This is a genomic window from Paenibacillus sp. FSL R10-2736 (genome assembly GCF_038000245.1).
Lineage (GTDB): Bacteria > Bacillota > Bacilli > Paenibacillales > Paenibacillaceae > Paenibacillus_AQ > Paenibacillus_AQ phytohabitans.
Genome location: NZ_JBBOBN010000001.1, coordinates 692,057 through 749,727, shown reverse-complemented (window position 1 = coordinate 749,727; position 57,671 = coordinate 692,057). Strand labels below are relative to the sequence as shown.

Here is a 57,671-nt window from a genome sequence, read left to right as displayed (position 1 = left end):
TTCCGGCCGCTGTTAGGTTTGGATTTCTTGATTCGGACCGCTGCTTGCGGTAGAAATCCAAACCTAAAGGCGGACGCTATCGCTCCTACAGTTCCAAACCTCCCTCCGTCCCTTTCTGCCGCTCCTCGGGTGGGCCCTTTCAATGTATATCCTTGAAAGGGGCAAAGGGAATGCCCCGCCGCTTCGCTCGCGGCGGAGCTGGGATTTGAGTGCTGAGGGTAGAACCTATGGAGCTGGGAATAGATCGGCTGGGCTTGGGAGCGGCGGCGGGCGGGACTGCGTGAGCTTTGGACTTCCGGCCGCTGTTAGGTTTGGATTTCTTGATTCGGACCGCTGCTTGCGGTAGAAATCCAAACCTAAAGGCGGACGCTATCGCTCCTACAGTTCCAAACCTCCCTCCGTCCCTTTCTGCCGCTCCTCGGGTGGGCCCTTTCAATGTATATCCTTGAAAGGGGCAAAGGGAATGCCCCGCCGCTTCGCTCGCGGCGGAGCTGGGATTTGAGTGCTGAGGGTAGAACCTATGGAGCTGGGAATAGAGTGACAGGGCTGGGAAGCGGCGGGGCTTGATTAAGAACTGGAAATAGTGTGATAAGGTCGGGGATGAAGGAGCGCCGGAGTTATGATTAGAGCGGCAGAGGGGAACAGGAGGGGAGCAAATCCAATATTACTCAAAAATCCTGCACCAAATACAACATTTCCCTCAATAAATTGGCCGAATTTCAAAATTGTTGTACAGAATGCAGCATTTCTCCTCCAACTGGCGGCACAGCGGGGAAATTCTTGTATTTCGTACAACAATCCTTCGGATTACCCGGATATCTGTGAACCAAAGTTGTATTTCGTACAGGCGTGTTGATTCCCCATATTATGGAATGAATATAATTCCCAAAATGCTCTTGTTCCTGAGTAGACTCAGTTGAACCTGCCACTCCAGCGGAAGACTAAATATACGCCAATGCTGCATAAATTCCCAAAGGGTCAGTTGAGCAAAGGCAGGCACGTTGGAGTGGATTTCATCATAAACGCGTCTCAGAAGCACATAGACAGCAAGGGCCACAAACAATTGGCTGTATACTGCATTTTCGGTGGTTCCAAATAGACATGGCACGTTCAGATGCTGTTTAATCCAGCGGAAAAAGACTTCAATTTCCCAGCGTGCCTTGTAGATTTCGGCGATTACATGAGCGGACTCTTTTCTCAAATCGGTCACGACCCGTACGACTTCCCCCGGTCATTTTCAAATTCTACGACCCGGTGGCGCTGAGCGGATTGGCACTTCCCTTGACCGATATAACAAGTCATATCACGAACAATTTTCGTTTCTCCCTCTGCGGGTCGCTGGAGGTTTCTCGGCTTCACCAAATGGAGATTGTCTTTGAGTCGAATCACAAACGACTGGCCCTGGAGCACATATTGATCCAATCTGCTAATTTTTCCATACGCCCGATCCTGTACCAAAATGTAGTCCGTATCTGCCAAAACTTCTCCAAACGGAGCGTCATTGCGCTTCGCAATCGATTCCTCCACGTTCACGGGTAAACGCTGACCTTGCGAAAGAGCGACATGCAGCTTAATGCCCCCTCTAAATTTTTTGTACGAGGCCCAAGGCATTCGGGAATTCGCCGCCGTGACCGTCGTCGAGTCAATCAGCAGAAGATCTTTAGGAAGATTCAGATGCCGCCGGGTTTGTCGGTTACATTTCTTGACGAGCAGTTGAAAGATACGTTTGAAGATTTCGTAAGGGACTTCACCGGCCTTGCCGGAAAGGGTGGAGTAATGAATCTCAGGCAAGTCAAAGTTTGGGCCTAAGCGGGCACTTTGCCGGAAGCCGTCCCATTTGTGGTAGCAGGCTTGGACAAAGTAATCGAGTAGCAACCCGACGGTCATTTTGGTTCCACTATCTACGTAGTCCTTGGTTTGTCCAGTCACCATTTGGACTTCTTCCGGTGTTAATACTTGTTTGAAAACGGCTAAAAATGGGGTATATTTATTCATGAGGTCGCCTCATTTCGGTTTGGTTTGGTCGTACTTACCATTACCCGAAATGGCGGCCTTTTTCGTCCCTTTTTTTGGGAAATCAACACGCCTATATTTCGTACAACAATTTTGTGGAAACAGAGTGAACTTAGCTACAATTGGCGCACTTACCACCCATTCTCACCCTCTTCAATTAACGAAACAACGTCCCTCGCCAATCAGCAACCCGAGCAACCCAAGAACATCTTCGACTGGGCAGTTGTACAGCGGCACAATGGAGTGATGAGAATATCGTCTGCCGTTTGCGTGTTAGATTAAATTCTCCATCGCTTTTATAGTACAGAGTCGTAAACTATACGAGCATACAGTAAAATGATAGGTAATTTAGTTTTTGGAGGCGGGTATATGAAATATTATGTTGTGGATGCATTTGCAGAGAAATTATTCGAAGGTAATCCTGCGGGAGTATGTATTATGAAGGGCTGGCTTCCGGATGAGACAATGCAGCAAATTGCTGCTGAGAATAATCTCTCGGAAACAGCTTTTGCCGTCAAGGAGGGGGACCATTACCGGTTACGCTGGTTTACTCCGGCTGATGAGATTGAACTCTGTGGCCATGCTACTCTCGCAACATCTTATGTCCTGGCTAACTTTTACGAAACTAATGTAGACAGCTTTAAAATTCAGACCATGAGCGGGGAACTGGTTGTTCTAAGAAAAGGGGAGTATTACGAGCTGGATTTCCCCAGCAGGATGCCGGAGCCTTGGACATTAACCAGTCAAATGGTTGAAGCTCTCGGCATTCAGCCGGTAGAGACTTATTTAGGCAGAGATTTAATGTTCGTGCTGGAAAAAGAAGAAGATGTGCTTAACGCTGCTCCTGATTTCTCTAAACTGCGGCAGCTTCCCGATGGACTCGGGGTCTCGATCACGGCCAGAAGCGAAACCTATGATTTTGCTTCCCGCAGCTTTTTTCCTAAGCTGAATGTGAATGAGGACCCTGTATGCGGCTCTGCTCACTGTAATTTCATTCCCTATTGGGCAGCGCGGCTTGGTAAGAACGAATTAGTAGCCCGGCAGCTCTCCAAACGCGGAGGAACATTATATTGTATAAATGACGGGGATCGTGTAAAAATAAGCGGCTCTGCAGTTTTATATGCTGTTGCTGAGCTTCAGATCGGTTAAGAAAAAACAGTTTTTCACAGTTAAGCCCCACTGCGGGCTTCTGCGGCGGGGCTGGTGATGAAACTTAAAGAGAGCATTACGGAAAGCGTAGCCTTTCAACTGCTATCCCGCACTGCTACCAGACTGCTTGAGGATCTTGGTCAATGCGCCGAGAATCTTATACTTTTCATCATTTATTCCCTGATACTTCTTAACCGATTTAGAGAGAAATTCCAAGCCGCTGTCATATTCCCCTTTAACCAGAAAATAATTGGCCAATTCCAGCAACAGATTCGCCTGCCGGTCCAACACTAATTTCCGGGAGTATCTCCCCTGGACCAGATCATTAACACTCTCTTCGATTTCCTGCTTAAACTGCTGCAAGGTATCGTCAACATTAAGGTTATATTTATTGGCGGCCTTCAGAATATATAATAATCCGGTTAGTCTTTCCTCCCGTTGCGAGTCGATATAGGCAGCATATTGCCCAATTACCGTAGAGTCCCCGCTCAGCAGCCTGGTTAAACAAACATTAGCTTTGGACCACTCCATAAACAGGTTCTTCCAATGCTCTACCTCATCTCCCTGCTCCTTTACCCAACCTAGATCTGCATATGCATGGGTATAGGCCAAGGCCTGCTCATAATCACCAAGCTCATCACACACATTAGCACGAAGCAGGTTACTGTACGCTATATAGAAAAACAAGGGTCTCCCGGGATGTTTGATGCGCTCGGAGGTTCTCCGTTGGAGGCGGTCCTTCATATCATATTGAATTCTGGCCTTTTGGCCCATTTTGGCGGCAAATTCATCGACCTTGTCCCAGCGCTGCAAGGAACGGTATGTATTGGCAAGCTCTTTGAGTGCATCCAGCTGGTCCACTTCATCCAACCGCTCAACGAAGGGCTCGAACCGGTTAGCTATCCGCAGGTTCTTGTCTTGATCATCACTGATTGAAATCATAAATAACCTATACTGGCATAGCGCCAGCCGTTCGGAATGCTGGAAGCGTTCGCCTTCGGCAACAATCTCATAGATTGCGGCGGCTGCCTCCATTTTCCCGGCAGTGAACAGTTCCTCCGCCGTATCAAACAACAGGGGAGCGTACATCAGGTTGTCCATAATATGGCGGGCGATTCTCTGAATGCTGTCCAGCTTGTCCAGATCTGCACAGCGGAGCAGCAGCGGGCCAATTCTGCGCCAGTCTGAAGAACCTTCGATAATATAATTATCGATATACAAGTCATAGAAGAAGCCTTCCTCCCGCCCCATCGCCCGGGTGATCCGGTCAAGCTGCTGCATCGCAATGGGCCGGTGCCCATGAACGATATTACTGAGTGTCCCGGAATGAAGCTGGGAATGCCTGGCGAATTGGGTTATCGTCAAAGCTTCTCTTTTCAAGTAATCTTCCAGTTCTGATAATATCGTGTTCATTGCCCTCAATTCATAACCACCTTTCTAACCATATTTGTGATAACTGATAATACCTTATTCGTTATACAAAATATACCAGTTAGAATTAGGGTGGACAAGCTTGTATATGTACTTTTACCAATTATTCCTCACTAGCCCGCGCCTCCGCCTCCGTATATTCCTGGATGATCATACTGCCGCCGCTGGTCTGCCACTTCTCGACCTCTCCGGCGAATCCGTCCGCATCGATATTGCCCAGAATATAATTGTAGGTAGCATCTACTATAATGGCCGACAGCTCGGCGTTCTTCTCATCATAGGTAGCGGAGGTTAAACGTACTGCCGGGTCATCGACCAGGAACTGCTCATTATCCTGGCTCAGCTGGTCGGCAAGGGCCGTCAGCTGCTCCTTCTGCGCGACCTCCATAATGTTCTTGTTGCCGATATCGGCAATCATCAGGGAATAGAGCGGATTCACCTCAAATACACGCAGCTGGGAGGTTTCCTCTGGAAGGATCACCTTCCCCTCCCCATCGAGCTGATAATGCCGGCCCTCGAAGCCGTACACCATCAGGTTGGCTACATCCTTATCCATCGTGCGGTCAAAGAACCCCAGCACCTGCTTCAGTTCCTGCTCTGTGGCAATGGCTTTTTTGGAGAAAAGATACAGGCCGTTGTACTTGGGAATCGACCATACCTTGTACCCGTCCGGCCCCTTAATCCGGTTAATCAGGGTAAGCTCCGCCTGGGGATTAATTGCCTTGGCCTCAATCGACAGCCGCTGCACGTCTGTCATGCTCCCGATGAATATCCCTGCCGTCCCGCGGATGAACTTATCCCGCTGTACATCCTTGCTCGTCAGGGCGAAATCCTGGTTGATAATCCCCTCGTTATATAATTTGCGCATGAAATTCATCGTGTCCATGTATTCAGAGGTGGCGAATTCCGGAATAAACCGGTTGTTCTCAATCTTCCAGTTATTCGGCGTGCCGAAATAGGAGCTTAACGTCTTAAATACCCCGTACACCAGGTCATTGCGGTCTACCAGTCCGAGGGTATCGGCTTTGCCGTTCCCGTCCGGATCATTATAGGTGAACTGCTTCATCACCTCGTACAGCTCATCCAGCGTCCCCGGCGGACTCAGGTGCAGATGCTCCAGCCAGTCCTTACGGATTATAATCCCCTGCCTGGAAGCAGGTCTTTCCGTATAGAGGCCATAAATCCCCCCGTCCACCGTGGTCTGCTTAAGGATAGAAGCATCCAGCTGGCGCAGATTCGGGAACTCCTCCAAGTACGGTCCAATCTCCCAAAAAGCGTCGGAACGGATCATATTCTTGACCGGATTATAATCGGTGAATTTCACAAATGTAACTTTGCCGAGGGCACCGGTGGTCAGCGCCGTATTCATTTTGTCCGTGTACACGCCCTCCGGCACCCAGGTAATATTCAGCTGAGTCCCGGTCAGTCTCTCAATCTCGGCGATAAGATCCTTGGAAGGGGTCTGCGGGAAATGCAGCGGCGCAAGAATTGAGATGGACGGCTTCTCTCCGGCAGTATCTGAAGGGGAAGATTGCCCCTCACTGCAAGCACTTAATAAACCGAACGAGAGTAGTAGAATAGAGCAGCATATAAGAGTCACCTGCCTGCCTGCCAATCCTTTGAACATTTCATAACCTCCTAAAATCGAAATATTTATATACAATAAGGCCCTATTTATTGAATAATTTAGCATGTGTAGTGATTATTAGAGAAAATGATTATTGCGGCACCAGATGATTATTGTTATTATCCTTCGTGATGCATACACTTAAAGCAGTGATTACGACTACTCATACAAAGGTGCTGAATCTGGTGAAATCCTTAAGCTTTCTAAGTAAATTAACGATGTTCGCGTTTGCAATCAGCATCCTGCCGGTGCTGTTCATTGGTTCTTTCTCTTATTTCACATCCTCCAAGGAAATTCAAAAAAATGTTAACGAAAGCAAAATGGAACTTATTTTACAAATTACCTCAAATGTAGAACATAAGCTTACCACTGTCAACCAGACCTTGAATCAGGTAGTGAACTCTTCTGTGCTGAAAAAAGCGCTCAATAATCCGCTAAATGTAACCGATTTCATTTTATATAATGACATAAGAAACGAAATCCGCAACATGCAATCTTTCGATACGAAGCTGGAGGATGTCATTCTATTAAATCAGCGGCAGAACTGGATGATCAAGAATTCCGGGCTCTACCGCCTGAATGAATACCAGAATTACGAGCAGCTCACGAACCTGATGAATATTCAAGGCACATCGTCCTGGGTGCTGAATCCCTCCTCCCTGTTCTACAGCGAAGAGAGTATTAACGTTACCGGGTGCAATTACAGCATCAGCCTGATTAAGAAGCTCCCGACCACCAAGCTCCAGAAATACGGGCTCGCTATGGCCAATATTCCCGCCTGCAGTCTCCAGGACTTCATCAACTCCGATGTGCAGCCGCTGGACAGCATTATTATGCTGGACGAATCCGGACGGATTCTGCTCCATCCTGACCGTACCCTGATCGGCCAGCCCGCCGAAGCAGGGGGATTCACAGGCTTCCAGCGGATTGCCGCAGCAGACGAGCCCTCAGGGCAATTCAAAACCGAAATTAATAAAGAAGATTATTCCATAACCTATATGCGCTCCCAGCTCAACGGCTGGATCTACCTGTCGGTAACTTCCATTGAGAGTCTGACCCGCGAATCCGGCAAAATCGGCACCTATACGGTATTTGTCTGTACGTTCATGCTGCTGCTGTCTGTGCTGCTGGCGTGGCTGGGCTCCCGGCGTATGTACACTCCGATCGAACGTCTGCTTAATCAGATGGGGCAACGCCGCCCAAGCCTGCGGGCAAGGCATACGGATGAATTCCAGCTCATCGGCGAGCAGGTGCATTCCCTGTTCCAATCCAAATCCCAGCTGGAGAAAGAGGTCAGCCAGCACATCGGGCAGGTGCGGACCTTCTTCCTGATTCAGGCCTTTCAGGGCAATCTGAGGAAACGTGAGCTGCTGGAGGAACTGGAGCAATACGGGTACCGCAAGCAGGTGGAGGAATGGAAAACGATGGCTGTCATTACGCTGAGCATCGACTTCTCCGAGGAGAACAGCTATGAGAAAAAGGATCTCAATCTGCTGTTATTTGCGGCGCATAATATGATTGAGGAATTGGTATCGGCGGATAACAGGCTGACCCCTGTGATGATGGGGCATGCCCTGGCGACCGTAATTGGCAGCAGTGACGGCAATACGGAATCTTTTCACCGTACGCTCTATGCCTTGACGGAGAAGCTGCAGCAGGAGATTAATAATTACCTGAAGCTGCAGGTCAGCATCGGGCTTAGTCTGCCGTTCCACTCTTTTGATAAAATGTCCATTGCCTACAGGGAAGGCCTGGAAGCCTTGAAGCACCGGATCACGCTCGGCAAAGGCATCATCATCCAGTACGAGAACATTAACTCCGGCAAGCATTATCTCAATCTGAACTACCCTACCCATACCGAAAATGACCTGATGGATGCCATCAAGCTGGCTGACAGCGACAAAGCGAAGGAACTGCTGCATAAGCTGTTCAAGTGTATTTTTGCGCTGGGGCTCTCACCGCAGGAATACCAGATTCCGCTGACACGGCTGCTGAACAATACGCTCATTATGATGCAGGAATCGGGGATTACGCTGAATCAGATCTATCATGCCAACGGTTCATTGTTCGAAGAGCTGACCGATCTGCATATTGTTGCGGAGATTGAAGACTGGTTCTGGACCATCGTCATCCAGCCGGTCATCGTCATCTTCCACAGCAGGCAGAATGCCCAGTATCATAACATCTCCGAGAAGCTGATCGACATCGTCCAGCATGAGTATGACAAGGATCTGACGCTGGAGGAATGTGCTTCCCGGCTGCATTATAACGCCAACTATATCAGCAGTGTGTTCCGTAAGGAGACCCAGTATTACTTCAGTGACTACCTTACAATGTACCGCTTCAAAATGGCCAAGAAATGGCTGGAGGAAACCGATATGCCGGTGAAGGATATCGCCTCACGCCTCAGATACAACAACTCGCAGAACTTCATCCGCTCGTTCCGCAAGCAGGAGGGGATGACCCCCGGCCAGTACCGCGACAACTTCAGCTCGAAGCCTAAGGCTGTGCCCGATGATTATTAAGCGCAGGGTCCTCAGGTGCGGATTTGAGCTTGCGTGATTTTCTTGAGCGGATAAATAACGTTATAAGTACGGCCATAATCAGCAGAAGACCGCCGCCAGCGATGGCAATATTCCGGATATCCGGCACGTATACAGCCAGACGCAGCGGCTCGGAATCCGCAAGTGAAATATGCCAGGTTAAGGTATTGCCGTCTTGTTCCACCGCATTATTAGGCCCGTACAGATCATAAGGAATCGTTAATTTGAAATCAACGGAGAAGGTCCCCATCAGCAGCCGCACAAGGGATTTAGGTACGCTTAAGCTGCCGATGCCATCAATAATTTCATCCGAATAGGCGTTCAGCTTAGGCTGAGCCAGCACATCGTACCGGGTATACAGCCATCTGTCCGTCTGCCCGACCTCCGCATCCACAATATCAAGGCTGCTGCCGCTGGACTGCAGCTCCTCGATCGAGGCATAGGATTTCCGAAACTGATATTCTGTAGATTTTCCGCTTGCCGTTTTGTTCAGCTCAATCCCTGCGGCCGCAAGCCGCGTGGTCAGGAGCTCCTCTATTTTACCGCTGACCAGCTTCTCCGCCCGGGAATCCAGCAGCAGGCTGAAGGCCAGATCGAGAGAACCGTTCTTCTTCACCGTCATATGGGCCGTTCCCTGCGCGCAGCCCGTGAGCAGCAGCACAAGCATCATCATCATTAGCACTGTCTTAACTTTGAATCCGTTCAAGCCTCGTACTTTCAACAACTGTCCCTCCATCCGCTGCCTGTTGCTATTGCTTAACCGAACCTGCCAGAGGCGAATCTCCTATCATCCGGAAGGTCACAGTTTAGCTTACCATATGCTCCTGTTGGGAGAAAAGCAAGATTAGCCTCAGCTTATAAAACCCCCAGCCATCGGTTATCGTGGCTGGGGGCTTTTTGCGTGCATCACGCAGTTATTTTTTCAAATGATAAGGCACAGTAGTAATAATTACATTTCTGCGGTACAGCAGATGCGCGCGGATCAGGAGGCTGGATTGGTTATGCAGGATATTATGCCAGCCTTTCTTCGGAATGAATTGCGGAACGATTACAGTAACCTGATAATTCGATTCGCTTGCTTTGCGCTGGACGGTATCGATGAACTTCGTCAGCGGATGAATGATGCTGCGGTATGGCGAATACAGCGTTACCAGCCGCACCTCGGGATGGAATTTCTTCCACTTCTCTTCAAATATGGCGTCATCCTCCCGCTCAAACGGAATGTGGACCGCAATAATCTGTTCGGCACCCAGCGACTTGGCATACCGCAGGGAGTTCTCCACTACATGCGTAATTCCGGCCACCGGCAGAATAATGATATTCCCTTCGATCGCCAGCGGCGGTTCGCCGCAGGTGGTGATCCGCAGCTGATCAGCCACCGATTCATAATGCTTGTGGATGCGGTAGAAGAACAGGATAATCAGCGGCAGGAAGACCAGCACCGGCCAGATTTGCGGGAATTTGGTCAGGAAGAACATAATGGTCACGATGAAGCTGATGAGCGCTCCGATCGTATTGATGATCAGCTTGGGCAGCCAGCCCTCCGGCTTATGCCGAATCCATTTGACCATCATCCCGGTCTGCGAGAGCGTGAACGGAATAAATACCCCTACCGCATATAGCGGAATGAGGTGCTCAGTCCGTCCCTCAAAGGCAATGATCAGAATGATCGACAGGATACCGAGGCTGAGAATCCCGTTAGAATAACCCAGCCGGTCGCCGCGGACCGTGAACATCCGGGGAATGAATTTATCCTTGGCCAGATTCACCGCCAGCAGCGGAAACGCGGAATATCCGGTATTGGCGGCCAGAACCAGAATCAGTGCCGTGGTCCCCTGAACGAAGAAATACATGAAGTTCCGGCCGAAGACCTGCTCGGCAATATCGGAAACCACCGTGACCTCTTCACGCGGGGCAATCCCGTAATAATAAGCCAGGAAGACAATCCCTGAGAATAACAGCGCCAGCAATATCCCCATCGCAGCAAGTGTCTTGGCTGCATTGTTTGGTGCCGGAGCCCTGAAGTTCGGTATGGCGTTCGATATGGCCTCTACCCCTGTCAGCGCCGAGCTCCCGGAAGAAAACGCCCGGAGCAGCAGGAACAAGCTCACTCCAGCCACCGGTGTACCCAGTGAGGTATGCAGTTCGGCAGGCACATTGCCGTTCACAATGTTGAACAAGCCAAGACCGATCATGATAAACATGGCAAGGACGAACAGATAGACCGGATAGGCCAGGAAGGACGCCGATTCGGTGACCCCCCGCAAATTCAGTGTCGTAATCAGAAGGACGAAGATGATGGCAATAATCACATTATAAGGATGAAGACTAGGGAAAGCTGAAGTGATGGCATCTGTTCCGGCGGATACACTTACCGCCACGGTCAATATATAGTCCACAAGCAGTGAGCCGCCGGCCACGAGACCCGGATACTTGCCCAGGTTCTCTTTGGATACCACATAGGCGCCGCCACCTTGGGGATAAGCAAAAATAATCTGCCTGTAGGAAAGTATCAGCGCCAGCAGCAGCACGAGTACCCCTACAGCGATAGGAATGGAATACCAGAAGGCTGCTGCACTAATCGTAATCAGCACCAGCAGAATCTGCTCTGGACCGTAAGCAACCGAAGACAAGGCATCCGAGGATAGAATGGCAAGAGCTTTGGTTTTGTTTAATTTCTGTTCGCCCAGTTGATCCGACTTCAGCGGCCGTCCAATCAGGAATCTTTTTACCGAAGACATCATCTCAGCTCACTCACTTTTTTTAAAGTTATATTACCCTTGGCGCTCAATTATAATCTGGCCTATAACTGGATGGAGACATTTGCTGCGCCGCCTGGTTAATACCTTAATCCTTTTATAACATTCTGTATAGGTGCAGATACCATAGACATTTCCGGTTTTTAAGAATACAATCTGCATATTTCCTCTATTAACTGCACATACTTCCGAAACCACGCTTACCCCTGCTGCCAAAACCACGGCAAAAAGACGAAGCAGGCATTCCGCTTCGCCCATTGTTGCTCCTATCCGCTTTTATTTCAGCAATCAGCCGTTTACAGCTTTATAAGCGGCTTCATATTCGGAGATGATGGCATCGCCGCCGGATTTACGCCATTTTTCAACCTCCTGCTTAAATCCGCCGAGATCAATTTTTTCAAGAATGAACTTATACGTTGCATCTGTAATGATCTTCTGCAGCTCAGATCCCTCCGAGGAGAAGGTAGGGGATTCAAGGGAATACATCGGATTAAGCACTGCATACTTTTCGTTCTCAAGAATCAGACGGGCCGCTTCTGTCCGGAGCGGATCGGCATCATGAATGGCATAACCAGGCTCCTTAGGACGTGAAGAAGAGAACGGCTGCACTTCCTGCTGCCACAGCTCTGTATTCGTTATAGTCACTGCTTTGTCTGCATCAATCGTGTAATGCACACCTTCGATTCCGTAAGTCATCAGCGCAAATACTTCCTCCGACATGATATCATTAACAAATTGCAGGATTTGCTTGAGCTCCGCTTCATCCTTGACTTCCGATTTAGGGAAGGAGAGCAGGCCGCCGACGCCGTTGCTTGAGCTCCAGATGGCCCGGTCAGCCTCATTGCCGGTGGAAGTAATATTGTTCACCATCACAAGCTCCATTTGATCCTGGATGCCTTTGGCCAGATTAAGCAGGTTCTTGCTGTCAAAGAGCGCACCGACATAAATTCCCGCCTTCCCCTGGGCGAAGCCCTGCTGCTGGTCCGTCTTGGCCGTTACTGCAAAATCCTGATTGATGTAACCGCCCTTGTACAGCTCCTTCATGTATTCCATCGCCTTAACATAGCCCTCAGACTCGAACTCCGGCGTAACTTTACCGCTATCATCCACATCCCAGCTGCTCGGAGTCCCGAAATAGGAGCCCAGCGTTTTGAATGCGCCGAATACCAGATCGCTCCGGTCAATGAAGCCCGTTGTATCTTTCGAACCATTCCCATCCGGGTCTTCTTCTGTAAACGCTTTCGCTACCTGCATTAATTCATCTGTTGTTTGGGGTACCTGGAGTCCGAGCTTATCCAGCCAATCCTTGCGGAGAATAACGCCGTTTCTGGCAATATCCTTCACCATCGGGATACCGTACAGCTTACCCTCTATTGAAGCTGAGGTCCGCATATCCTGCGAGATCGCTGCGAGATTAGGGAATTCATCCAGGTAAGGACCGACATCCCAGAATACACCGGCCTTCAAGGCATTGCGCACCGAGGAATTCTCCAAAAGCGTAAGTGTGACGATATCCGCAAGTGAATCGGAAGCAAGCGCCGTATTGATCCGTTCCTCTTTGGAGGCGTCCGGGACCCAGGAGAAATCAAGCTCGGTATTCGTTATCTCCTCGATTTTATTGAGCACGGTATCTGTCGGCGGCGTGGTGGAATGGAGAATGTTCATCCAGCTGATTTTTGTCTTTGCTGCGGGTGCCGCCTTCCCGGCTTCATTCCCGGCTGTATTTGCAGCCTGCCCCGAATTTGCCGGCTCCTTGTTGCCGCATGCACTCAGTACCAGAGCCCCGCTAACAGCAAGCACTGCTAATTTGCTAACTTTTTTGTTCATACCTTTTCCCCTTTTCGGATTGTTGGACTAGCCTGTATCTTCCTCTACCCCGCTAACGGGGAGCAAGAATTCATCGTTTGCATTACAGTGAGGTACACCTAATCAGTAAACTCCGTCTTCGCCCATCTTTTTGGCCAGCTTGTTCGACAGCATGACGAGAATCAGACCAACAACCCCTTTGAACAGGCCAACGGTTGTACTGAAGCTGAGTTGACCGTTCTTCAGACCGGCGGTGTAAATATAGGTATCGAAGATTTCCCCCACTTCACGGTTCAGAGAGTTGATCAGCAGATACATATGCTCAAAGCCAAGATCCAGCGTATGCCCGATTTTGAGGATTAGCAGGGTGATGATTACCGGACGGATCGCCGGCAGCGTGACATGCCACGTTTTGCGCAGCCTTCCCGCCCCGTCCATTTCTGCTGCTTCGTATAATTGGGTGTCTACTACCGTAATCGCCGCCAGATAGATGATGGTCGACCAGCCCAGCTCTTTCCAGATAATCTGTCCGATATAGATGACGCGCAGCCACTCCGGGGAAGTAAGGAAGCTGATCTTCTGGCCGCCGAGTGCGGCAATGGCCTCGTTAAGCACCCCGCCGTCCACATTCATGAATACATAGGAGATGGATACGATAATTACCCATGACAGGAAATGCGGAATATAAATGATCGTCTGCACCACATTCTTGAACATCTTGCTGCGGACCTCATTCAGCATCAGCGAGAGTATAATCGGCAGGGGGAAAAAGATCACCAAATTCAGCGCAAACAGGATCAGTGTATTCCTGAGCAGCATAAGGAAGGTTGGCTCCGTGAACAGGCGGACAAAATGCTTGAATCCGACCCACGGGCTTCCTCCAATGCCAAGGTACGGCTGATAATCCTGAAAGGAGATCACCAGTCCGCCCATCGGCAGGTACTTAAAGATTACAAAATACACAAACCCCGGCAGGATCATCAGATATAACAGCTTGTTTCTTTTTAGACTCAGCAGACTGTGTCCGCTCCGCTTCTTCCTTGCCATTGACGGGTTTGATTCCATCACGGCGATATTTGCTTCCTTCACCAGCTCGGCCTCCTTGAACGCGTTTCTTTACGCCTCAAGCTTAAGATTGTTAGCGGATTACGTATATAATCATTACCTACTCTGACCGGTTAAACCGCGCCGCTGCAAGCTTTGCCGGAGCATCACCCCTTGCAGGGATACCCATCATGGATAAAGATTATAGCCTGCTGCTCCCCCTATTCTGACCTCCGGCAAAGCCGTAGCTAATGATTATATACGGAATGAATCCGCCTTGTTACAGTGTCATTGAAACGATTACAAGGAGGATAACCGCATGGCGCAATCTACATCATCATTCAAAAAAGAAACGGTGGGCGGCCGACTGTTCACCATCGTCAATACCACCCTGCTGGCACTCATTGCCCTGATCTGCCTTTTTCCCTTTATTAATGTTTTTGCCAGCTCCTTTGCTTCGACCCAGGAGGTTGTGGAGAAGAAGTTCGTCTTGTTCCCTGCCACCTTCTCATTGGATGCTTACCGTTTCATCCTGTCTACCCCTACTATTTTTAGAGGCCTCGGCGTGTCTATCGGGGTCACGGCCGCCGGAACTGTATTCAGTATGATTCTTACCACACTGATGGCTTATGGCTTATCCCGCAAATATCTGGCAGGCAGAGATTTCATTAACTTCGTAGTGGTCTTCTCCATGCTGTTCAGCGGAGGAATGATTCCAACCTTTCTGGTGGTCAAAATGTTCGGGCTGATCGACACCTACGGGTCCATGATTATCCCGTCAGCGGTCAACGCCTTCAATCTGATCATTATGCGCAACTTCTTCCAGGCGCTGCCGGAAGGACTGGAGGAATCGGCCAAGATCGACGGCTCCAATGATTTTGGTGTACTCTTTAAAATCATGCTGCCGCTGGCGCTGCCTTCCATTGCTACCCTGTCCTTATTCTACGGCGTGGCCTATTGGAACACGTATATGACTGCTGTCCTGTACATCAATGATTCGGTCAAGTGGCCGATTCAGGTGCTGCTGCGCCAGATTGTTATCGTGTCCAGCGGGATGCAGGGGGACAACACCTCAGTAGATATTGTGCCGCCGGCCCAGACGATTAAAATGGCCGTGATCGTAGTCGCTACTGTGCCTATGCTGGCAGCCTACCCGTTTGTGCAAAAGCACTTCACCAAAGGTGCCATGCTGGGAGCGGTCAAAGGCTGACCAGCCCGGGCTCAAGTTATGGCCAGAGTATATAGAGGCTTACCTTGCCGGATAAACGAAACAGCCAGCCCTCTTCACCGGGGGCTGGCTGTTTGCTGTCCGTAGGCCTTGTTATTTCTCCTGCTTCATCGCCCGGTAAGCACCCGGGGTGACATGCTCCTTCTTGCGGAAGGAGCGGATGAAGTTCTGCGGATTATGATACTGGAGACGTTCGCCGATCTCTTTGACCGTCATATCGCTTTCTGCCAGCCATTTCTTGGCCGTCTCCAGCCGGTAGCTCATCAGATATTCGCTGAAGGTCATCCCGAACTCCTTCTTGAAGATACTGCTCAAGTAGTTCGGGCTGTAATGCAGGCGCTCGCCGATCAGCTCAAGTGACAGCTCCTGATCATATTCCGTCCGTACGATACCCGCAATCTGGTCAGACAGGCCGCGGAACTGGCGGGTGGTCTTCTCCTTCATGCAGGTTACCATCGGGTGAATAACCTCTTTCACCAGGATGCGTTCAATCTCTTCCGGATTGCGGATATCCAGCAGCCGGTGGTACAGGGCGTAATTATCCTGGGTCAGCAGCACCTCTACACCGATCAGCTGTTCCAGCTGAATCAGGTTGTTCACGAAGCGGATCAGGGTAACCTCGAAGTTGAGCGGGTTCTTGCTGTGCTTCATCATCTCCCCGAGCAGCGGATAGAGTGAACGGGATACACGTTCTTCATCACCAAGGCGGATCGCATCGAATAGCTGCGATTCCAGCTCCGAAGGGTAATGCAGCAGCACCGGGCCTGAAATCACCTGCGAGATATCCTCATAAAAGATAATCGATTCCTTCCCCAGATTCAGCCGGTGATGCAGCGCCTGCTTGCTCATCTCGCAGGCTTCCCTGCTGCCGGTCAGGTCGGTGTAGAACCGGCTGATGCCGACGCTGACCGAGAGCTTGAGCAGGTCCCTCACGGTCTTGATGATCCGCTTGGCATCCTCCAGGACCTGCTTGCGGTTCTCCTGCTCGCTTGCCCCCTCAAAGACCAGGATCGTTGCCTGCGTCTTGTCATTGAGCAGAATCGGAATCATTCTCCGCGAAGCCGGAACCAGCTCTTCCACCAGCTTGTTCACGGCAACAAGCAGCAGATTCTTATCGTTGGCCTGACGTTCCCCGTAATTATCGAGCTGGATCAGCATCGTGGCGAAATGCGTATGCTCCGTAAGCGAATACCCGAAGCGGGCCATATTATGCTCCAGCTCTTCCGCCGACATGCTGCCCCGGAACAGGTTCAGGATACACTGGGTTTCCAGCTGCGGCATCTCCTGCTCCAGCAGCCCCTCCAGACTCTCTTTCTCCGACAGGATCGTATCAATCGACGTAATAATCCAGTCAATCTCATCCTTGGGGGCGGGCTGGCCCTCCCCGGCAAGCTTCCGCTGGATCTTCTGGATACGCCTGGTGAAATGAAGTGCCGTACTATAAGCTACAGCCACAATCAGCAGCGTAATCATCAGGATCATCATAATCAGGCCGAACCTTGTAGCCTTCAGCGCATCCGAGATCTCCTTCTGTTCCAGCAGCGTCACATAGATCCAATTGTTATAGGAAGACTTCGCATAGATGGCTTTAATCTTCTGATGATTAGCCCTCTCCAGCGGCACAATGCCCGCCGGTCCGCCGGTACCTGCAAGCTTCGTAACCCGGCTGAGCTGTTCTCCGGTCAACAGATTCTCTCCCGATGCCGGGTCCGGTTCATAGAGTGTATCCCCTTGCCGGTTCAGCAGAAATACAGGCGTGTTGTCTTCCGTCTGCAGAGTACGCCGGAGCGACTGAAGTGAAATATCGGATAAAGCAATCGCCTGCTTCGTCTGGGAGAAGACCGGCAGGGTGTTCACAAAACGGATGCCTTTATCTGTCTTAATCCAGAAGAGCGACTGCTTTTGATTATCGATATAACTCTCGTACAGGCTCTTCCGGTCTTCGCCGTTTAAATAGGTAAGCCGCCCATTGGAAATCTGCCAATTCTGCTCCAGGCTGATCAGTGAATACTCCACACCGTCCATCCCCAGGGAGGCAATATAATTCAGCTGTGTGTTGACATTGCGGTATGCCTGAAAGTCTGATTCAGTAATCGGATTCCGGATGACTTCGCTGAAGGAATTCGTAGTGCTGTACGTATTGAAGGCATATTCAATGGTTTCAATTTTTTGCTCAAGCGTATTCTTAATCTGGTTAATCAGGCTCTTCTTGCCGTCTGCGACCCGCTCGATAACAGAATGGTTGGTTGTCATGTAAATATAACTGCCGAAGCTGATGACCAGGCCGATGCCAAGCACCAGAATAGGAATGAAAATCTTATAAAACATCCTGCCCTTTTTCATAGATAGGCTCCTTCAAATATGTAATCATTTTCAATTATAGCGCTTTCATATCTTGAATTCCAAGAAATTTTAACGTGTGCATTTTCTCTGCTGCAACTAGCCGAATGTACACCTCTCAAGGCTGGATTCATTCGCAGGCAACACAAACAGGCCCGCCGGAAGCCTCCGGGAACCTTGGATTAACGCCATTCTAACCGTGACAAACCGTGAATCTGCCTAGACGCCCCGTAGTACCCGTAGTAGCAGTAATCTCAGAGCCAATCCTCTGTAAGCAGCTTCCGCAATACCTCCACCTGATCCTTGCCGATCCGGGCCGCGATCTCAGACTCAATATCCTGCTTGATCTCCAGCATACTCCTGCACACCTCAGCCCCCCGCGGAGTAAGCACGATATGCTTGTCCCGGCTGTTCCCCTCTACAATGGCCGTGTCCACATACCCTCCAGCCAGCAGATTGTTGATCGTTTTCTGCGTCCCCTGGCGGGAAATGCTGATCAGCCTGCTAATCTCCGAAATGGACAGCATGACATGCAGCTCGAGCATTGCAAGAATATGTGTTTCGGTCTTATTGAGCTTCTCCCCGCTCGCCATATTCACCCTGTCCCGCAGAACCTTGTGCTTCTCGCTGATTAAATCGACCAGGTTCAAACCAAGGATATACTCTTTCATCATTAAGGCCTCCAATCTATACATGCAATTTAGCGTAAAATCTAATTTTATGAGCTGAGCTTAAGTTGCTAACTAAAATCCTGCACAAAATACAACATTCTCCTCACAATATCGGGCTTATTCGAAAATTGTTGTATAAAAGGCAGCATTCCTCCCTTATTCAAGCGCCTAGACGGAGTAATTCTTGTATTTCATACAACAATCCTTACGAATCTGCCATTATCCATAGGTCCAAGTTGCACTACGTACAACATTTAGGCCTGTCTTCACAGGTGAACTTAAGTCCGCTCGCTTAGCCAGCCGCAGAACCATCCGGGTAACCCTTGCTGCCAATCCGTCTGTCCGCTTGTCCACACACCCGCCTGCCCCCTTATCCGCCTGCCCACCCGTCCGCTTGTCCACTCACCTGTCTCTCCACCCACCCGCCCGTAATATCCAATGCTTGTTCCGCCCTCCATTAACCAGCTGCTTGTGTTAGATCTAGTCTTAAGGTGCATTGGATCTAGATTGATAATTGTCAACTAGGTTGACAATAACTCCGCCCCCTGCTACTATAAGTGAGGTTTGAAAAACTTATATTTAAGGGAGTTTGAGAAATGGGCAGCAATAAAAAGGAAGCTTTAATTTTCACCAGCCTCATGTGCTTTTTCATGGTCGTTTTCATGTCTTTTTATAATGTAATCATCTCTAACGGATTCAATAACAGGCTGTTCGCCGATGTGGCGATTGGTCTGCTGCCGGCACTTGCCGTTGCCTTGTTCTGCGATATTGTTGTGGTCAGTAAAATCGCCAAAGGCCTGGCCTTCAAAATCGTAAAGCCTTCCGCCCCGATGATCAAGAAAGTACTGACGATCTCATGCTTCATGGTCTGCGGAATGGTTATCCTCATGTCTCTATATGGCACACTAGCACACTTCGGATTCGGGGACAACTTCTTACGTCATTACTTCTCTATCCTGGGACTCAACTTCATCTGTGCCTTGCCGCTGCAGCTGATTGTTGTCGGTCCGCTGACCCGTTTCCTGTTCACCCGGATGTTTCCGGCTCCGGCTGCAGCGCATAGTGCCTGACGTTTGCTTGATTTAACCAGTCTGCGGGTAATAATGGATATCTTTCACAACTGGATTGAATCAGCCAATAGAAAGGATGTTGTGCCATGCTCAGCCGAAAGGATGGTATCTCTCTTCTCCTATTAGTCGTGGCTCTTGTACTGATTAACTGGTTTGGCCGTTCACTCGATGCCCGGTTCTGGACGTATTTCACTCTGTTCGCCAATTGTATTCTCGTTCAGGGCGTATTCATTACACTCACGAATGTGTTCAAGGCGAGACTGAACCGCAAAGCCTCCAAAGGACTCATTCTGTTGTCCCTCCTCACAGGTCTGATTTCATTTGTAGTTATCTTCTCTTCTGCTATGGATCTGGTGAACCAGATCTTCCTTGTCATCATCCAGATGCTGATCACTTATGCGGAGGCCCTATTGCTCCGGCGGGAATTCAGGGCAGATGAAGGCCGGAAAATCTAAGCATGTCTGCCGCTCTCCGGTGGCGCAAATAAAGGGTCTTCTACAAGCTATTTCCCAGCTTGTAGAACACCTTTATCTGGTTAATCCTATATATTATTTATCGGATGAATGACTGGTTGCCACGGAGCTGTACACTGCCGCCGGCAGAATAGAAGGCCAGGCCCGAGCAGGTTCCTCCGGGGAAGACCAGGCTGGTGATTGCGGAGAGGCCGTCATTGGCGAACACCTCGACCGAACACGCATCCAGCAGGATACGCAGGTTCTTCAGGCTGCCAATTCCCCCGGTGCTCTGTAGATCCGGGAATATTTCCGAGAAGCCAGTCTCGCCGGACTCATCTCTGCGGAGGGTTAGAGTGCCTTCGGCAGAAGAGTAGATGAGTTCTGTATGCTCGGTATCTGTATGATGCAGCGTCAGTACCCGCGGAATCGTCATCGCTCCGCACCAGCCCTGGCTTGGATTATGATTGGCATATGCCAGTTGCTCATCCAGCCGATGAGGATTCTCCGCCCGTCCGCAAGCTGGAATGTCGGAGAAGCTGACCCCCGCGTAGTTATCCTTGCCATAGTCCAGCCAGCGGATGTCGCTGTGCTCCGGCGTGAACACGGAGCCATCGAACTCACCGACGAAATATTGCGTCCGCAAGCCGTATCTCTGCCCGCTGTCATCACCGATACTGACCAGCAGCACCCACTTACTTTCCTCTGTCCCTTCAACCGGGAGCTGGAACAGGTCCGGGTATTCCCATACCGCATCATGAGAGCATGCGCCGTTGCCGAATTCGCTCTCCAGACGCCACTCCCGCAGATTCGGGGAGGAGTAGAACGTAATCGTCTGATCCGTCGCCAACACCATAATCCATTTCCCGTGAGCTTCAGACCAGAATACCTTCGGATCACGGAAATCCGCCTTGGAAGGATGGGTCAGCACCGGGTTGCCTGCATACTTGATCCAGGTCCGGCCATTGTCATGGCTGTAGGCCAGGCTCTGTCTCTGCACGGCAGGCGACGTTTCCGTCGGCTCCAGATGATCGGTGTAGACTGCAACGATACCCGGTTTCTCCGGGAACAGTCCGCTCGTATTGTTCCAGTCTACGGCTGCACTGCCGGAGGACGCGTAGCCGTGCTCGTCCGGATACAGCGCAATGTCCAGCTTCTCCCAGGATATCAGGTCTTTACTAACTGCATGTCCCCAGTGCATCGGCCCCCAGATAGAGGAATGCGGATGATACCTGAGCAGAACAAAGATGCCCCTTAGGCGCCCGAGATACGGGCAGCTATGGGGCATCTTTTTTGCTTTGACGCTAAGAACCCAATCATTACCTGCTGTTTTCATCACAGACACCTTGGCCTAGTCGTAATATGATAAGCAAAATATCATACGACTGAAGGAGCAGCTTGTGCATGAACACGAAACACGAATTCGATAATCTCATGGCATTTGCCAAGGATTTAATCAATGAGAATCTCGGCTTTTATTATGATATAAATTACGGCTACTTCCAGCCGGAGACCCACCCGATTGTAGACTTCATACGACTCATCGGCAGGCGGATTCAGAGCCAGCTGATGCTGATGCCCGCACTCTACGGTGAGATCGACCAGATGGAGCGGATTTTCTCGGACAACCTGTTCTTTGATGAGTGGGCAGAGGTTACCCTGGACGGAAAGAGCTTCCACTTCCTGATGAGACAGATTGACAACAGCAGCAGGATCATTCACCTGGCGCGCGATCTGGTCTTCCCCTCCCCCTGGATTCCCCGGAAACTGCGCGACAGTCTGATCCGCATAGGGGAAGGTACTCTGAACGGCAGCTGGAGACAGGATATCGGCCATGAAGTCACACTGTGGCTTCCAATGGGTATCTCCTTCGTGGAAGGCTCGGGACACCATTCGGTGACTGCGGGGATCATCAAGGGCGAAGGGGAACTCTACCCTACCTCGGTGTATGACATCAGCCCCATCTATGATCATGTATATACCGACGGCAAGTATTATTACAGAACGCATGATCATTCCGTAATCTCCGAGGTTCATTTCGCAGAGTGTGCCGCTATCTTTGAAATCGGCCGGATTATGGCGGCGCAGAAGATTATTTTCTGAGGCCTGCGCGGCACGTTACAAGGGCTGTGCTAAGCGCCATGGATTGGCTGCTTGGCACAGCCCTTTGTTTTTGTACGGGACGCCCCGCTTCCGGCGGATTTAGAGGGATTTATCCCTCTCGTTTGCCGATGATCAGCATCGACAGCACTTTTTTGCAGGGAAATTCTGTTCTTGCAAACACGTACCCCGCCATGGCCCCCATGAACACCGACATCCCTGCACTCACCACGGCAAAAACAACCGAGTTATAGAATATAACGAGAAATCCAGCGTCTGCCCGATAGGCTTCATTGCGGCTCACCCTTATTCATGATAGTCCATTCTTTTGGTCAGCTTGAAGTAACCCACGGAGACCACTACCAGCATAAGCGCGGTGACCACGGCCACTGTTGCGCCATATCCATAGTTGCTGCCGGCTTCGCCCCCGAAGAACTGGTGGAAGGTATACAGGAACGTCAGTTCCGTAGCATTATTCGGTACGCCGTTCGTGAGGACGAGGAAGGGACCCATGGATTTCAGCGTGCCGAAGCGTACTGGAGTCCGTGACTCCGCATTCTCTCGTTTCTATCTTTCCGGCGGTTCATCCGCGCGCTTTCAGGCACATAAAAAGCAGCCACCCCTGATCAGCGACTGCTGTGCTCCTATCTGAGTTTACTGTTTGTACCCGGGCAAGCCTTAGCTGCCCTAATCTTACTAAAGCAAGATCCACTTAGGGGAGCGGTCAGGCACTGTGGGTACTGGTTCCTTAGATCACTTAGATTACCTTGCTGCTTCAGCTATCCCCGTCCTTCACGAGCCGATGGCAATCTTGCTGCGGTATTTGTCTGCCCACTGCGCGAAGGTCGTCAGCGGGATGCCATACTGCTTCAATGCCCCGATGTCCACCAGGAACCCTACTTCGTTCCTGTAAGCTTGTGAATTGACCACACTGGGATGCATTCCCTGCGCTATGGCTTCGGCAGGACGGAGTGAGGAGGAAGTAACTTGTTGCCCTGTGGCCCTGCTCAGAGCTGCAGCAACCTCGCCCATCGTAAGAGATTCACCGGCCAGGGCAATATTCTTGCCGCTGAATGCAGCCGGATTCTCAAATGCGGCACATGCGAAGGCACCGATGTCATCGGCTGCAACCATATCAAGACGCGTGTCCGTCTTCAAGGCCGTGAAGAGCTTGCCTTGATTAAGCTGCGGAAACATAAACCGTGACGTGGGCTCCGCCAGATTCTCCATGACCCAGGTAGGCTGCAGGATCGTCCAGGAAGGAAATCCGGCATTGCGGACATACTCTTCGATCTCCCATTTATCCTGCCAATAGTGCACCAGCGAGTCCGGAACATGATGATACGGGGGCTGTTCGATACCGGCAACCGATGCATGGACGAATTGGCCTGCACCGGCGTTCAGCGCCGCTACTACCAAAGCTGACGCATAACGCTTCTCTGAATCATCTCCCGATCCGTCCAGCGGTGACATGGAGAAGACGCCGGTGACGCCGCGCAGCGCTTCAGTCAGCGAGGCCGGATCGCCCATATCGCCGCGCACCGCTTCGGCACCGGCTTCGACTAGCCGTTGTGCCGCTGGTGCGCCTGGGTGCCGGGTCAGAATTCGCACCCGGTGTCCATGCGCCAGCAGTACACGAGCCACCTTGCCTCCTTGAGTTCCTGTCGCACCGATTACCAGAATTAGCGAGCTTGAGCCTTCATTATTTATGGATCGTTCCATATAAGTCCCCTCCAGGATAGGAATAAGGTAAGGTGCATTAAAATGAACGTTCAGTTTGATTTGCCTAAAAAATATATTCATCCTTACTTGAAGAATCCGCGGCAATCCCAAGAGCTGCGGCTGCCGCTTCATTCAGAACTTATACAACAGCTTTATTAAGGCTGACTGCATTCCAGCAAAACTGAATGGCACTCTGGATAGCCTCATCTGTCAGCTTCTCTTGTCTGGCCAGATAGGCCTTCTCCAAATGGGCAATAGCACCGAAATGCATCAGAACCATGTGCCGCGGTTCAAACGCACTGAACAGCTTCTGCTCAGTGGCCTCCGTATAGAGCGCAGCCAGCCGTCCGCAGCTCTCCCGGTTGGCTTCCTGCCTAATTGCTTCGTCAATATAGGGCGAGAAGGAGTATTGCTCCAGAAACTGAAAGGGATAGGGATATTCCATATTGAAGCGGATGACATTCTCCCAGAACCGCCAAAAGCGCTCCCGAATAGATCCTTCCCTGTTAAAGTCCGTGTAAATAGCTTCATTATAGAATCTGACAATGGCTCTAAAAAGCTCATTTACAACCTCTTCCTTACTCTTAAAGTAATAGTAAATGCTTCCCGTCGACACACCCGATTCCTTGGAGATCAAGGCCATGGACGTGGCCTGTAGATCTTTCTCAATCAGCAGGCGAAGCGTAGTTTCCAGAACAGCGCGCTGAACCTTATGATAATCTCTGAACATGACGCTCCTTTCCCCGGTCACCTCTTATAACCGAACGTTCACTCGAAAATAATTTTAAGCCTGGGCACTCTTGTTGTCAAGAGAGCCCAGGCTTAAATGATCAGTATTTCATCCAACTGTGTCGCTAAGCTCAAGTCATTCGGCCGCGAATCCGCTCTCAGCAGACGGTTCACAGCCCCTTACGTCGTAGCCCTCTTCACCAGCTGAAACTCCAGCTGCTGGTGCTCCGCTTCCGTGCCTTTGAGTCTGCCAAGGATCAGCTGAAAGGCATTCTGTGCCTGTGCGGCAATCGGATTATAAATGGAGGTAATCCCCAGCGTATGAGCCAGCTCGGTATTATCGAATCCGACAACCGCCAGCTCTTCCGGAACCTTCACACCCATCCTCCGTGCCTCGTTCAGCACACCAGCCGCTACCAGATCATTGGCGCACAGAATGACATTCGGGCGTTCGCCCGGATTCAGCAGCAGCTCGCGGACCAGCTGTTCCCCCTGGCGGATAGAATAGATGCCGGTAGGCGACCAGTCCGGCTGAACAGGCAGGTTGTATTTGCGGACAATATCTTGATACGCCTGCATCCGCCCGGAGGTATTCATGCTGGTCGGCCTGCCAAAAGCATTGGCGATCCTCGTGTATCCCCGGGCGATCACATGCTCCAGCCCCAGCATATATCCGTCATACTGGTTCATGGCCACACTCTGAATTTCCGGACGCTCCATCCGCTGCCAGGACACAATCGGCCCGTATTTGCCATAGGAGCTGAGGAGCTCCAGATCGTTGACACAGGTGCTGATGACCAGCGCATCGACTCTTTTCCGCCGCATATCCTCGAAGGCCTGCAGCTCTTTGACCGGATCACCTCCGGAAGTATAAATGATCGTCTGGTAGCCGTACTGGCTGGCGGTCTCAACGAAGCTGTTCAGAAACGGCAGCATCACTTCGTTGATCCCTTCCGTAACCATACCGATCTGCTCCGTCTGCCCTTTGGACAAGGAAATAGCATTGCCGTTCGGCACGTAGTCCAGCTCTTCCATGATCTTCATGATGGTATCCCGCGTCCCTTGGCTCACATGGGGGGAATGATTCAGCACCCGCGAGACGGTGGCTTTGGAGAATCCCGACAGCTTGGCAATTTGATCAAGATTCGACATGAGGCTTCTCCTTATATAAATTGTTATCTCCAAAAAAAACACTTGACATGTAACGCGTTTCAACATTTAGCATTCCATTATAGGACATATTATTAGCTTACCATATCTGAATCCATAACTATAAAAAGGCGGGATATTGCATGAGTATTAAGTTTCCTGAAGGCTTCCTGTGGGGCGGCGCTGTAGCTGCCAACCAGCTTGAAGGCGCATATAACGAGGACGGCAAAGGCTGGTCGACCCAGGACGTCGCTCCGCAAGGGATCAAAGGTCCGATTACTGAAGTTCCGACTGAAGATAATATGAAGCTGGTCGGAATCGACTTTTACCACCGGTACAAAGAGGATGTGAAGCTTTTTGCCGAAATGGGCTTCAAAGTCTTCCGTACCTCTATTGCCTGGTCGCGGATTTTCCCGAACGGTGATGAGCTGGAGCCTAATGAGCAAGGCCTGCAGTTCTATGATGATCTGTTCGACGAGCTGCATAAATACGGTATCGAGCCGCTTGTTACCCTCTCCCACTACGAAACACCGCTGCATTTGTCCAAGCAGTATAACGGCTGGGTTAACCGCGATTTAGTCGGCTTCTACGAACGGTATGCCAGAACGGTATTTACCCGCTACAAGAACAAAGTGAAATATTGGCTGACCTTCAACGAGATCAACTCCATTCTACATGAACCGTTCATGAGCGGTGGTATTTACACGCCGAAGGAGCAGCTCAGCAAGCAGGACCTGTACCAGGCAATTCATCACGAGCTGGTAGCAAGTGCACTCGCCGTGAAGATTGGTCATGAGATCAACCCGCAGTCCCAGATCGGCTGTATGATCCTTAGTATGCCGACTTATCCGCTCACTCCGAACCCGGATGATGTAATCGCAGCGATGAAGTCGGAGCATATGAATTATTTCTTCGGGGATGTTCATGCGCGAGGCGTATATCCGGGCTATATGAAGCGTTACTTCAGAGAGAACGGCATTGAAATCCATATGGAGCCTGGCGATGCCGAGATTCTGAAGCACACGGTAGACTTCATCTCCTTCAGCTACTATGTGAGCATCTGTGAGACGGGAGACGAGAATAAGCGCAACCAGACCGAAGGCAACCTGTTCAGCGGTGCAGCCAATCCGTACCTGAAGGCTTCCGAATGGGGCTGGCAGATTGACCCGCAGGGTCTGCGTTATGTGCTGAACATGTTCCATGACCGTTACCAGAAGCCGTTGTTTATCGTCGAAAATGGTCTCGGTGCCAAGGACGAGCTGATCACCGGCGAAGACGGCATACCGACCGTCAATGACGACTACCGGATTGGGTATTTGAATGACCACCTGGTGCAGGTGGGCGAAGCAATCGAGGACGGCGTAGATGTTATGGGCTACACCTCGTGGGGCTGTATTGACCTGGTCAGCGCTTCAACCGCACAGCTCAGCAAACGTTACGGCTTCATTTATGTAGACCGCCACGACGACAATACCGGCACACTTGAGCGCTACCGCAAGAAATCCTTCCACTGGTATAAGGACGTTATTGCGTCCAATGGAGAGAGCTTGCAGCGTTAAGCTCTTCTTTCCCACAAAAGGCAGCCATTCCGGCTGTCTTTTTGGTTGGAATAGGCTAACCTTATGGTAATTTCCATACGATTAGCCTATTTTCATTGTAAGCATAATCACCTCCGGTTCATCGTTATCTGCTTCTATCAAGAACACCGAAGATGTGTTATCATCACGCATTTTAGCTGCGGGAAGCCAGCCGCGCTCTTGATTACCCGGAAGTTAGTGAGTAGGAATGAGATTCCGTTATTTGAGCAAAATCGGCGAAATTACAGGTCAATCGGACTCAGAATCCCTTATATGCCCCGTCACGCCCTCTTTCGGATTCAAATGAACAAGATAACGGAATCTCAGTCCGCTTCACTCTTTGGATAAACATTCGCCTAACACCACTCACCTTACTACAGTATATTCTCGCAGTAGAAACATCTGTTTCCAACACACATCCCCCTAATAAGTGGAAATTATATACTTGATTATATAATTTCAGTCGGTAAAATTGGATTAAGTGGATAAACGACACTTATTTTTCCTAGACTCGGCTCCTCATAGCTACTACCAGATGATTAAGTGCCTTTTACTCCTCCTCCCCGGCTCGAATATTTTGGAAGTAGCGGAACAGGCAGGCTTTGCCGATCTGAGCTACTTCAGTAAAGCTTTCAAAAAAAGCTACGGCCAAGCCCCGCAAAGCTACCGTAAGGCACATTCCACGAGCTCCGGGTAGAACTCAGGTTTGCACTTGCTTCCAACCCTGCCAATGGCAGCGGGACCATGCATGGCATCCCATTCACTGCACCGCATAGGCCGGCACAACACCGGCAGCTCCTCTTGCCGCTCCAGTATAGGACGAGCAGCCGGAGGCCGTCTCTTCCTGCCCTTTCCTTCCCTCTCCCCTCCGGAGCTAAACTGAAAGTATATATTTCAGAGGAACAAAGGTTATAACCAGAAGCGGAAGGACCGGAGGGGAAATTTGGAACTGTAGGAGCGATAGCGTCCGCCTTTGTTTCCCGATTTCAACTGCAAATTGCAGTCTAAATCAAGAAATCGGGAAACAACAGCGGCCGGAAGTCCAAATGTTCACCGCAGTGACGCCGCAGCTTCCCGTTAGCACCTTAGCTTCATCGCCTATAGACATTCAGATAGCTCCTTTACCATTTTGCAACTAATTTCCAGAAAGGTTGGGATATACTAGGCACAGATGAATCATAAGGAGAGTAACTGGATGAACAAATTCATACCCGGCCTGAGCGGCCTTCTATTCTTAAGTATAATCACCTCCGGCTGCGGCACCCTGAAGGCGCCAAGCGATCTGCTTCAGGCTCCGGCACAGGGCAATGCCGATGGCACCTTAACCGGGATCGTGAAATTATATCTTCCCGCCAATTCGCATTTAACAGTGCCCGTCCATTCCGAATCCGGCAGCGCCATTCAATTGCAGGATCTCGACAAGGACGGACAGGATGAGCTGCTGGCCTTCTATAAGACAGACCAGACCGATTATGAAATCAATACCCTCCTGCTCTCGCAAAAGGACGGGAAGTGGAGTAAACTCGCCACTCTGACCGGGGTAGGCAGTGAGCTGGATTACGTGGCGTTCACCGATGTTACCGCAGATGGAGCGGAGGATCTGCTGCTTGGATATAGCGGCGGGGAAGGACTAAGTAAAGAGTTATCTGTCCACAGTCTGAACAGCGGCAAATTATCCGAGATTCTCAAGCAGCCCTATGATCAGGTAGTGGTTGGGGATCTGACCGGGGAAGGGCAAACCGATATTGCTGTACTCCAGGGAACCTATATCACAGATACACAACCCGAGACGCACCTTCAGCTGCTCCGGCTCCAGGGCGGTACACTGCAGACCCTGTCTGATCAGAAGCTTGACGGGAACGTAATTGGGGCCCAGTTTGCCAAGGCATCCCCTACCCGCAGTGCCTTATTCATCGATGCCGCAGTGGGTGCGCACTCCTCCTACACTTCGCTGCTGACTTGGGAAAATAGTAAATTTACTGATATACTGGCATCAGATGATTATCAGCGTACTGCGCTTGCCGGGAGCAAGGATCTTGTACTCACGCCGCTGGCACCGGAGCCTGACGGAATGCTCGGCAGCAATAACATGGCCATCAAGGATTACCCTCTGGCCAGCACAGATATTAACGGTGACGGGATTGTCGAGATCGGCTTTCTCGTACCGCCTGCGGGTACCGAGAGTTACGCCCCGCTGGCCACTCCGTTCATCACCAAGTATTATCAATGGGATGGCGGAACCAGCCTGAAGTTCGTGGAAGAACAGTTTGACCGCTGGGGCTTCAACTTCCATATTCCCCGGAGCTGGGCTGGCCGTACGATTCTGGAGACACCGGGAGAGTCACCGGCGCCATGGGAGAATATCCGCTTCAGCTACAAGAATGCGGAATCTGCCCGGCAGGCCCCGCTGCTTGAGCTTCGCCTGCTGGCCAAGAAGGACTGGGCTGCAGCAGAGACTAAGCTGAAGTCAGAGAATAGAGAATATAAGCTGCTGTATGAGCTGCAGAATACCAATGATGATACGGCGCCAACGGTGTTCGTTGCGGTCATGCCCGCTGCCGGTGCAGCAGCCAAGCTGCAGGGTGCTTCCCTTCAGGAGTATAATCAGCTGAAGCTGACCCTCGAGGAAGTAGTGCAGCTGGCCGGCACGCCGCAGAAGCCCCGGCAATAATAAGGAGGCTGTTCATGAAAGTGCTGATACTGGAAGATGAGAAGCCGATCCGGGATCTTCTGTGTGTGAATCTTAAGCGTGCAGGCTTCGAAGTCGCTGAGGCTTCTACCGGTGAAGAGGCTCTGAGAAGCGCAGGGGAACGGAAGGATTTTGACATCGCCATTCTGGACCTGATGCTTCCAGGCATGAGCGGCTTCGAGGTATGCACCCGCCTCCGGGGACAGTTCCCCCGGCTCGGAATCATTATGCTCACAGCCAAAAGCCAGGAAGTAGACAAGGTCATGGGCCTCGAAGCCGGCGCAGACGATTACGTGGTCAAGCCGTTCAGTCCGGTTGAGCTGGTCGCGCGGGTGCGCTCCCTGTACCGCCGGATGTATCCCGGAGAAGCTCTGCCGCAGGAGAACAACCTGGAGCTTCCGCCTTTTACCCTTCTGCTGGATGAACGGAAATTACTGAAGGACGGGCAGGATATCCCGCTGACCCCGACCGAATTCATGATCGTCAAGCTGCTGATGGAGCAGCCGAACAAGGCGATGAACCGGGACGATATTCTGACAGCCGTGTGGGGGCAGTATTTCATGGGAGACCTTAAGATTGTAGATGTGAATATCAGCCGAATCCGCCAAAAAATCGGGCAGGAGTCCTCCGGGCCGCAGTTCCTCGAAACGGTGTGGGGATTCGGCTATATATGGAGGGGCTAACTTTGCTAAAGGGAATCAGGTCCAGGCTTATCGTCTATATTACCCTTATGCTGCTCCTGATCGTCCTGCTGCTGGAGGGAGTTTTTATTGCTGCCGTCCACTACTACTATCTGGGCAGCGCGATGGAAACTTTGAATTCCCGGGCCGCTACTTCAGCGACTTTTTTCAACAAGTATCTGGAGGGTTATACCCTGAGTGAACGGGCACGTTATATTCTGGAGAATCTCTCTCCTGAAGAGAGCAGTAAGGTGGAAGTGCTGAGTCCGGCCGGGAACGTCATTATTAATTCCTTCGGCTTCTCAAGTCAGGAGAAGGTGAATACCCCTGATGTGAGAGCAGCGCTGACCAGCGGCAAAGGAAGCTTCCAGAGTCTTAAGCCGTTACAGGGTGAGCGGATTATAGCCGTCTCGATTGCACTTAAGGAATCCGGAAGTACGATTGGCGTGCTGCGTTACTCTGTTTCTGCGGAGCCTTTATATGCCGTTATTATGAGAATTGTGCTGAATGCAGCCGTAGTCGGCGTGCTTGTAATTGGATTCGGGTTCGTGATGAGTCTGCTGATCGCCAAAAGAATCGTGGGTCCGATCCAGCAGCTGACCGGGGTTGCGAAGGAAATGGCCACCGGCAATTTCACCGTACGGGCGGCCAAACCATATGATGATGAGGTCGGTACGCTCGCGGTTACACTGAATTATATGTCCGAGGAAATTCTCAAAAGCGAGAAGATCAAATATGATTTCATCTCCTCTGTCACTCATGAGCTGCGCACTCCGCTTACTTCGATCAAAGGCTGGGGCGAAACACTGCTGGTAGGTGATTTATCGGATAAACAAGAGACCCTGCAAGGTCTTGAGGTCATGACCGGGGAGACCGACAGGCTCATCGGACTGGTCGAGGATCTGCTGGACTTCTCCAAATTCCAGGCTGGTGAGATCAAGATCGTACGCCAGCCTTATGATCTCAGGGGACTGCTTGAGGATCTGCTGCTGCAGTTCAGATACCGGGGGCAGACGAAAGAGATCCGCCTCTATGCCGAGCTTCCTGATCAGCCCCTGCCGGTAGACGGTGATTTTAACCGCCTGAAGCAGGTTTTTGTCAATTTGCTGGACAACGCCTTCAAATTCACTCCTGCCCAGGGAGCCATCCGCCTTACAGCAGTGTTACACGGGGAGCTCATCATCACCACCGTAGCCGACAACGGCGAAGGCATCGAGGCCGCAGACCTGGCACAGCTCGGCACCAAATTCTTCAAAGGACGGTCCCGCCAGTCCGGAAGCGGCCTGGGCCTGGCCATCTGCAAGGAGATCATAGAGCTGCATGACGGGCGGCTGCGGATCGAAAGTGAATTCACCAAGGGTACCTCCGTGATTGTGGAGCTGCCGCTTTACCGGCTGGAGCAGCATCTTCCTCCGCCGGTGTATCTGTGAGCTTGGACCTCCCCGTGCGCAGGAATGCTGGCCGGATATTCGGCCTTCATTTTCCTGCCACGGCTATCTCAATAACCGGCTGTGTCTCCATCGAGACATTCCCTGCCACAGCTCTGGAGATCATACAGGACTCCTCTGCCATATGTGCCAGCCGCTCTGCCTTCTTCAGTTGGGCCGCTGTCGCATCTGCCTGGAGCACCACCCGCGGCTTGTGCACGATCCGTTCGTACGTAAATACATTATTCGTGACATCTACCGTCGCCTCTGACTCCAGTGTCAGTTCCTGTGGTACAATATCTGAACGCTCGAGCATCGCTGCCAGTGTAATCAAATAACAGGTCGAGGCTGCCCCCAGCAGCATCTCATCAGGATTCGTTCCGGTTCCCGGACCGCCCATCTCCTGCGGAATCGAGATTACCGTGCGGAGTCCGCCTGCTTCGATATGCCCCTCACTGTTTCGTCCGCCGTTCCATACTGCCTTCAGGTGAAAAGGATGCTTCATCTCCCTCAATCCTCTCTTGTTCATTTCGGATACTTATACATTCTTCTCAAGCACTCCCGCCCCGCCGTAGCAGGCCCTGTACAGCTTTGGTCTAAATGCGTCCAATCCGCCGGTTCTCCAGCCGTTGGTCTGCCTGTTTGTATACATGGTAGATCATCTCGGTCAGATTCACGATTCCAAGAGACCTTTCTTCCAGCACAGCGTAGGTGTTGGACCCCATATCACAATTCATACGGGCACCGTCAAAATATATCCGTTCCACCGGCGTATGCCCATGAATCACCGGCCTGCCGTTCGTTAATGTAAGCAGCTCTTCCCGCGGCTGCCGGTAGAACTCATATTCCGTCATCCACAGAATATCCCGGCTCTGCTGCTCCAGAGGCTCCACTGTACAAAGTCCGGCATGTGTATACACAAATTCTTCATCTGCATAATACAGGGGCAAGGAATAAGCCCATTCCATATGCGCCTGCCGCTCCTTCTGATCGGAAAAAGCACGGGCAAAGCTCTCAAGCGTGTCATGCCCGCCATGGCTCAGCCAGAGCTTGTCACCGTTTTTGATGTAATCGCCCATCATTTCTTCATGATTGCCGATGAGCGCGTGAACCTGGCCGGGATGCCGGTCCGTGAGTTCTTTAATATATTTTACTACACCTGCCGAATCTTTCCCCCGGTTAATCATATCCCCGCCAAAGACCAGCTGATCCCGCTTCAAGTCAGCCCCGGCATGCCTGAGCAGGAGCTCTAACCCCTCTTTGTCGCCATGGATATCTGTCATGAAGAATTTGCGCATGATGTCCCTACTTTCTGCTGAATCCAGTCTACCTCATTAACAGATATAATGCATGGGTCAGTGCTATTCCCCAACACAATACGTAAGGAGATTAATATTTATATAGCTTAATGATTAATTAGATGAGCGGAGCACGGCAGACTCCCGCATTAATTCCCAGGCTGTTATAGTGCTGTTTGATATTAATAATCGCATGCCCGCTTATGACCCGTGATACCAGATCCTCGACCGGGTTAGCATCAACCTGTTTATGCTGAAGCAGCTGTTCGACGGTATGTTTAATTTCCTGCGGATATATATTACCAGCCACACTTGAGAGACCATTACATCCGCCTGTGACGAAATTGTCCACAAGCTTGACATCTCCTGCAGCAAACATGATGAAATAGTCCGGGTAAGTTAGCAGCAGATGACGCTGCAAATCACCTGTTTCTTTATAGCCAACGATGTTGGGGTACCGGTTAATTAACGAATGAAGCGATTCTGGAGTCAAATCGAAACCGGTCCGGCCGGGATTATTATACAGAGCCACCTGCTTGGTCGTATGGCTAAGCAGTTCCTCTATATAAGCAACTGCCTGCTCCTGCGTGGGCCGGATATACGGAGGGAAACCGATCAGAATTACATCGATTACGGAGGTCTCCAGCGCCTTCACCAGACGTACCGCATCCCGTGTTCTTATAGCGGAAGCCCCGAAGACAAGCTCAATATCCTGAAAGCGCTGCTGGTCAAAATATTCAATGATCTGCAGTCTCTCCTCTATGCTCATGGAATGCTGCTCACCGGTACTTCCTGAGACAAGCAGTGATTCTATACCGTTCCGCTTCTGATACTCTACAATGGCCTTAAATCCGTCAACATTTAAGCTTTCATCCTCCCGGAAAGGAGTCGGTATAGCTACATTTAAACTTTTCATCGTATATTCCTTTCTATGGCGAGCCAGACAGCTAGGATCTGGACAGGAATTTGTCTTCCATTGCATCGAGGAGCGTGAACATCAGTTCATTGGATGCTTTTACCTTCTCATGCTGATTCACCATCTCAGACTGCGTTTGAACATACTCCTCCCGCTTCAGCTGCTCGGCACAGTTACCGATGATTTTCCGGATGCTGGGGTCATTAACCTCCAGATGAAACTGCAGGCCGGCTACATAATCCTCATATTCAAAACACTGATGGGTACAGCCCAAGCTGAACGCCAGCCTCTTGGCTCCGGCGGGTAAGCTGAAGGTATCTCCATGCCAGTGAAACGGTACAAACTGCTCCGGGAACGCTTTGAAGAAGGTAGACGTTTTGGCCTCCCCGGTCAATCTCACAGGGAACCAGCCGATCTCGTTCCACTTGTTTTTATAGACTTCACCGCCGATTTGTTCGGCAATCAGCTGGGCTCCCAGACAGATTCCAAGCGTCAGCTTGCGCGAGCGGATGGCTGCGTCAATAAAGGATTTCTCCCCCTTCAGCCAGGGGATCATTTCCTCATCATAGACTCCCATCGGTCCGCCCATGATTACGAGCATATCAAACTCATCAATAGATGGCAGAGCCTGTGCTTCATACATTAAGGTTGTTGTAAGCACATGCCCTCTATTCCCGGCCCAGACTGCAATTTCCTCCGGCGCTTCAAAAGGGACATGCTGCAGGCAATGAATTCTCATCTCTCCACCTCATTCAATAAATTTTCAATGACCTACACTCACACCATCTTCCTCTAATGTAAGTATGTTCTGCGTTGCCTGGAGGAGTCCTCCCTTAATAATAAACAATCCTATGTTTTTTCCTGCTCCAAAGCACAAAAAAAGTCCTGATGAATCAAGGGCTGCTTGATCATCAGGACTGTCTTTCCTGTAGCAAAAGGTATGGCTTTCTTTTATTTTTCTTTTACGGCAGGTTCATAGATCAGACAGCGCAGCATCTTACTCGGATAGCGGAACTCCGCATTATATTTGCTGCCGTCTTCCAATAACACATCCACTGCTACCATCCCGCGTTTGTTGTTCACCTCAGTATCGGTCAGATAAGCTTTGACTATCTTTCTTTTCTCTCCCTGCTTGTCCTTCACGACCTGAGTAGCTTTATTGATCCAGCTGTTATCCTTGAGGATGGCAGCTGCGGCAGCTGAGGCGATAGGCGTTCTTTTCAACGCCCCATTAATGGCTGTCGTATCCACTGCGATCCCGGTCTCCGGATCGATCTGCACATCATATTCCCAGAATTCCTGGCCTTGTCCGCGCAAGGTAGAGGACTTGTACGGAGCGAAGTGAACCCTCCAGGTTGAACGAAAGCCATATTCCTGTTCAGGTAGAGCAACATAGGTGTTTAGCTTGGACACATCAGCATCATACAGCCTGCGCACACTTTCAGCCGCCAGCGCCTCTACTTCAGACTTGCTATACTTCTGCGGAAGGGGAGGCGCAGTCACATATCGTTTGGATAATACATAATTCAAGCGGGAGTACCAGTCGATCAGTTGCAGATGCTCTTCATCGGTCCAGGTCTTCTCTGGATAGTGGTACGTATTGGTATTCATATCCAGATACAAAGCACCCTGACCCGGCTCTAGGGGCATTGGCTTCTGGGGCCGTACGCCATCATATACATACTGATCTTGCAGAACCAGATGGCGTTTCATTTCCGAATCGGTCATTTCCCGGCCTGAAACATTGGGATCACCCGGCTTCTCTATATAATCATAGATCTGCTGGATTTGCACCTCGGTCATCTGCTTAAGCAGATCATCATTCACGGTAGATACCGGCGCCGGTGCTTCCACCTTCAGTACAGGAACCGTACTTCCTGTCAGATTAAGCTGGCTATTGCCCTGCGTTGCCGTACTGTTCTTAGCGACGACTGCAGAGTTCATCAGGCTGGGGACGAGAAATGCACTGGCTGCGAATACACCTCCAGAGACTAAGATGACAGCCACCGTAGCCGACCATTTGTTTGTTTTCAATTGTATTACCTCCATCGGATTAAGATACTAACTCTGTCTATACCTTAATCCCGGGATGTTATAGAGTAGAGGGGCAGTTGTTATGGAGTTGTAAAAAGATGCGGATGCTGGTCCCTTGTCCAAGGACAGAATGCAGCTCAACCCTGGCCTCATGCGCCTCGGCAATCTGCCGGCACAAGGAGAGGCCGAGGCCAGCATTGCCGTAGGTCCGCGAACGTGCCCGGTCTGCGCGGTAGAACGGCTCGAACGCACGCTTACTCTGCTCTTCCGTCATGCCGCCTCCGCTGTCTTGCACTTCCAGCACCCCTTCCCCGTTCTGCTCAAAGGCCAGCAGGCAGATGGTGCTGCCTGGCCGGGAGGCAGGAATGGCATTCTCAATCAGATTTACCAGAAAGGATGCCAGAAGATCCGCATCTCCCCACACGGCGGGAATGGAGCTGTCCATCTGCAGCAGTAACCCGTGCTCTGCTGCCTTCTGCTGCTCGGTCTGCGCTACCGCCCGGAACAGGGCTGCCACATCCACCTCTGCCTGTACCAGTGGCTGATGCCGCAGAACGGACAAATCAAGCAGCTTGAAGGCCAGATTCTTGAGCCGGACAGTCTCAGTTAAAATATAGTGACCGGCCTTGATCTGATCTTCCTGGCCAATATTCGCCGAGGTGAGAAGTTCAGCAAATCCCTGCATGCTGGTCAGCGGCGTCCGCAGTTCATGGGCAAGATTATCAACCATCCGCTGTTTATCCTCGGCCATGCCTGCAAGGTCCGTCATCCGCTGCTCCACCACAGCAGCCATCCGGTTAAAGTTGAACGCCAGTTCCCCGAATTCATCCCTGCTGTTCAGCTCCACACGGTTAGAATAGTTTCCTTCGGCAATCGTTTTGGTCGTCTCGGATAGCAGCTTGAGGGGCCTCGTCAGGTGCCGGATCAGAAGGTAGAGCAGCAGCACCAGCAATGGACCGACGATCCAGTTAATCATTACGAAAAAGCGGTTAAGCTCCTGCTGCTGGGCATACAGCCCGCTGATGTCGCGCTTGTAAGTCAGCTCCAGATGCTGATAAGGAGCAGGGAGCGGCATAGCCAGCGTCATCACATGATCATCCTGCACAGCGCTCTTCCCTGCCTGATAGGGGTAGATAAGCTGTCCGTCCTCCCGCAACTCCAGTCCTATTCCCTGTTTGCGGTAGTGTTCCCCATACGACTTAGCCACACTGACCATCAGTGCAGGGGTGAGGGTTAGGCCACGTGTCCGGATCGAATCCAGATTCTCGTATATATTGTTGGTGATGAGCAGCTGTTCACTGGCCGCACGCCTGGTTTCGCTATCCATATTCAGCTGCCAGCTTTTTTTCATCACCATTATCACACTAACATCAAGAGCTGCTATGAAGAGAACCAGGACGGCGAGCAGAATTTTATGCCAGAACCGCATGGCTAGACCTGAACTTCCAGGCGGTAGCCCAGCTTGAATACAGTTTTGATCCGTTCTTCCCAGCCGAGCTTTTTGCGCAGCTGGCGGATATGAACATCCACGGTGCGGGTGTCTCCGGCAAAGTCATAACCCCAGGCCAGCTCCAGCAGCTTTTCTCTCGAAAGGGCGATATTCCGGTTACGTATCAGTACTTCGAGCAGCTCAAATTCTCTGGTAGTCAAATCAACCGGCAGCTGATCTACCCGGACCTGCCGTTCCGGAAACCTGACTTCCACCGCATCGCAAATAAAAGCAGGGGCAGCTTGTTCATTCCTGCGCAGCACCACGTTAATCCGGGCCAGCAGCTCCAGGATTTCAAACGGTTTGATTATATAATCCTCCGCACCCAGCTCGAAGCCTCTGATGCGGTCGGAGAGTGCATTTTTGGCCGTAATCAGAATGACCGGAATCCGCAAAAGAGCGATCTGCTGCATCACTTCAAACCCGTCGAGACCGGGAAGCATCACATCGAGCAGGATAAGATCCGTCCGCTCCTGTTCCAGCATTCCGGCAACCTCTGAGCCGGTATACACTTTGGAATACGTGTGTCCAACCAGCTTAAGATTCATGGTAATTAAATCACTGATCGGCTGTTCATCTTCAACTACTAATATATGAGCCATCTACTAAATATCCTCCTGATTCCTGTAATAGCAAAATGTTCCGTTAACTATTTAACCTTTATCATATCAGATTTCAGAGTGTACATGACATTTCACGGTGTACTATGGATTCTATAGTTATAAAAGTCGCGCCAAACGCAACAAAAAAGCCATTGTCGATTGCTCAACAATGGCTTCATGTGCTTGGCGGCGTCCTACTCTCCCAGGACCCTTCGGTCCAAGTACCATCGGCGCTGGAGGGCTTAACGGTCGTGTTCGGGATGGGTACGCGTGGAACCCCTCCGCTATCGCCACCAAACATGATTTTTCGAAGCTTCCGCTTCTCGAAATCGCTGCAGAAAATATCAAACCATAGGTTTAACATCCTGCCAGGCTTGATCGCCTGAAAACTGAATCCGAAACGAATCTGCGTTGTTCGAAATTTGGATAAGCCCTCGACCGATTAGTATTGGTCAGCTCCATGCATTGCTGCACTTCCACCTCCAACCTATCTACCTCGTCGTCTTCAAGGGGTCTTACTAGTTGGGAAATCTCATCTTGAGGGGGCTTCACGCTTAGATGCTTTCAGCGCTTATCCCGTCCGTACGTAGCTACTCAGCCATGCTCCTGGCGGAACAACTGATGCACCAGCGGTACGTCCATCCCGGTCCTCTCGTACTAAGGACAGCTCCTCTCAAATTTCCTGCGCCCACGACAGATAGGGACCGAACTGTCTCACGACGTTCTGAACCCAGCTCGCGTACCGCTTTAATGGGCGAACAGCCCAACCCTTGGGACCTACTTCAGCCCCAGGATGCGATGAGCCGACATCGAGGTGCCAAACCTCCCCGTCGATGTGGACTCTTGGGGGAGATAAGCCTGTTATCCCCAGGGTAGCTTTTATCCGTTGAGCGATGGCCCTTCCATGCGGTACCACCGGATCACTAAGTCCGACTTTCGTCCCTGCTCGACTTGTAGGTCTCGCAGTCAAGCTCCCTTATGCCTTTGCACTCTGCGAATGATTTCCAACCATTCTGAGGGAACCTTTGAACGCCTCCGTTACTCTTTAGGAGGCGACCGCCCCAGTCAAACTGCCCGCCTGACACGGTCCCCGTACCCGGTAAGGGCACTAGGTTAGAACCTAGATACGATCAGGGTGGTATCCCAACGGCGCCTCCGCAGAAGCTTGCGCTCCTGCCTCTACGGCTCCCACCTATCCTGTACAGATCGTACCCAAATTCAATATCAAGCTGCAGTAAAGCTCCATGGGGTCTTTCCGTCTTGTCGCGGGTAACCTGCATCTTCACAGGTATTAAAATTTCACCGGATCTCTCGTTGAGACAGCGCCCAAGTCGTTACGCCATTCGTGCGGGTCAGAATTTACCTGACAAGGAATTTCGCTACCTTAGGACCGTTATAGTTACGGCCGCCGTTTACTGGGGCTTCGGTTCACAGCTTCGGATTGCTCCTAACCACTCCCCTTAACCTTCCAGCACCGGGCAGGCGTCAGCCCGTATACTTCGCCTTGCGGCTTCGCACAGACCTGTGTTTTTGCTAAACAGTCGCTTGGGCCTTTTCACTGCGGCCCCCTCGGGCTATTCACCCTACCGAGGCACCTCTTCTCCCGAAGTTACGAGGTCATTTTGCCGAGTTCCTTAACGAGAGTTCTTCCGCGCGCCTTAGAATTCTCTTCTCGCCTACCTGTGTCGGTTTGCGGTACGGGCACCTTCTCCTGGCTAGAGGCTTTTCTTGGCAGTGTGAGATCATGACCTTCGCTACTACAATTTTCGCTCCCCATCACAGCCCAGCCTTAGTGATGTGCGGATTTGCCTACACATCAGCCTCACTGCTTAGACGGACACATCCATCAGTCCGCGTCACTACCCTCCTGCGTCACCCCATCGCTCATAGCGGATTACGGTGGTACAGTAATTTCAAACTGTTGCCCTTCGACTACGCCTTTCGGCCTCGCCTTAGGTCCCGACTTACCCTGAGCGGACGAGCCTTCCTCAGGAAACCTTGGGCTTTCGGCGGATCAGATTCTCACTGATCTTTTCGTTACTCATACCGGCATTCTCACTTGTATGCTGTCCAGCGCTCCTTACGGTACACCTTCAACCTGCATACAACGCTCCCCTACCCCAGATGCAAAGCATCTAGCCATAGCTTCGGTGGTGTGTTTAGCCCCGTTACATTTTCGGCGCAGAGTCACTCGACCAGTGAGCTATTACGCACTCTTTCAATGGTGGCTGCTTCTAAGCCAACATCCTGGTTGTCTGTGCAACTCCACATCCTTTCCCACTTAACACACACTTGGGGACCTTAGCTGATGGTCTGGGCTGTTTCCCTTTTGACAATGGATCTTAGCACTCACTGTCTGACTCCCGGCAAGAAGTTAATGGCATTCGGAGTTTGACTGAGCTTGGTAACCCTTGCGGGCCCCGCACCCAATCAGTGCTCTACCTCCACCACTCCATTCACCGAGGCTAGCCCTAAAGCTATTTCGGGGAGAACCAGCTATCTCCGAGTTCGATTGGAATTTCTCCGCTACCCCCACCTCATCCCCGCATTTTTCAACATGCGTGGGTTCGGGCCTTCAGTGCGTGTTACCGCACCTTCACCCTGGACAGGGGTAGATCACACGGTTTCGGGTCTACGTCCACATACTTAGTCGCCCTATTCAGACTCGCTTTCGCTGCGGCTCCGGCTTCTCACCTTAACCTTGCATGTTAAACGTAACTCGCCGGTTCATTCTACAAAAGGCACGCCATCACCCAGTAATAGGGCTCTGACTTTTTGTAAGCACACGGTTTCAGGTTCTATTTCACTCCCCTTCCGGGGTGCTTTTCACCTTTCCCTCACGGTACTGTTTCACTATCGGTCGCCAGGTAGTATTTAGCCTTAGCAGATGGTCCTGCTGGATTCATACGGGGTTTCACGTGCCCCGCACTACTCGGGATCCGTCTCGGAGAGAACACAGTTTAGGCTACAGGGCTTTTACCTCTATCGCGGGCCTTTCCAGACTCTTCGCCTACCATATTCCTTTGTAACTCCATGTGAGACGTCCCACAACCCCAAGGGGCAAGCCCCTTGGTTTAGGCTGTTCCGCGTTCGCTCGCCGCTACTGACGGAATCACTATTGTTTTCTCTTCCTCAGGGTACTTAGATGTTTCAGTTCCCCTGGTCTGCCTCTACATTTCCTATGTATTCAGAAATGAGTAACTGCGAATTACCACAGCTGGGTTTCCCCATTCGGACACCCCCGGATCAAAGCTTGCTTACAGCTCCCCGAGGCAGTTTCGTTGTTCGCCACGTCCTTCGTCGGCTCCTGGCGCCTAGGCATCCTCCGTGTGCTCTTATTAGCTTAACCAATGCGTTTTCCGTTAGGAAAATCGCTAGCATGACTAATAACTATTTCAACTTGCTTACACAAGTTTCAGCTAAAAGATGTTCTAAAACGCAAATTCGTTTCGGTATCCAGTTTTCAAGGATCAAGGTGCTGAAATTTCGGTACAATCACGACTGTGATGTTCGAAAATTCAGACAGTTTAAAGATGAGAGCTTAAACTCTCAAAACTGACCAACGAGTGAGTGTTTGAACCCTAAGGTTCGTTGTGGAAGCTTTAGCTTCCGATTTGAATGTCACCGTTGCAGGTGACGATTCTCCATAGAAAGGAGGTGATCCAGCCGCACCTTCCGATACGGCTACCTTGTTACGACTTCACCCCAATCATCTACCCCACCTTCGGCGGCTGGCTCCCTTGCGGGTTACCCCACCGACTTCGGGTGTTGTAAACTCTCGTGGTGTGACGGGCGGTGTGTACAAGACCCGGGAACGTATTCACCGCGGCATGCTGATCCGCGATTACTAGCAATTCCGACTTCATGCAGGCGAGTTGCAGCCTGCAATCCGAACTGAGACCGGCTTTGCTGGGATTGGCTCCACCTCGCGGTTTCGCTTCCCGTTGTACCGGCCATTGTAGTACGTGTGTAGCCCAGGTCATAAGGGGCATGATGATTTGACGTCATCCCCACCTTCCTCCGGTTTGTCACCGGCAGTCACTCTAGAGTGCCCAGCACTACCTGCTGGCAACTAAAGTCAAGGGTTGCGCTCGTTGCGGGACTTAACCCAACATCTCACGACACGAGCTGACGACAACCATGCACCACCTGTCTCCGATGCTCCGAAGAGGGGCACTATCTCTAATGCTTTCATCGGGATGTCAAGACCTGGTAAGGTTCTTCGCGTTGCTTCGAATTAAACCACATACTCCACTGCTTGTGCGGGTCCCCGTCAATTCCTTTGAGTTTCAGTCTTGCGACCGTACTCCCCAGGCGGAGTGCTTACTGTGTTAACTTCGGCACCAAGGGTATCGAAACCCCTAACACCTAGCACTCATCGTTTACGGCGTGGACTACCAGGGTATCTAATCCTGTTTGCTCCCCACGCTTTCGCGCCTCAGCGTCAGTTACAGCCCAGAAAGTCGCCTTCGCCACTGGTGTTCCTCCACATATCTACGCATTTCACCGCTACACGTGGAATTCCACTTTCCTCTTCTGTACTCAAGTCACCCAGTTTCCAGTGCGACCCCAGGTTGAGCCCAAGGTTTAAACACCAGACTTAAATGACCGCCTGCGCGCGCTTTACGCCCAATAATTCCGGACAACGCTTGCCCCCTACGTATTACCGCGGCTGCTGGCACGTAGTTAGCCGGGGCTTTCTTCTCAGGTACCGTCACTCCGGCAGCAGTTACTCTACCGGACGTTCTTCCCTGGCAACAGAGCTTTACGATCCGAAAACCTTCATCACTCACGCGGCATTGCTCCGTCAGGCTTTCGCCCATTGCGGAAGATTCCCTACTGCTGCCTCCCGTAGGAGTCTGGGCCGTGTCTCAGTCCCAGTGTGGCCGTTCACCCTCTCAGGTCGGCTACGCATCGTCGCCTTGGTGAGCCGTTACCCCACCAACTAGCTAATGCGCCGCAGGCCCATCCCCAAGTGGCAGATTGCTCCGCCTTTCATTCTCTCTTCAGGAGAGGAAAGAAATTATCCGGTATTAGCTACCGTTTCCGGTAGTTATCCCAGTCTTGAGGGCAGGTTGCCTACGTGTTACTCACCCGTCCGCCGCTAAGCAAGAATGGAAGCAAGCTTCCATTCTTGCTCCGCTCGACTTGCATGTATTAGGCATGCCGCCAGCGTTCGTCCTGAGCCAGGATCAAACTCTCCAAATTGTATTTAGAAAGAGCGATTGCTCATTTTGAAACATCTGACGAGAATTTTCATTCTCTTTTTTGGAAGTCACTTTCATGAATTCCCACTCACTCGTTGTTCAGTTTTCAAAGATCAAGCTCGTTGTCAGCGCCGCTTACCGCGTCACCAGCAACTCTTATAATATATCACATCCAGCCGATCAATGCAAGCTCTTTTTTTCAACTTCTTTTCGAGCTCGGCGTTGATGTTTCGCGGCCAGAAATAGAATATATCATGTATGGATATTCTATGCAAGCATTATTTTAAAACTAGCATAGCAGATTTCTTCTTATAGCTGCTTCTTTTTCTTTGCCTCAATATAATCTCTGTATTTATCATGTAGCTGAGAATTCCGCATGATCGATTCTCCAGTGTGCTTGTCTATTATATCGGCTTCAAACTTTAAACCTTTGTAACGGGGCTCTTCTATAAACTCAACTTCTGCTGGAGTAGCACCACTAGATCTTCAGCTGTATCCCAGACGAGGGGACGGATTTCTTGCAGGTGTACCCAAAGTTTATCAGCATCCTCGCTCTTAACAGTCCAAACCACCGGGATGTTCAAACCAAGCGCATATCCCGCTGCAAAATACACCGCAGGGGACTGACCGGTTACATCGGCGATAATCAGCTTGCTGTCCGCTATAGGCTTCAAAGAATAATCTTCGCCTTCCTGTGCAAGCACGCGGGGTAGATAGCCATACTGCTCGATCTTAGGCAGCAGCTTATCCAGCCACTCCTTGCGTAATTCCTCCTCATTCGGCAGAAGAACGACGCATTGCTTTATTTTCCCACCTCCGGTGATTGCAGCGGCTTCGCCCCATCCCTGCGCGGTAAGCTTAAAGGTCATACCTTCCCTTATCAGCAACTCCTCACTTCTCAGCTTATCGATGAGATAGACCAGTTCTTGCAGATTGGGAGAGTAGGTCAGGTTATAGCTGCTGGAAAGGGGTTGAATGACAACCGGCTCCCCCGGACCCTCGGAATGTCTATACAGATATTGCAGCAGTCGGTTTCCTTTATCTTCAAGGGTCACAGGAATAGCCGGAGAATTCAGAATTGAATCCAAATCTCCAGCACTTAGAATGACCCTCTCACCACAATCTGTCTTCTCCCGGATATACGCCGATACCAAATGAAGCATTTCACGTTTCTGTTGTTGTGAGAACGAAAGTATGGATTCATAGCTGTCTCTCAGCAGCTTATAGAACCCCCCGGGTGAACAGGAGCAGTCTGCATACCGGTCGTAATCGCCTTCAGCTGTAATCGGGACAATCTGATCGCAGAACAAGCAGTGTTTTTTAAGCATGACAATTTACCACCTCTTATGAATAGCTATCATCCTACCTTACCAAGATTGTTATGAAAAGTAGACAAGCAGATGTTTCCTTAAATGGAATAGTCCCTTCCCCGCCCAGCCGGATTTGCTCCCATAAGCTGCTTTCCAAGCTGAATCCCGCCTTTACCACGCTGGAGAATATCGCCCAGGCCCTGAAGTAGAACATCTCAGTTCCACCAAAAACGTACGGATGTCGATTGTAGAGTTTCCTCCCGGTGCCATGATCGGGGATGCCCCTCATGCGCATGAAGGACAGGAAGTGCATGTGGTCATTAGAGGAAGAATATACGCCGAGCAAGGGGAAGACGGAGCTGAGTTTGCTGAGGGTGATTCCTTTAGCTGGAACGCCTGTACACCTCACTTAGTCAAAAATATTGGCGAGGATACAGCAATCGTGCTGATCTACATCTATACAGAGAATGAGAATGATCAGGAGCTTATATGAGTTAAAAGCCCGCTCCCAAGCCAGTTAGGCCACGGGTGCGGGCTTTTGCCAATCAACAAGATGTAAATCAAGGCCGCTTACATAACTATATTACTGCTGTAAAAAAATCTTATACAGAACCTGAGCAGCTTCTGCTCTGGTTGTCGTCCCGCCAGGACTCAGGCTTTCATTCCCCCGCCCGTTGACGAAGCCCCTCTTAACCATTGCAGCCATATCGCCCGCTGCGTACTTTGCTACATTAGAGCCATCTGTAAATTTCTTGAGATCCTCAGCTGTACCGGCCTGCAGGGTTCTGCCTGCTGCCCGCAAGGCCCGCATGGTCAGCACAGCCATATCCTGTCTTGTAATTTCCGTGTCCGGCTGGAAGCTGCCGTTCGAGCCCAATGCGATTCCAAGCACTTTGGCGATTCCAATTTCATTATAATACGGGTTGGTATTCTGAATATCACTGAAGCTGGTGTTGAAGTCCGCTGTAAGCTCCAGCGTCCTTACCAGCCAGGCCAGATACTCACTTCTTGTAATCTTGTTGCCGGGATTGAAGGTTGCCTCAGATGTCCCTTCAATGAAGCCTTTGGACGCCATCGTTTCAACCGCTGCCGCATACCACGAATCCTTGATTACATCATTGAAGCTCTTCCAGGTATACACAATTGCATATTCACCGGCATTTGCCGCTGTAAATATCATGACCTGCCCGGCAGCATCGTATTCAGCATTGTCGATCTGAACAAGCTTTCCGTTTGCATCAATATACGATACAGCTAAATATTTGGCGTTTGCCAATTCTTCAGCACCAGAAGCATATGGCAGTCTGATCTCTGCCGGTGCATTCAGGTTATTGGCTGCTACTGCCACCCCATCCACTTGGACAGTCCATTCAATAACAGGCCTGCTGCCGATCATGACTTTTGCCGCTGGATCAAGCTTGGAAGTATCTGCCCGGCTAAGTGTCAGTTCCACACTCTTGGCGCCCGCTCCTACACTCTTCAGCATATTGGAAGGCACTATAATTGTACCGATTTCCGTAACAACTTCTATCCTGATATCGCCTGTATCCGAGGTGAGTGCAGCTGCGGGAAGCTCAACCACATAGGCACTTGCTCCCTCTGCTTCCGGTATTACCACTCTAACCGTCTTAACATTCCTGCTGTCTGCTTGCGCATGCTCCAGCGCCTTATTAATATCAGCCTGCCGGATTGTGGCCGCTTTGGCTATACCGGATGCCGGATCCGCCTTTGGTGCCTCAACCTTAATCAAATGTCCTTCGACTTTGATGGTTACAGGAGTCGGCGAAGGTGTCTTGACCGGTGCTGCAGCATCCGCTGGTGCAGATGTAGGCGCCGGTTTTGGCGTTGGTGTAGAGGTTGGCAATGGGGTTGGATCCGGCGTTGCAGTCGGTCCAGGGTCTACAGCAGGATTGCTGATGACGACTGTAAGGGATGGACTCGCATAATGAGTTGCCGTTTCCTTCATTCTCACTTCGTAGGTTCCGCTGCCAAGACCTGTAACCTCTACACCTGTGATGGCCGTCCAGCTGCCAGCGTCTCCTCCCTCTTGCCGGTATTCCATCGCCGGATTCACACCGGTGATCTTGCCGTCCTTAGCGCCGCTTGCACTGACATCCACACCTTTGACCTCTGTCCCGGCCGGCGGATTCTGTTCCTGCTTGGTTCCGTCAGGAACTACGATCAGGATCACAGAGCTTGGATTGCTGGTATCCGTCCCGGCGTACCGGAGCTCATAACTCCCGGCTTCCAGACCTTCAATGCTGGTTCCGCTGACCGGGATGAATAGGCCGCCATCCACCCTGCGGTATTCCATATCGGCAGTCACATTGTCAATCTTCCCGTCGTTGCCGCCTGCCGCTGCAGGCGGCGTAATCACCAGGCCATCTGCTGATGGGGTATCTCTGTCTTCCTTGGCTTCATTGCGGATGTCCACAATTACCGGCGGGCTTGCTTGCAGCCCTTCTGCCGCTGCGTACCGGATCTGATAGCTGCCAGGCTCCAGATCGCTGATAGCTGTACCGGTAACAGGCACATAGTTCTCATCGCCAAGCTTCCGGTATTCCATGGTGCCGTTTACGCCCTCGATGATCCCCTTTGCTCCGTTATCCGAATTGGCGTGCGTGATCACCCACCCTCTTGAATCCGGTGCGTCCTGTTCCTGTATCTGCCCTTCCGGAATGATAACTTCCTTATCCAGGCTGGCACTCAGCGAACCGGTCTCCATATACCGGACATAATATTTGCCGGCGGTGAGGCCCGTAATCTCGGTTCCAGTGATTGCAGTATATTCTCCGGCGCCTTCCTTCTTATACTCCATTTCTGTGGTCACACCGGTCAGCTTGCCGTCATCTCCATGGAGAATAGATGGTGCAACCCCTGCGGGAGTTACCGGTGCCGGACGATCCGGATTGGATGCGGCCTGGATAACTTCCCATTCCCACAGGCCAACGCCGTTATCGCCTGCTGCGGATTGCTTGGTCATGGTAACCCGCAGCGCCTTAACCTCCAGTACTGATTCAAACGTATACGGGTTCGAGGATTCCCCTGGAGTATGGTCAACCACCTTGATGCCATCGGTTACCGTACCAGCTGTCACCCATTCATTGGTGACACTATCAAGCGGGATATAGGAATACACAACATTAGTAGGCTTCATGATCCCGCCCGCATCAGACCACAGCACCAGGTTCGAGCTTTGGATGGCAGCACCCTGCGGCCATTCATATTGCACCCATTCCTCTGCACCTTCGTGGCCCCATGTTCCCCAGTGCGGGATGCTGCCGCTATCTTTCTTCCCGTCATTTACCGCAGCCAGACTCTCCCACGGTGAGGTGTAACTGGAAGAAGGATTCGCCAAGAAAGCCATATTGCCATCACGCGGACTGAGCAGACGCAGATCGGCCAGCAGTTTCTCAAGTGCCTGGGAAATTTCCCCGGCTGTGGCATTCATATTCTTGATCACAGCGGAAGCTTCCGCCTTCGCTGCATCAACCGGCGCAAGACCCGGATCTATAAAGTTTGCAGCATTTAATGTATTTACATAGTTATAAACCTTAACCAGCTCTGACTTATCTGCCGCCCCCGTGTATCCGTATACCTTCCATTCCAGAATACCGGAGCCATTAACAGAAGGCTTCATGTCGATGCTGACCCCTGTAATATAGCCAGGCTCAAAGGTGGTTGTATTGTATTTATTAAGCTCGTTGCCAAGTCCCTTCAAGCCCCTCGGGGTATACCATTTCCCGTTCTCATCGCGAAGCATTAACTGCATATCCTTCGGACGGAAGTTTCCGCCGCCGTCCTGGAACACATAGACATCCATGGAAGAGGCCAGGAATGGCTGATCCCATTCATACGTCACCCATGCCGGATCTCCTTCTCTTCCCCAGTTATGCCATGCGCTGTTCGGGGCACCGCGGTTCGGTGAGAAATCTGCCGAGCTCTTAGGATCAATGCCGTTATTCATCGCTTCCGGATACCCGTCGCCGCCGGAGAAGCTGGCAGAGGCTTTGGCTGTCGGTGCCGCATTCTGCAGCCCTGTATTCACGACATATACGGTGACCCGTACCTCCAGCTCACTGCCTTGGACTGTACCCTTCGCTTCGAACTGGCCTGTACCCGCATAGCTGCCCGGATCAATTGCCTCCCAGGTAATTTCCCTCTCACTATATCCGTCCCCGGACAGAATATTCACCTGTCCGGGAAGTACCGGGGCGGTATCCTTCCTGGTCACTACACTGAGTGCCCGGTAGGCATCAACGGTATCTTCCTTAATCTCAATCGTTACATCCTTGCTGGCTGTCTTGTCTCCGTCTGCCGCAGTGAAGGTAAACACATACGTGCCTGCCTTGCTTACACGGGCATAAGCCACTGCTTTGTCGCCGCCTACAAAGGAAATGTCCGCTGCGCCATCCGGCTGTTGCTTAACAGCCCATGTATACGTCAGCTTGGACTCAGCTTCCGCACTGTGTACCGGATCTGGAGTTGCCGCGCCGGACAACACCACAATACTGTTATTGGCAACATCCTGGGCCGCAGTCACCTGACCAATAGCCGGAGGTTGTTTCTCCGGCGGTGCAGCCAGCTCGAAGGTCACTTGGCCGGAACCGGCCTTCTGCCCGTCACTCGCACTAAGCTTAACCGTATACGTGCCTTCTTTGGAACCGGTAGCCTGTGTAATGCTTGCCTTCGGATGATTGAAGCTCAGCTTGCCGCCTTCCGGCGTGCTGACGGCTTCCCATGTGTAGTTCAGTGTTCCTTCCGGTGCGCCGTCATCGGTCACAATCCCATTCAGCATAAATGGAATCAGTGCCTGCGGAGTTTGCGTCGCCAGCTCTGCAGTAATCTGCGGAGCTTCATTCTCGCCGCCGGCTGACTTTTCAATGGTCAATTCAGCACTCGCCGCGCTGTCCATCTGGAACATCGCCACGCCTTTATTGCTCTTCACATAGAACTGCCCGGCAGCTGCGCCATTCAGCTTGAGGCTGTAATAGCCATTCTCCATTCCTGATCCGTCAAACGTAATCCGCGAAGCATGCTCCTTTCCGGTAGGATTCAGGAGCTGCAGCGTAAATCCCTTACCGTCTTTTTGAATATCTGCACGTTCAATTTTATCGCTTTCCAGAGCCAGATAGATGTTCTCGTCGATCAGATTGATCCGCTTACCGAAACCGTCCTTAGGCGTAATGTGGTAGCTGCCGCCTTCGTCAGTAACCAGCGCGCCATATCCGAACAGTCCGAATACCGGATCTGTCACAATATCGGAGCTGATGCTTAGCAAAGAGCCATAGAGGCCTTCCTCAGATTCACCGGAAAAATCATTCCAGCCGTTATGCATGACGCGCGAGCCGCCATCGTATACGTCCTTGGTGCCGGTGCCTCCTTTATACATCGAATATCTCCATGAGGTGCTGCCTACAGAATCTGCCGTAATCTGACCCATGTTGACGGCATTGAAGTTCGAAAGCTTCGCCGCATAGTTGCGCTGCTGCGCAATCGCGGTCTGCTCCACGGACCTGCCGTCATCCTCATAGCGGAGCCAGTCATCCATAATGTATCCGGCTAATGACGCCGTATATTGGAAATTCCACCAGCCTTCGCCGCCGCGGAAGACCGGCACAGAGTAATGGAACCAGGTAGGCTGAATACCGCGCATGGCACGGGTTTTCCAGTCGGCCATTTCCATACTTGCCTCAGCTGCTTCTGCACGCCCGTCCGCAGGGTAGTAGGTGCGCAGCGCCTTGGCTGCAGCATAGGCCCCTTCCTCGCCGGTATTATCATATTCAAATTCCGACCCGTAAGGATAATTGGCGTAAGTCATATTCCGTCCCTTATCGAGGGCAAACTTCTTCTGCAGATTGGCTGACTCGGCCGGCATTCCTTCTTCTTTCAGGGCTTCAATGATATCCGGAATCTGCTGCTCGCCATAGAAGCCGATGGCTCCGGTGGAAACACGCTTATAATAGATGTTATAAGCCTTCTCCAGATAGAACTGCGGTGATTCCCGGTACTCGATCAGATTGGGATACGCCTTCTGAATCCGGTACATATTGAAGAATCCGGTCGCTTCCATGATCTCGGAGAACGTTCGTGTATAAGGCTTGTCTTTATCGGTGTACGCACCGGAATCCTTCAGCCAGTTCGCAACGATATAACTGTCCTGCGTATTCTTCATGAACCGTTCCCACATGAAGTCAATCAGGTACGTCTCAATGGAGCGGATTTCATCGGCATCCGGAGCAAGGTAGTTCTTCATGGTCATGAAGTTGATGTTATCATGGCTCCAGTCATCTCCCCAGTGGCTTGTACTCAGGTCAATACCGCTTGTAAGATACCAGTCGAAGTAGTTGCCGTAAGTCGCACTTTCCGGGTCCTTGTCCTGTGTTTGCCCGGCCATAAACCCGGAATGGGCTTCCGAAGTGGCATCCAGCTCGGCCAGAACATTGAATTCATACTGGGTGAATTTATCCACCCATTCATTACCGGCCTTCAGCTTATACTCCACACGCACGCTGTTATTGCCGATGGAGCCAAACTGAAGGGAATAGATATGATGCTGTTCGCCATTCACAATCTTGGTCTCCACAAACTGGGACGATTCTGCGTAGCCCGCATTCCCGTCTGGAAGCCCGCGGCCGGTCCGGGAATTATCGACCATATCCTCCCTGCTCTTGCCGGGCTTGATATCCGGGATATGCGCTTCGTCAAACGGGTCATTCTCGTCCACATTCTGAATATCGATCGACTGTACGTCAACGATACTGTCATCATAGTGCAGGTCCAGCTTCACAGGCATATTGATCGCTGTCTGGAAGCCCGGCACCGCTACGGCATCAATGATGCCTGATTTGTACAGGATGGACCGGAGGTTAGTCTCGCGGTCTTCCATCGAAGTTGAACGGTTATTCGAACTTTGGGCACTTTCCTGCGGCGTGTTGTCGCCGGCCCGTACCGCTGAGAATTTGAACTTATACGTCTTCTCCTCATCCGGTCCCAGCACCAGGCTGGAAGCATCGGTGAAGTATCCGCGGCCGGTTTTCTGGATGTCCTTGGAGTGGATATACAGAACATTCAGCCCCGGATACCAGCCGCCGCTGTCGCCTGTCCAGTTCGCGAATGTATCCGCAGCACGCTGTTCTCCTGCTTCATGCATCCAATAATCTACATACTCGATGCGCGCGCCGCTATCCGGCACCGGGGTGAACAGCATGAAATTCCCTTCCCCGCTGGTGCGGATAGCATAGGAATACCCGCTGTCGGCGCCAGCGAAATTATGCACAGTCACACGGTCATCATAGGTATCTGATAAGGTCTGGTATTTATTATTCCATGGCATAGGCAAGCCGATATCCCCGAATTCGATATACTGGCCGCTCTTGTTCTTCACGGTAATTTCCCATAGCAATGAACCGTCATCCGTCTCCATATCGAAGACAGACTTCACATCGAAGCCTTTCATCACCCGCTGGGCGGTAGAGTCCAGGTTCTGTCCGATATAATTGACTTCGACCCTTTTCCCGTCTGCTGAAGCCGTTTTGTCTATATAGGGGTTATCCGGATTGATGGCCGAATATTGCGTAGATCCCCCGGCGGCCAGTGTTTTATTGGTGTCTACTTCTACGAAGCCGTCCCTGTTATCAGGAAATACTTCACTGGCACCGGTACGGTATGAAAAGAGCATTTCACCCATCCACTGGTGCTGGATCCCATTTTGCGGCGATGTAGTGTTAGGGAGCACGAAATTGATCGGTTCCCCCTGTTTATTGGCAGGGTTATTGTTAATATACAGCTCCTCAATTTGTCCCAGATCTCCGACTTTGGCAGACAGGCTGGCATTGGAGATTTCATTCTTTACTGCGGTCACCGAAGCCGAAGGCGAAGCACTAACCTCCAGAGGCAGCGTTTGAAAGACCAGCAGCAGCGCGATCGCCAGCGGCCTCATTTTCTTAGAAATGATGGTCATCATAACCTCCTGTATACATGTCGTATTAACAATCCTTTGTATAAGGGGAACGGACTAATTCTTTAAGCCGGTAAGGGTAATGCCCTCTACGAAATACCTTTGACCGATTAAGTAGAAAATGACGCCCGGAGCGAAGGATAAGCAGGTTGCAGCCATCGTTAACGACCAGTCGCTCTTCAACTGGCCCCGGAAATTGGTAAGTCCAAGGGCTATCGTATATTTATCGCTTGAATTAATATAAATCATCTGCTGGAGGAGATCATTCCATAGTGTGATGAAGATAAACAACGCGACGACGATCATAGCCGGCTTGATGGCAGGCATGATGATATTGAACAGGATGCGGAAATATCCGGCACCGTCTATGGTTGCTGCTTGATCAAGCTCCCGCGGGATCGACATGATAAACTGGCGGATCAGGAAGATATTGAACGCACCGCCGCCGCAGAAATACGGAAGTATCAAAGGCCAATAACTGTCACTGAAGCCCAGCCCCCGCGTCCAGCCGATATAGAGGGGAATAAGCGTAACCATCGCAGGCAGCAGCATGGACCCCACACATAGTGCCCAGATCAGGTTTTTGCCGCGAAAACGCAGTCTTGCAAAGGCATATCCGCAGAGCGTAGCCGTAAATGTACCTGCCAGACAGGAAGGGACGATAATCACCATCGTATTCCATAGGTACTTCCAGAATTTAAATACCTGCAGGGTCTTCTCATAATTGGAGAACAGCCAGTTGTCCGGGATCAGCGAAGGCGGATATTTGTAGATCTCAGCGTTCGTCATAAGCGATGTGCGGAAAATCCACCAGATCGGGAAGATAGCCAGGATGGCGAAAAGGATGACGATGGCAAAAGTTATAATGTTCAGGGTTCTGTCTCTGCGTTTCCTGCTTCTAAGTCTGCCGTATGCCGCTGTGCTCATTTGTCATCGCCTCCTTCATTGTAGATCCACCGGCCCGAGGTCTTAAACAACACCGTAGTAAAGACAGCCAGTATGGCAAAAATAATCAGGGTTGTTGCGCAGGCATAACCCAGCCTGTAATTTACAAATGCCTGATCATACATCAGATAGGTCAGGAACCGCGAAGAGTTGCCCGGGCCGCCATTCGTTAACGCCAGCGCAGGTGTTACAACTTGAAGGTTGGCGATCAGGCACATCAACAGGTTGTAGAAAATAATCGGTGTCATACACGGAATGGTAATGTGCCGGAAGCGGTGCCATCCGCCCGCACCGTCCATTTCCGCTGCTTCATGGTAGACCACCGGAACGTTCTGCAGCCCCGCCAGAAAGATAACAATCAGGTTCCCCGCCAGCCAGACTGAGATCAGGGAGAGAGAAGGGACGACAAAGCTGGAATCAGCGATAAACAGAATTTTGTTCAGTCCCAGCTCAGAGAGGACATAGTTAAAGAATCCGAAATTCCCCTCGTACAGCCAAGACCATCCTACGTAAATCGCTGCAGCCGGCAGCACATAAGGCACATAGAACACAGCTCTGAAAAATCCCCTCGCCGGAATTTTCCGGTTCAGCAGCAGCGCAATAAACAGGGAATAAATCATGCTTCCGGTTACAGATAGCGCTGCAAAATAGATCGTCGAGATAATCGAGTCTTTAATGTAAGGATCGGTAGTGAAAATTTTGATGTAATTATCCAAGCCAATGAACACAGGGCTCTTGAGTCCGGTCCAATTCGTCAAACTGATGCCCAGCACACCGACAAGCGGCAAATACGTCAGGAAGATTAATCCCAGAAAAGCAGGAATCAAACAGATATAAGCAACACGCGCCTCGGCTGAAAAAATCCGGGAACGCCGCTTCTGCAGTGGATTAATAGTTTTCATCTTAATCGTTTCCATACCTTGCTCCCCACCTCATGGTTAGGGGGATAACCACCGCTTCCAGAATACCGGCGGTTATCCCCCTGCCCTATTATTGATTGCCTGTATGAGCCGCCTTCAAAGCCTCCAGATTCTTGGAGATCGCATCCTTGGCCGTGGTCTTACCGGTCCAGACATCTCCCAATATGGATCCGAGCAGCGTATTAAAGTCCGTTGTATAGTTCGTATAGAACCATGCAGCAGGTCGCGCGGCAGGAGACTGCGCATAATCGACAACGGCTGACTTATATTCGTCATACGGAGGGAAGTTCGGATTCTCTACCCATTTGCGGGTAAGTGCTTCATCCTTATACCATTTATCCAGCGTTGGCATCCAAATACCTGAAGAGATGAGTTCCCAGTTGTTTTCTTCGGAGTTGTACCATTTCAGCCATTCCATCGCTTCTTTGGGATGTTTGGTTTGGGAGAATACCACATTGGCACCGCCTGTGCTGATGGTGATTTTATCCTTCATATATGGCAGTACAGCTACGCCATAGTTCAGTCCTTCTTCTTTTGCCGTATTCAGGCTGGTTCCTACATTCCATTGGCCATTAGTTGCCATAGCAACAGTACCGGCAATAATCGTGCGCTGGATTCCATCATCGGTCTGTCCGACGGACAACGGGGCAACATGATCCTTCAGGTACAGATCAGCCACCCGTTGAATAGCTTCAATGCTTGCATCCTCCCCGACCTTAACCTCTGTACCATCTTCGGAGTAGAAGCCCCCGCCATTACTGAGTGTCCAGGCTTCCAGCTGCCACGGAAGATTCTCCACAGAAGCCCCAAACTGGACGATGCTCTGTGCATTGAAGCCATCCTCGCCGGGATGCTTGCCGTTCTTATCATTCGTCAGCTTCTTCGCGGCATCTACGAATTGATCCCATGTCCAAGCCTGATCCAGTGCAGATGGAGGATACGGTACGTTCGCTTTATCGAACATGTCTTTATTATAGTAGAGCAGGAGAATTTCATTGGCCGCCGCATAGGCTACGGGCTTGCCCTGATATTTGTAGGCCAGGCTGTCCAGCGGCTTGCTGTCGCTTCCCTCGTACATGGCGCTTACATCATTCAGCATCCCTTCAGAGGACCATTGAATGACTCCGTCCTCCTTCAGCATCCCTGTATCCGGCAGCTGTCCGGCTGTTGCGAGCGTATTCAATTTTGTCATGTAGTTCTCCCAGGGAATCGCCTGCACCTCCACTTCAATTTTATCCTGGGAAGCATTGAACCGGTCTGCCACCGCCTGGGTTGTATTCCCTTCAGCTGCGCTGCCCCACATGGAGTAAATAATTTTGACCTTTTCGGCAGATGCTTCAGGTGCTTTGGTAGTTTCTGATCCGGGTGACGATGTGCTTGTGTTATTGTCTGTATTAGCCTCATTGCCCCCGCATCCAGCTGCACCTACTAATAGTGCAGTCAGGATAAGACCTGCCCCAAGTTTCCTTCCTGTTCTCATAGCCTCTGATCTCCCTTCGAAATTAGCTTGAATTTGTATGTCTATCCATTTAACCCGGGCTTTAAAGTTAAACGTTTAACATAAAGTCTAAAACCATTCGAATAAAGTGACTTTTCAAGACATTCTTCATGCTGTTAACCACTCACCGTATAAATAACGCCAGTTTATTTTAAAGCTAGCCTTTTAAGGAAGCGCTTACTTTATTATATCACCCGTAGTTTAGATTGAAAAACGACTATTTCAACCTATATTTATGAATTTTCAATCAGTGTATTAAGTTAAACGTTTAAATTTATGCTCGTTCAAACTTCCCCCCGGTAAACAATACACTCTTGAGGCTTTCCCCTGCCGTTGAAACGAATGACTGCCCTTGATCCAACATCACATATCTGGCCGGATATGCAGCATAGCTTGTAATCTCCCAGCCCTTCTCTGCCGGCTCAATCAACCCATTTACACATCGCAGCTCTCCTTCGCTATCTGTGTACAGATAGGTGGTTGAGCCAAAGCCGAGCAGATATGCGACGAGCTCCTCTCCCATATCCCAGTCGTCCCCTTCAATATTGGAGAACAGACTGCTGAATAACGGATCACTCGACTTCTTAAATATGGATTGGCCAAAGCGGTTACGGGAAAGCTCCGGCATATTTAAATTCGGGGCGGCAATGCTATACGTAGAAGCTGCCTCACCGGGCTTAAGCTTGCGGGTTGTTGAATGTACATTCCAATCATAGCAGTTAAACATCGCCATTGTTGCCCGGTAACCGGCTTCCAGCAGGCGTGCATCTCCAATCGTTTCATAAGAAGACCGGGCGGCACCCGCTACCAATCCTCCCCATAACGAATGCGTCATGAAGGATAAGGCCTCCCACCAGCGGTCCGGAGCATTGGCTCTATAATCATTGCTGAATCCAATATTGGCAATAATCAGCGGGGCATACCGTTCAGCTTCATCGGTTAAACCAGCCAGGCATAAGGCTTCACAGGTAAGTCCAAAACCGGCATTATCATAGAAATGCTCCGTCACGGCTCCTTGATACGCCTGCGCACCCTGCTTCAGCCCTTCCACCAGCGCTAACCATAGTTTGCTAAGCTTATCATGCCAATACGTTAATGCGTTCTTCCTCAGGTCCGCTAACAAATCTGCAATATACAGAATGAATACCCCTACAAGCTGCGATTCTTCCTGCTCACGCTTATTCCGGTGACACTCCGGGTCCAGCCTCATACACATGACCTGAGCGGCCCAAGTCAGATACATTTCCGGACTTCCGTAATATAAATATGATTGATCAAATTTGGAC

Annotated in this window: 42 protein-coding genes, 3 rRNA genes and 1 pseudogene (1 of these 46 cut by a window edge); 12 read left to right on the top strand and 34 right to left on the bottom strand. The window is 50.9% G+C overall.

Annotated features, from left to right (window positions below; all coding sequences use genetic code 11):
- Positions 1-865: 865 nt before the first annotated feature.
- On the bottom strand, positions 866-1,210 hold the full coding sequence (locus NSQ73_RS03375; RefSeq protein WP_340985387.1) for a transposase: 345 nt from the start codon (positions 1,208-1,210) through the stop codon (positions 866-868).
- The gene (locus NSQ73_RS03370; protein ID WP_340985386.1) at positions 1,207-1,995 is read right to left on the bottom strand and encodes a transposase; all 789 of its coding nucleotides are present in this window, start codon (positions 1,993-1,995) and stop codon (positions 1,207-1,209) included. Before NSQ73_RS03370 ends, NSQ73_RS03375 begins: the two co-directional genes overlap by 4 nt.
- Positions 1,996-2,382: 387 nt before the next feature.
- Here NSQ73_RS03370 and NSQ73_RS03365 point away from each other — a divergent pair, with 387 nt between their 5' ends.
- Positions 2,383-3,162 (top strand): PhzF family phenazine biosynthesis protein, encoded by a 780-nt coding sequence (locus tag NSQ73_RS03365; RefSeq protein ID WP_340985385.1) that lies wholly within the window; start codon positions 2,383-2,385, stop codon positions 3,160-3,162.
- A gap of 102 nt (positions 3,163-3,264) precedes the next feature.
- Here NSQ73_RS03365 and NSQ73_RS03360 read toward each other — a convergent pair whose 3' ends face one another.
- Together NSQ73_RS03360 and NSQ73_RS03355 are read right to left on the bottom strand one after the other, a co-directional pair.
- Complete coding sequence (locus NSQ73_RS03360) at positions 3,265-4,584, bottom strand: transcriptional regulator (protein ID WP_340985384.1); 1,320 nt, start codon at positions 4,582-4,584, stop codon at positions 3,265-3,267.
- Positions 4,585-4,696: 112 nt separating this feature from the next.
- The gene (locus NSQ73_RS03355; protein ID WP_340985383.1) at positions 4,697-6,220 is read right to left on the bottom strand and encodes an extracellular solute-binding protein; all 1,524 of its coding nucleotides are present in this window, start codon (positions 6,218-6,220) and stop codon (positions 4,697-4,699) included.
- Between the two features lie 185 nt (positions 6,221-6,405).
- On the opposite strand from NSQ73_RS03355, the gene NSQ73_RS03350 reads away from it, so the two are divergent.
- Entirely contained in the window at positions 6,406-8,745 is a 2,340-nt protein-coding gene (locus NSQ73_RS03350; RefSeq protein ID WP_340985382.1) for an AraC family transcriptional regulator, read from the top strand.
- Here the strand turns inward: NSQ73_RS03350 and NSQ73_RS03345 are convergent.
- From NSQ73_RS03345 to NSQ73_RS03325, 5 genes are all read right to left on the bottom strand, one after another.
- Positions 8,720-9,487 (bottom strand): hypothetical protein, encoded by a 768-nt coding sequence (locus tag NSQ73_RS03345; RefSeq protein WP_340985381.1) that lies wholly within the window; start codon positions 9,485-9,487, stop codon positions 8,720-8,722. The two genes, NSQ73_RS03350 and NSQ73_RS03345, sit on opposite strands and share 26 nt — an antisense overlap.
- A 190-nt stretch (positions 9,488-9,677) precedes the next feature.
- Complete coding sequence (locus tag NSQ73_RS03340; RefSeq protein WP_076248790.1) at positions 9,678-11,507, bottom strand: APC family permease; 1,830 nt, start codon at positions 11,505-11,507, stop codon at positions 9,678-9,680.
- A gap of 30 nt (positions 11,508-11,537) precedes the next feature.
- On the bottom strand, positions 11,538-11,780 hold the full coding sequence (locus NSQ73_RS03335) for a hypothetical protein (protein ID WP_340985380.1): 243 nt from the start codon (positions 11,778-11,780) through the stop codon (positions 11,538-11,540).
- Positions 11,781-11,810: 30 nt separating this feature from the next.
- A complete protein-coding gene (locus NSQ73_RS03330) occupies positions 11,811-13,349 on the bottom strand; it encodes an extracellular solute-binding protein (RefSeq protein ID WP_039305392.1) in 1,539 nt (512 codons plus the stop codon).
- A gap of 102 nt (positions 13,350-13,451) precedes the next feature.
- A complete protein-coding gene (locus NSQ73_RS03325; protein WP_371916330.1) occupies positions 13,452-14,375 on the bottom strand; it encodes an ABC transporter permease in 924 nt (307 codons plus the stop codon).
- A 316-nt stretch (positions 14,376-14,691) separates the two neighbouring features.
- Between NSQ73_RS03325 and NSQ73_RS03320 the strand changes: the two genes are divergently transcribed.
- Positions 14,692-15,582: a carbohydrate ABC transporter permease gene (locus tag NSQ73_RS03320; protein WP_340985379.1), complete on the top strand. Its 891-nt coding sequence runs from the start codon at positions 14,692-14,694 to the stop codon at positions 15,580-15,582.
- Positions 15,583-15,693: 111 nt separating this feature from the next.
- On the opposite strand, the gene NSQ73_RS03315 is transcribed toward NSQ73_RS03320, so the two are convergent.
- The 3 genes from NSQ73_RS03315 to NSQ73_RS03305 form a co-directional block, all read right to left on the bottom strand.
- Positions 15,694-17,943 carry a helix-turn-helix domain-containing protein gene (locus NSQ73_RS03315; protein ID WP_340985378.1) on the bottom strand — a complete coding sequence of 750 codons (2,250 nt, stop codon included), beginning with the start codon at positions 17,941-17,943 and terminating at the stop codon, positions 15,694-15,696.
- A 251-nt stretch (positions 17,944-18,194) separates the two neighbouring features.
- Positions 18,195-18,614: a MarR family winged helix-turn-helix transcriptional regulator gene (locus NSQ73_RS03310; protein ID WP_340985377.1), complete on the bottom strand. Its 420-nt coding sequence runs from the start codon at positions 18,612-18,614 to the stop codon at positions 18,195-18,197.
- A gap of 275 nt (positions 18,615-18,889) precedes the next feature.
- Positions 18,890-19,069 carry a hypothetical protein gene (locus NSQ73_RS03305; RefSeq protein WP_340985376.1) on the bottom strand — a complete coding sequence of 60 codons (180 nt, stop codon included), beginning with the start codon at positions 19,067-19,069 and terminating at the stop codon, positions 18,890-18,892.
- Between the two features lie 138 nt (positions 19,070-19,207).
- Between NSQ73_RS03305 and NSQ73_RS03300 the strand changes: the two genes are divergently transcribed.
- Together NSQ73_RS03300 and NSQ73_RS03295 are read left to right on the top strand one after the other, a co-directional pair.
- The gene (locus NSQ73_RS03300; RefSeq protein ID WP_340985375.1) at positions 19,208-19,681 is read left to right on the top strand and encodes a DUF2798 domain-containing protein; all 474 of its coding nucleotides are present in this window, start codon (positions 19,208-19,210) and stop codon (positions 19,679-19,681) included.
- Positions 19,682-19,767: 86 nt separating this feature from the next.
- On the top strand, positions 19,768-20,136 hold the full coding sequence (locus tag NSQ73_RS03295) for a hypothetical protein (RefSeq protein WP_144026233.1): 369 nt from the start codon (positions 19,768-19,770) through the stop codon (positions 20,134-20,136).
- 97 nt (positions 20,137-20,233) lie between these two features.
- Here NSQ73_RS03295 and NSQ73_RS03290 read toward each other — a convergent pair whose 3' ends face one another.
- A complete protein-coding gene (locus NSQ73_RS03290; RefSeq protein ID WP_340985374.1) occupies positions 20,234-21,469 on the bottom strand; it encodes a glycoside hydrolase family 32 protein in 1,236 nt (411 codons plus the stop codon).
- A 68-nt stretch (positions 21,470-21,537) separates the two neighbouring features.
- Between NSQ73_RS03290 and NSQ73_RS03285 the strand changes: the two genes are divergently transcribed.
- Positions 21,538-22,236, top strand: coding sequence for a DUF6710 family protein (locus NSQ73_RS03285; protein WP_042139889.1), 699 nt, complete (start codon positions 21,538-21,540; stop codon positions 22,234-22,236).
- Between the two features lie 109 nt (positions 22,237-22,345).
- Here NSQ73_RS03285 and NSQ73_RS03280 read toward each other — a convergent pair whose 3' ends face one another.
- The 5 genes from NSQ73_RS03280 to NSQ73_RS03260 form a co-directional block, all read right to left on the bottom strand.
- On the bottom strand, positions 22,346-22,537 hold the full coding sequence (locus NSQ73_RS03280; protein WP_340985373.1) for a hypothetical protein: 192 nt from the start codon (positions 22,535-22,537) through the stop codon (positions 22,346-22,348).
- A 2-nt stretch (positions 22,538-22,539) separates the two neighbouring features.
- Complete coding sequence (locus NSQ73_RS03275) at positions 22,540-22,746, bottom strand: hypothetical protein (protein WP_340985372.1); 207 nt, start codon at positions 22,744-22,746, stop codon at positions 22,540-22,542.
- A gap of 279 nt (positions 22,747-23,025) precedes the next feature.
- Positions 23,026-23,955 (bottom strand): NmrA/HSCARG family protein, encoded by a 930-nt coding sequence (locus NSQ73_RS03270; RefSeq protein WP_340985371.1) that lies wholly within the window; start codon positions 23,953-23,955, stop codon positions 23,026-23,028.
- A 139-nt stretch (positions 23,956-24,094) separates the two neighbouring features.
- Positions 24,095-24,685 (bottom strand): TetR/AcrR family transcriptional regulator, encoded by a 591-nt coding sequence (locus tag NSQ73_RS03265; RefSeq protein ID WP_340985370.1) that lies wholly within the window; start codon positions 24,683-24,685, stop codon positions 24,095-24,097.
- 179 nt (positions 24,686-24,864) lie between these two features.
- A complete protein-coding gene (locus NSQ73_RS03260; protein ID WP_340985369.1) occupies positions 24,865-25,836 on the bottom strand; it encodes a LacI family DNA-binding transcriptional regulator in 972 nt (323 codons plus the stop codon).
- A gap of 140 nt (positions 25,837-25,976) precedes the next feature.
- On the opposite strand from NSQ73_RS03260, the gene NSQ73_RS03255 reads away from it, so the two are divergent.
- The 5 genes from NSQ73_RS03255 to NSQ73_RS03240 all read left to right on the top strand — a co-directional run bounded on the left by NSQ73_RS03255 (position 25,977) and on the right by NSQ73_RS03240 (position 32,209).
- A complete protein-coding gene (locus NSQ73_RS03255) occupies positions 25,977-27,392 on the top strand; it encodes a glycoside hydrolase family 1 protein (RefSeq protein ID WP_340985368.1) in 1,416 nt (471 codons plus the stop codon).
- 553 nt (positions 27,393-27,945) lie between these two features.
- Positions 27,946-28,107, top strand: coding sequence for a helix-turn-helix domain-containing protein (locus tag NSQ73_RS34910; RefSeq protein WP_445669480.1), 162 nt, complete (start codon positions 27,946-27,948; stop codon positions 28,105-28,107).
- 498 nt (positions 28,108-28,605) lie between these two features.
- Positions 28,606-30,081, top strand: coding sequence for an FG-GAP repeat domain-containing protein (locus NSQ73_RS03250; RefSeq protein ID WP_076248808.1), 1,476 nt, complete (start codon positions 28,606-28,608; stop codon positions 30,079-30,081).
- Between the two features lie 14 nt (positions 30,082-30,095).
- Positions 30,096-30,782, top strand: a complete 687-nt coding sequence (locus NSQ73_RS03245; protein WP_042139896.1) for a response regulator transcription factor — start codon at positions 30,096-30,098, stop codon at positions 30,780-30,782.
- Positions 30,783-30,784: 2 nt separating this feature from the next.
- Complete coding sequence (locus tag NSQ73_RS03240; RefSeq protein ID WP_231575226.1) at positions 30,785-32,209, top strand: sensor histidine kinase; 1,425 nt, start codon at positions 30,785-30,787, stop codon at positions 32,207-32,209.
- Positions 32,210-32,255: 46 nt separating this feature from the next.
- Here NSQ73_RS03240 and NSQ73_RS03235 read toward each other — a convergent pair whose 3' ends face one another.
- The 11 genes from NSQ73_RS03235 to NSQ73_RS03185 form a co-directional block, all read right to left on the bottom strand.
- Complete coding sequence (locus NSQ73_RS03235; protein WP_042139898.1) at positions 32,256-32,711, bottom strand: OsmC family protein; 456 nt, start codon at positions 32,709-32,711, stop codon at positions 32,256-32,258.
- Positions 32,712-32,802: 91 nt separating this feature from the next.
- Entirely contained in the window at positions 32,803-33,504 is a 702-nt protein-coding gene (locus NSQ73_RS03230) for a metallophosphoesterase family protein (protein WP_076248812.1), read from the bottom strand.
- 118 nt (positions 33,505-33,622) lie between these two features.
- Positions 33,623-34,420, bottom strand: coding sequence for a dihydrodipicolinate synthase family protein (locus NSQ73_RS03225; protein ID WP_340985367.1), 798 nt, complete (start codon positions 34,418-34,420; stop codon positions 33,623-33,625).
- Positions 34,421-34,451: 31 nt separating this feature from the next.
- Positions 34,452-35,159 carry a type 1 glutamine amidotransferase gene (locus tag NSQ73_RS03220; RefSeq protein WP_336103724.1) on the bottom strand — a complete coding sequence of 236 codons (708 nt, stop codon included), beginning with the start codon at positions 35,157-35,159 and terminating at the stop codon, positions 34,452-34,454.
- Positions 35,160-35,371: 212 nt separating this feature from the next.
- Positions 35,372-36,454 carry a hypothetical protein gene (locus NSQ73_RS03215; protein ID WP_340985366.1) on the bottom strand — a complete coding sequence of 361 codons (1,083 nt, stop codon included), beginning with the start codon at positions 36,452-36,454 and terminating at the stop codon, positions 35,372-35,374.
- 58 nt (positions 36,455-36,512) lie between these two features.
- Positions 36,513-37,805 (bottom strand): sensor histidine kinase, encoded by a 1,293-nt coding sequence (locus tag NSQ73_RS03210; protein WP_340985365.1) that lies wholly within the window; start codon positions 37,803-37,805, stop codon positions 36,513-36,515.
- A gap of 80 nt (positions 37,806-37,885) precedes the next feature.
- A complete protein-coding gene (locus NSQ73_RS03205; RefSeq protein ID WP_340985364.1) occupies positions 37,886-38,545 on the bottom strand; it encodes a response regulator transcription factor in 660 nt (219 codons plus the stop codon).
- A 181-nt stretch (positions 38,546-38,726) separates the two neighbouring features.
- A 5S ribosomal RNA gene (gene rrf / locus NSQ73_RS03200) occupies positions 38,727-38,843 on the bottom strand.
- Between the two features lie 124 nt (positions 38,844-38,967).
- Positions 38,968-41,894: ribosomal RNA gene (locus tag NSQ73_RS03195) — 23S ribosomal RNA — on the bottom strand.
- A 301-nt stretch (positions 41,895-42,195) separates the two neighbouring features.
- Positions 42,196-43,753, bottom strand: a 16S ribosomal RNA gene (locus NSQ73_RS03190).
- Together the 16S, 23S and 5S rRNA genes form the textbook arrangement of a ribosomal RNA operon.
- A gap of 445 nt (positions 43,754-44,198) precedes the next feature.
- Entirely contained in the window at positions 44,199-45,080 is an 882-nt protein-coding gene (locus NSQ73_RS03185; protein WP_340985363.1) for a hypothetical protein, read from the bottom strand.
- Positions 45,081-45,297: 217 nt separating this feature from the next.
- Between NSQ73_RS03185 and NSQ73_RS03180 the strand changes: the two are divergent.
- A pseudogene (locus tag NSQ73_RS03180) lies at positions 45,298-45,555 on the top strand (cupin domain-containing protein); the annotation flags it as partial.
- A 90-nt stretch (positions 45,556-45,645) separates the two neighbouring features.
- Here NSQ73_RS03180 and NSQ73_RS03175 read toward each other — a convergent pair.
- The 5 genes from NSQ73_RS03175 to NSQ73_RS03155 form a co-directional block, all read right to left on the bottom strand.
- Entirely contained in the window at positions 45,646-53,028 is a 7,383-nt protein-coding gene (locus NSQ73_RS03175; protein WP_340985361.1) for a DUF5695 domain-containing protein, read from the bottom strand.
- Between the two features lie 51 nt (positions 53,029-53,079).
- On the bottom strand, positions 53,080-53,949 hold the full coding sequence (locus tag NSQ73_RS03170) for a carbohydrate ABC transporter permease (RefSeq protein WP_042139908.1): 870 nt from the start codon (positions 53,947-53,949) through the stop codon (positions 53,080-53,082).
- Complete coding sequence (locus tag NSQ73_RS03165; protein ID WP_231575227.1) at positions 53,946-54,884, bottom strand: carbohydrate ABC transporter permease; 939 nt, start codon at positions 54,882-54,884, stop codon at positions 53,946-53,948. Before NSQ73_RS03165 ends, NSQ73_RS03170 begins: the two co-directional genes overlap by 4 nt.
- 73 nt (positions 54,885-54,957) lie before the next feature.
- The gene (locus NSQ73_RS03160) at positions 54,958-56,367 is read right to left on the bottom strand and encodes an ABC transporter substrate-binding protein (RefSeq protein WP_340985360.1); all 1,410 of its coding nucleotides are present in this window, start codon (positions 56,365-56,367) and stop codon (positions 54,958-54,960) included.
- Between the two features lie 292 nt (positions 56,368-56,659).
- Positions 56,660-57,671, bottom strand: the 3' portion of a protein-coding gene (locus tag NSQ73_RS03155; RefSeq protein ID WP_340985359.1) for a hypothetical protein. 1,400 nt of this gene lie beyond the right edge of the window; only the last 1,012 of its 2,412 coding nucleotides appear in the window; its start codon lies beyond the right edge, outside the window — the gene reads right to left on this strand; it ends in the stop codon at positions 56,660-56,662.

What these genes read in the sequence shown, in the direction of transcription:
- NSQ73_RS03370 (WP_340985386.1), bottom strand. Translation starts at nt 1,995, where the DNA reads ATGAATAAATATACCCCATTTTTAGCCGTTTTCAAACAAGTATTAACA.
- NSQ73_RS03365 (WP_340985385.1), top strand. Translation starts at nt 2,383, where the DNA reads ATGAAATATTATGTTGTGGATGCATTTGCAGAGAAATTATTCGAAGGT.
- NSQ73_RS03355 (WP_340985383.1), bottom strand. Translation starts at nt 6,220, where the DNA reads ATGTTCAAAGGATTGGCAGGCAGGCAGGTGACTCTTATATGCTGCTCT.
- NSQ73_RS03340 (WP_076248790.1), bottom strand. Translation starts at nt 11,507, where the DNA reads ATGATGTCTTCGGTAAAAAGATTCCTGATTGGACGGCCGCTGAAGTCG.
- NSQ73_RS03335 (WP_340985380.1), bottom strand. Translation starts at nt 11,780, where the DNA reads ATGGGCGAAGCGGAATGCCTGCTTCGTCTTTTTGCCGTGGTTTTGGCA.
- NSQ73_RS03330 (WP_039305392.1), bottom strand. Translation starts at nt 13,349, where the DNA reads ATGAACAAAAAAGTTAGCAAATTAGCAGTGCTTGCTGTTAGCGGGGCT.
- NSQ73_RS03325 (WP_371916330.1), bottom strand. Translation starts at nt 14,375, where the DNA reads ATGGCAAGGAAGAAGCGGAGCGGACACAGTCTGCTGAGTCTAAAAAGA.
- NSQ73_RS03320 (WP_340985379.1), top strand. Translation starts at nt 14,692, where the DNA reads ATGGCGCAATCTACATCATCATTCAAAAAAGAAACGGTGGGCGGCCGA.
- NSQ73_RS03315 (WP_340985378.1), bottom strand. Translation starts at nt 17,943, where the DNA reads ATGAAAAAGGGCAGGATGTTTTATAAGATTTTCATTCCTATTCTGGTG.
- NSQ73_RS03310 (WP_340985377.1), bottom strand. Translation starts at nt 18,614, where the DNA reads ATGATGAAAGAGTATATCCTTGGTTTGAACCTGGTCGATTTAATCAGC.
- NSQ73_RS03305 (WP_340985376.1), bottom strand. Translation starts at nt 19,069, where the DNA reads ATGGAGGGCGGAACAAGCATTGGATATTACGGGCGGGTGGGTGGAGAG.
- NSQ73_RS03300 (WP_340985375.1), top strand. Translation starts at nt 19,208, where the DNA reads ATGGGCAGCAATAAAAAGGAAGCTTTAATTTTCACCAGCCTCATGTGC.
- NSQ73_RS03295 (WP_144026233.1), top strand. Translation starts at nt 19,768, where the DNA reads ATGCTCAGCCGAAAGGATGGTATCTCTCTTCTCCTATTAGTCGTGGCT.
- NSQ73_RS03290 (WP_340985374.1), bottom strand. Translation starts at nt 21,469, where the DNA reads ATGAAAACAGCAGGTAATGATTGGGTTCTTAGCGTCAAAGCAAAAAAG.
- NSQ73_RS03285 (WP_042139889.1), top strand. Translation starts at nt 21,538, where the DNA reads ATGAACACGAAACACGAATTCGATAATCTCATGGCATTTGCCAAGGAT.
- NSQ73_RS03275 (WP_340985372.1), bottom strand. Translation starts at nt 22,746, where the DNA reads ATGGGTCCCTTCCTCGTCCTCACGAACGGCGTACCGAATAATGCTACG.
- NSQ73_RS03270 (WP_340985371.1), bottom strand. Translation starts at nt 23,955, where the DNA reads ATGGAACGATCCATAAATAATGAAGGCTCAAGCTCGCTAATTCTGGTA.
- NSQ73_RS03265 (WP_340985370.1), bottom strand. Translation starts at nt 24,685, where the DNA reads ATGTTCAGAGATTATCATAAGGTTCAGCGCGCTGTTCTGGAAACTACG.
- NSQ73_RS03260 (WP_340985369.1), bottom strand. Translation starts at nt 25,836, where the DNA reads ATGTCGAATCTTGATCAAATTGCCAAGCTGTCGGGATTCTCCAAAGCC.
- NSQ73_RS03255 (WP_340985368.1), top strand. Translation starts at nt 25,977, where the DNA reads ATGAGTATTAAGTTTCCTGAAGGCTTCCTGTGGGGCGGCGCTGTAGCT.
- NSQ73_RS34910 (WP_445669480.1), top strand. Translation starts at nt 27,946, where the DNA reads ATGATTAAGTGCCTTTTACTCCTCCTCCCCGGCTCGAATATTTTGGAA.
- NSQ73_RS03250 (WP_076248808.1), top strand. Translation starts at nt 28,606, where the DNA reads ATGAACAAATTCATACCCGGCCTGAGCGGCCTTCTATTCTTAAGTATA.
- NSQ73_RS03245 (WP_042139896.1), top strand. Translation starts at nt 30,096, where the DNA reads ATGAAAGTGCTGATACTGGAAGATGAGAAGCCGATCCGGGATCTTCTG.
- NSQ73_RS03235 (WP_042139898.1), bottom strand. Translation starts at nt 32,711, where the DNA reads ATGAAGCATCCTTTTCACCTGAAGGCAGTATGGAACGGCGGACGAAAC.
- NSQ73_RS03230 (WP_076248812.1), bottom strand. Translation starts at nt 33,504, where the DNA reads ATGCGCAAATTCTTCATGACAGATATCCATGGCGACAAAGAGGGGTTA.
- NSQ73_RS03225 (WP_340985367.1), bottom strand. Translation starts at nt 34,420, where the DNA reads ATGAAAAGTTTAAATGTAGCTATACCGACTCCTTTCCGGGAGGATGAA.
- NSQ73_RS03220 (WP_336103724.1), bottom strand. Translation starts at nt 35,159, where the DNA reads ATGAGAATTCATTGCCTGCAGCATGTCCCTTTTGAAGCGCCGGAGGAA.
- NSQ73_RS03210 (WP_340985365.1), bottom strand. Translation starts at nt 37,805, where the DNA reads ATGAAAAAAAGCTGGCAGCTGAATATGGATAGCGAAACCAGGCGTGCG.
- NSQ73_RS03205 (WP_340985364.1), bottom strand. Translation starts at nt 38,545, where the DNA reads ATGGCTCATATATTAGTAGTTGAAGATGAACAGCCGATCAGTGATTTA.
- NSQ73_RS03185 (WP_340985363.1), bottom strand. Translation starts at nt 45,080, where the DNA reads ATGCTTAAAAAACACTGCTTGTTCTGCGATCAGATTGTCCCGATTACA.
- NSQ73_RS03175 (WP_340985361.1), bottom strand. Translation starts at nt 53,028, where the DNA reads ATGATGACCATCATTTCTAAGAAAATGAGGCCGCTGGCGATCGCGCTG.
- NSQ73_RS03170 (WP_042139908.1), bottom strand. Translation starts at nt 53,949, where the DNA reads ATGAGCACAGCGGCATACGGCAGACTTAGAAGCAGGAAACGCAGAGAC.
- NSQ73_RS03165 (WP_231575227.1), bottom strand. Translation starts at nt 54,884, where the DNA reads ATGGAAACGATTAAGATGAAAACTATTAATCCACTGCAGAAGCGGCGT.
- NSQ73_RS03160 (WP_340985360.1), bottom strand. Translation starts at nt 56,367, where the DNA reads ATGAGAACAGGAAGGAAACTTGGGGCAGGTCTTATCCTGACTGCACTA.